Source organism: Nonomuraea sp. KM88 (assembly GCF_052245635.1).
In the GTDB taxonomy this organism is placed as follows: domain Bacteria; phylum Actinomycetota; class Actinomycetes; order Streptosporangiales; family Streptosporangiaceae; genus Nonomuraea.
The window spans coordinates 279,644-337,314 of the sequence record NZ_JBQQCC010000010.1 but is presented as its reverse complement, the minus strand read 5'-3'; the positions used below and the strand labels follow the sequence as shown (position 1 = coordinate 337,314).

Below are 57,671 nucleotides of genomic sequence, written 5' to 3'. Positions count from 1 at the left end.
CGCGCCGAACACGGCGCCCCTGTTGATCGGGCCACCGTTGACGGCGTCGTAGTGCGAGCCGCCGACGACGGCCATCCCGGACCGCAGGGCCAGCGTGCGGACCCGGTCGAGGTAGCCGGCGCGGGGCAGGCTCGACCCGGCCAGCTCGGGCAGCAGCATCACGTCACCGGCGTGGGAGGCGACGAGCTCCTCGATCGCGTCGAAGTTGGCGTGGCCGTCGGGGGACCAGTGGGGAGGTTGAACCAGGAGGATCTTCACATTCCTACTGTGGCTCAGGCGAGGTTGCCCGGGATTGCGGCGAGCAACTCGCGGGTGTAGTCGTCCGACGGATGGTCGAAGATCTCCTCGGCGGTGCCGCTCTCCACGATCCGCCCCTCGCGCATGACGTGCACGGCGTGCGAGATCATCCGTACCACGGCCAGGTCGTGGCTGATGAACAGGTAGCTCAGCCCCAGCTCCCGCTGCAGATCGGCGAGCAGCTCCAGGATCTGCGCCTGCACCAGCACGTCGAGCGCCGAGACCGCCTCGTCGAGCACGACCAGCTCCGGCGAGAGGGCGAGGGCCCTGGCGATGGCCACCCGCTGGCGCTGGCCCCCGGACAGCTCGTGGGGCAGCCGCTCGGCCGTCGACGCCGGCAGCGACACCTTCTCCAGCAGCTCGGCCGCCGCCCTTCTGCGGTCGGCCGCCGTACCGACGCGGTGCACGCGCAGCGGCTCGGCGATCGACTTGCCGACCGTGTAGCGGGGGTCGAGCGAGGCGTACGGGTTCTGGAAGACCGGCTGGACCCGCCTGCGGAACGCGAACAGGTCACGCCGGCCCAGCGCCGTCATGTCCGTGCCGTCGAAGCGGATGCGTCCCGAGGTGAGGTCTTCGAGGCCGAGCAGCAGGTTGGCGGTGGTCGACTTGCCCGAGCCCGACTCGCCCACGATGGAGACGGTGCTGCCGCGCGGAATGGTGAAGGAGACCGCGTCCACCGCGGTGATCTCCTCACCGGTGCCCCTGAGCGGGTAGACCTTCCGCAGGTCCTCGACGACGGCCAGGTCGCCGGCCGGGTCGCCGGCCGGGTCGCCGGCCGGGCGCGGCGGTTCGAGCAGGCGCACCGACGACAGGCTCGGCACGGCCTTCAGCAGCCGCCTGGTGTACTCGTGCCCGGGCTCGGCCAGGATGGCGGCGGCAGGCCCCGTCTCGACGATCTCGCCCTGGTACATGACGGCCACCACGTCGGCCCGCTCGGCGGCCAGCGCCAGGTCGTGCGTGATGAGGAAGACCGCCGTGCCCATCTCGGCGGTCAGCTGCCCGAGCTGGTCGAGGATGCGCCGCTGCACGGTGACGTCGAGCGCGGAGGTCGGCTCGTCGGCGATGAGCAGCCTGGGCCTGCAGGCCAGCCCCATGGCGATCAGGGCCCGCTGCCGCATGCCGCCGGAGAACTCGTGCGGGTACTGCCCGATCCGCCGCTCGGGGTCGGGGATGCCCGCCATGTCCAGCAGCTCGACCACGCGGCCGCGGGCGGCCTTTCCCGCGGCGACGCCGTGCACCTCCAGGGCCTCGGCGATCTGGTCGCCGATGCGCATGAGCGGGTTGAGGTTCGACATCGGGTCCTGCGGCACCAGGCCGATGCCCGCCCCGCGGATCGCCGTCATCTCGCGCTGGCTCGCCGTGGCCAGGTCGCGGCCGTCGAAGAGCACCTGGCCGCCGGTGATGCGGCCGTTGCCGGGCAGCAACCGGTTGACCGCGGCCGCCGTGGTGGACTTGCCCGACCCCGACTCGCCGACGACCGCCACGGTCTGGCCGGGCAGGATCTCCATCGAGACGTTCCTGACGACGGTGACGTCCTGCCGCCGGGTGCGGAAGGCGACCGAGAGGTCGCGGATCTCCAGGAGCGGGCTCATACGGTCCTCGATCGTTCGGTGGTGGCCTGCAGCAGGTCGGCCCAGAGCTCCTCGGTCGGCACCGGGACGCCCTCGACGAGCAGGCGGTTGCTCGCGAGCACGAGGGCGATGTCGCGGCCGGGCACGAAGCCGACGGCGCAGCCCACGTAGCCGGGGTGGCCGAGCACGGTGACCGTCTCGCCGGCGAGCGCCAGGTCGTACCTGCGGAAGCCGAGCGCCTGCGCGGGATCGGGGCCGGGGGCGAAGAACTCCCGTGCCACCTCGGGCCGCCACAGCCGGTCGTGCTCCTCGTAGCGGGACATCGCGGTGCAGTACTTGAGGAGGTCGGGCACGGTCGAGAAGAGCCCCGCGTGCCCGGAGACCCCGCCGAAGGCGTGGTGGGCGTTGCCGTCGGCGACCTGCCCGAGCACGGGCGCGCGGCGCCAGCCGGCGAAGTCGCCGCTGCGGTAGGGCACGGGGTACGGCTCCCCCGTGTCCAGCATGCGCATCTCGACCCGGTCGTCCAGGGCGCTCATGGCCACCTCGGAGCCGGCCGGGCGGGCGTAGGTGGTCGAGGTGAGCCCGAGCGGCCGGGTGACCAGCTCGGCCACGGCCCGCTCAAGGCGCATCCCGGTGACGGCCGAGACGATCCGGCCCAGCAGGACGAAGCCGAGGTCGGAGTAGTGCCGTGCGCGGCCGGGACGGTAGCGCGGCGGCGGCAGCCGCGGCTGGATGTAGAGCGGCCACCACTCCCACAGGCCGCCCCGGTGCAGCAGCAGGTCCCGCACGGTGATCGCCTCGTACGACCGCGGCAGGTACGCGCTGAGCGGCGCGTCGAGGTCCACGAGACGGTCGGACACCAGGCGGATGAGCGCCGTCGTGGTGGCCAGGATCTTGGTGACCGAGGCGAGGTCGTGGTGGGTGCCGAGGGTCATCGCGGCGACGCCCTCGCGCTCGCCGTCGACCCAGCGCACGGTGCGGTGGCCGGTGCACTCGGTGAGGTCGAACCAGGGCGTGCGCGCGGCCATGACGACGCCGGGTGGCGCCTTCACCGCGCCAGCACCAGGGCGCGGGGCGAGCCGGCGAGCGGCGCGGGCAGCACGAGCGGGCCCGCGCCCGGGGTCAGGGTGCCGAGCACGCGGGCGGCCCGCGCGCCCGTACCGCCGGGCACGGTGCCCGGCAGGCCGTGCGCGCTCAGCCAGCCGATGAGGGCGAACGCGATGGCCTCCTTGTCGTCGGCGGGGGCGCCCAGGTCGTCGGACGGCCGCACGTTCACGGCGGGCAGCGCCGAGCGCAGTCCGTCCATGATCACCGGGTTGCGGCAGCCGCCGCCGGAGACGACCAGCGTGCTCACCTCCGCGGCCCGCACGTCGTGGGCGACCGTGCGCACGGTCAGTTCCGTGAGCGTGGCCACCAGGTCGGCGTCGCCCACCTCGCCGCCCGCCGCACCTCCCGACCGGGCCAGCGCCTCCTCGACGTAGCCGGGGTGGAACAGCTCCTTGCCGGTGCTCTTGGGCGGGGCCAGCCGGTAGTAGGGCTCGTCGAGCAGCGCCTCCAGCAGCCGCGGCCGCACCTGCCCCGACGCCGCGATCCGACCGTCCTCGTCGAAGCCGCGGCCGTTCAGCCCTCTGCCCGTCACCACGGCGTCGATGAGCGCGTTGGCCGGGCCGATGTCGTAGGCGTACAGCTCGGCGCCGCGCACCACGGTCATGTTGGCGATGCCGCCCAGGTTGAGCGCGCCCGCGCCGCCGTCGTACGCGCCGAGCAGCAGCCCGTCCAGCACCGACACCAGCGGGGCGCCGTGCCCGCCCGCCGTGATGTCCCTGATGCGCACGTCGGACAGCACGGGCGTTCCCGTGCGCTCGGCGATCCAGGCCGGCTGGCCGATCTGCAGGGTGCCGCGCGCGTGCGCCCCCTCGACCCAGTGGAAGACGGTCTGCCCGTGGGAGACGATCAGGTCGACGGGGTCGTCCTCGGCGATCGCCGCGGCGGCGGCCTCGGCGAAGCACTGCCCGATGAGCGTGTCGAGCACGCACACCTCGGCCAGCGTCGCGGGGGCGGGCGGCAGCGCCGCGATCAGCCGGGCGCGCAGGTCCTCCGGGTACGGTGTGCTCGCCGTGTGGCCGACCCGCCCGTGGAGCACGCCGCCCGTCAGCTCGAAGTCCACCACCGCCACGTCGATCCCGTCGTGCGACGTGCCGGAGATCATCCCGAGAACCCTCATGCCCACTCCTCCAGTGCAGCGCGCAGCCTGCCGCCGACCGCGGCCAGCCGCGCCGCCGCGTCCCGCGGGGCCAGGCCGAAGCGGGCGGCGACGACCGCCTGTCTCACGTTGAAACCGTTGGCGTCCAGCACGGCCAGCGCCTCCTCGCGCCCCGCGCCCGTGATCGTGCGCACGATGCGCACGGCCCGCTCGCGCAACTTGCCGTTGGTCGCCTTCACGTCGACCATCAGGTTCCCGTACGTCTTGCCGAGCTGCACCATGACGATCGTCGAGAACATGTTGAGCACGAGCTTCTGCGCTGTGCCCGCCTTGAGCCTGGTCGAGCCGCTGACCACCTCGGGCCCGACGAGCACCTCGACGGCGTGCGCGGCGGCCGCGCTCAGCGGCGTGCCCGCGTTGCAGGACAGCCCCACGGTCAGCGCGCCCAGCTCCCCGGCCCGCCGCACCGCGGCCACCACGTACGGGGTGCGCCCGCTGGACGCGATGCCCACGACGGTGTCGAGCGGTCCCACACCGGCCGCGTCGACGGCCGCCGCCCCGGCCTCCTCGTCGTCCTCGGCGCCTTCGCAGGGCGACACGATCGCGCTCTCACCGCCGGCGATGATGGCGAAGACCTGCTCGGGCGGCGTGCCGAACGTGGGCGGGCATTCGGAGGCGTCCAGCACGCCGAGCCGGCCGGGGGTGCCAGCGCCGACGTAGACGAGCCGGCCGCCGGCCCGCACGCGTTCGGCGGTGGCCTCGATCGCCTCGGTGATCCGCGGCAGCGCCTGGGCGACCGCGGCGGGGACTGTGGCGTCGGCCGCGTTCATGGTCGCGGCCAGCTCGCCCACGCTCATCGTGTCGATCCCGGCGAACCGGGGGTCGGCCGTTTCCGTCGTCAGGTGTGAGAGGTTCACCGCTTGCCTCGGTTTCGCGGGTCGAGAGTGTCACGCAGGCCGTCACCGAGCAGGTTCAGGCCCACCACGAGCAGGACGACGACGGCGCCAGGCGCGATCAGCGTCCAGGGGGCGACGAAGACCAGGCTGCGCGCCTCGAAGATCATCGATCCGAGCGAGGGCGCCGGCGGCGGCGTGCCCAGGCCGAGGAAGCTCAGCGACGCCTCGGTGAGCACCGCCCACGACAGCGAGAGCGCGACCTGGACGACGATGATCGAGGTGATGTTGGGCAGCACGTGGCGCAGCATGATCTGCCAGCGGCTCAGGCCGGTCGAGACGGCCGCCTTGACGTACTCGATCTCCCTGAGCGACAGCACGGGCCCGCGGGTGACGCGGATGAAGATGGGCACGTACACGATCGCGATGGCCACGGCGATGGTGAACCGGTTGCGGTCCAGCACCGAGGCCAGCGACAGCGCCAGCAGCAGCGGCGGGAACGCGAACAACACGTTCGTGACGCCGCCGATCGCGCCGTCGGCGACGCCGCGGTAGAAGCCGGACACGAGCCCGCCCAGCGTGCCCACCACGGTCGCGAACGCCACCGCCACGACCGCGACGAACGCGGAGTTGCCCACGCCGGCCGCCACGCGGGAGAACACGTCCCTGCCGAACTGGTCGGTGCCGAACAGGTGCTCGCCCGACGGCGCGCGGAACCGCGACGGCGGATGCTGGGCGATCGGGTCGTACGGCAGCAGCCCCGCGTACGACAGCGCCGCCACGGCGGCCAGCAGCACGAGGATGACGACGCCCGCGACCCCGGCGGGGCTGCGCCGCAGTAGCGCGGTCACGACGCCCTCACCCGCGGGTCGATGATCCGGTAGAGCGCGTCGGTCAGGAGGTTGACGACGACGAACGCCAGCGCGATCACCAGCACGGTGCTCTGCACGACCGCGTACTCCTTCTGCTGGATGCCCAGCAGCACCTGCCGGCCGATGCCCGGCACGGAGAAGATCTGCTCGACCACCACCGCGCCGCCGAGCAGGTAGCCGAACTGCAGGCCCGTCATGGTGACGATGGGCACGAGCGCGTTGCCGAGCACGTGCCTGACCTGCAGCCGCCGCTCCGGAACGCCCTTGGCCCGGGCGGTGCGCACGAAGTCGTGCGAGCGCACCTCGAGCACCGCCGTGCGGGTGGTGCGCAGGATCGGCGCCGCGATGCCGAAGCCGAGGACGAGCGCGGGCAGGAACATCTGCTGCAGGTTGAGCAGCGGGTCCTCGATGAGCGTGGCGAAGCCCTGCCCGTTGGGGTTGAACCCGAACGAGGCCGCGAAGATCGACAGCAGCGTGGTGGCCAGCAGGAAGGCCGGGATCGACAGCCCGGCCAGGCTCACGACCTGGCCGAAGGCGTCCCTGGGTGCGTTGGCCTTCGACGCCGAGAGCATGCCGAGCGGCACCCCGATCAGCAGGGCCAGCACGATGGAGAAGACCGCCAGCTCGAACGTCACCGGCAGCGCGTGCAGGGTCAGGTCGAGCACGCTCTGCTGGGAGCGCGCCGAGTAGCCGAAGTTCCCGGTGAACATGTTGCCGAGCCAGGCGAAGAACTGCGTGACCAGCGGCTGGTCGAGGCCGTAGTACTGCTCGAGCGCCTGCTTCTGCGCCGGGGTGAGCGCCGCGGCCTCGGTGCCGAGCCCTGCCGTGATCTGGTTGCCGGGGATCGCCCGGAGCATGACGAACACGAACACGGCCACCCCGAACAGGGTGCCCACCGTGCTCGCCACGCGCCGTACGGCGCGGTTGCCTGCGATCCGGCGCATCAGCTGACGGACGTGGTGCGCAGGTACTGCAGCGAGCCGCTGGCCATGGGGACGAAGCCCTGCACGTTCGAGGTGGTCGCGGTGTAGGTGTAGCCGGCGAACAACCAGATCCAGGCGGCGTTGTCCTCCAGGTGGGCGGCGACCTGGTCGTAGATCGACTTGCGGGCGGCCTGGTCGGTGGTCGCCTTGCCCTCGGCGAACAGCTTGTCCAGTTCGGGCGAGCTGTAGCCGGCGACCTTGTTGAGGTTGCCGTCGCTGGTGAAGTAGCGGCCGTAGGAGCCGTCGGGGTCGGGCCGGCCGCCGTTGAGCGCGACGGCGGCGTCGAAGTCGGCCGCCACCCAGCGGTCCACGAACGCGCCCGACTCCAGCACCTCCAGCTCCAGGTTGATCTTGGCCTCGGCGAGCTGCGCCTTGAGGTTCTGGGCCTCGTTGACGGAGGTGGCGTACTCGCCCTGCGAGACGATGGTCTTGACGGTCACCCCGCCGGACTTGCCGGCCTTGGCGAGATAGCCGGCCGCCTTGGACAGGTCGCGGGTGGGGCAGGGGCGCTTGGCCGGGTCCGACTTGTAGGCCGGGGCGGTGATCGGGCCGGTCACCTCGCCCTCGCCGAGCGCGGCCGTGTCGAGCACCTGCTTGCGGTCGATGGCGCACTGGATCGCCAGCCGCACGTTGACGTCCTTGAGGTCGCCGTGGCTCGCGTTGAGCTGGAGGACGTGGTAGCTGAGCTGCGGCGTCTTGGCGACGGTGATGGTGCCGCCGCCCTCGGCGGTCTGGGCGACGAGCGGGTCGTCGAAGACCGCGAGCTGCACGTTGCCCGACTGCATCGCCGACACGATGGACGACTCGTCGGGGATCACCCGGAACTCGACCGTCGGGACCTTCGGCTTCTCGGGGCCCCAGTACTTGTCGTTCCTGGCCAGCGTGATCGACTGGCTGGCCACGCGCTTGCTCAGCGTGAACGGCCCCGTGCCGTTGGGGGTGGTGGCGAGCTCCTGCTCGGTGTCGTCGGAGGAGAGGATGGCCATGTTGACGGTGGCGAGGTTGGCGGGCAGCGCCGCGTCGGGGCCGGTCAGCTCCAGCACCACCGTGCTCGCGTCGGGCGCCTCGACGGACTTCACCGACGACAGCGACGCCCTGGCCACCGCCGCCGTCTTCTCGTCCATGATCTTCTCGAGGGACGCCTTGACGTCCTCGGAGTCGAGCGCGCTGCCGTCGGCGAAGGTCACGCCCTGGCGGAGCTTGAGGGTGAGCTTCTCGCCGTCCTTCGAGGTCTCCCACGACTCGGCCAGCCCCGGCACCACGTTGAGGTCCTTGTCGAACTCCGTGAGCGTGCCGTAGAGGTTCTGCAGCACGTTGACGGCCTGGAACTGGGTGGCCTTCCAGGGGAACAGCGTGTCGGGGTCGGAGGTCACGCCGACCACCAGGCCCTTGGCGGGGGTGTCGCCGCCGGCTGCGGGGCCGGAGGACGACGAGCAGCTGGTGAGGGCGATGGACAGCGCCGCGGCGATGCCGACCGCGGAGAGCGCGCCACGGGGCATGTGGTCTCCTCGGAGGAGTAGGTCATAAAATTACGCAGACCCTACCATCAAGGTACTTATTTTCCTTCTGCGGGGGATGACGATGGGCGAGGAAGCCGAGACGGTACTGATCCGCATCCGTGCGGCCATGCCCGCGCTGCGGCCGTCGGAGCGGCGCATCGCGGAGGAGTTCACCGGCGACCCGGCCGCCACCGCCAACCTGTCCATCGCCGAGCTGGCCGCCCGCTGCGAGACCTCCACGACCTCGGTGGTGCGCTTCTACCAGCGCATGGGGTACGCGCACTACAAGGACTTCAGGATCGACCTGACCAGGGCGGTGGCCAGGGAGGAGCTGGCCACCTCGAGCCTGCCGGAGGTGTCCGGCGACATCGACCGCCACGACAGCCTGGAGGGCATCGTCTCCAAGGTGGCGATGAACGAGACGCTGTCCATCGCCGACACGGCCCGCGCGCTGGACATGGAGGCGCTCGGCGAGGCGGTGGCGCTGCTGCTGGGGGCCCGCAGGATCGACACGTTCGGCGTCGGCGCGAGCGCCCTGGTGGGGCTCGACCTGCAGACGAAGTTGTCGCGCATCGGCCGTACCGCGATCAACTGGCACGACGCCCACTCGGCCTGGACCTCGGCGGCCACGCTCGACGGCGCCTGCGTGGCGGTGGCCGTCTCACACACCGGCGCCACCACCGACACGGTCGAGTTCCTCGCGATCGCCCGCGCGTCGGGCGCCTCGACGGTGGCCATCACGAACTTCCGCGAGTCGCCGCTGGCCCGCGCGGCCGACGTGACGCTCACGACGGCCGCGCGGGAGACCAGGTTCCGCTCGGGGGCGCTGGGCAGCCGCATCGCCCAGCTCATGGTCGTCGACTGCCTGTTCACCGGCGTCGCCCAGGCCTCCTACGACGCGTCGATGGAGGCGCTGCGCAACACGTACGCGGTGGTGCACGACCGAGCCGCGCACAAACGCGGCTAGGTCACGTACGGCTCGAAGAAGCGGGTCAGCAGGCCGGTCAGGCGGTCGAGATACTCCTCGCCCGCCCGTGCGGTCGCCGGCCGGGGGTCGCCCAGCACGCCGATCTCCGACAGCGCCCTGGTGCCGTGCTCGAACAACCTGCGCGCGGTCGGCTCGTCGAACCGGCCGCCGAAGCCGGCCTCGGCCCGGTCCATGTCGACCAGGTCGGGCCGGAGCGCGAGCGCGATCGACGTCTCGGCCTCCCCCGCGTGCGAGCCGCTGACCTCGGGCGGGAACCCGCGCTCCCGCCCGGCCTCCGCCAGCGCCCCCACGAACTCCTGCAGGTCGGTGTACGGGACGAGCCGGGCGCCGCCCACCCGGCCTTCCGTCTCCGCGAACAGCTCGGCCAAGGGGGCGAAGTTGCCGCCGTGGCTCGGCAGCACCAGCACGGTCTCGAACCCGTGGGCGGCCAGGCTCTCGCAGCAGCGCAGGATCACCGCCTTGAACGTCGCCTCGTCGAGGGTGACGGTGCCGGGGAAGGCCATGTGGTGGGTGGAGACCCCGAACGGGACGGTGGGGGCGAGGAGGACGCCGGGCAACCGTGCGGCCACCCTGTCCGCGAGGGCGTCCCCGAGCATGGTGTCGGTGACCAGCGGCAGGTGGGGGCCGTGCTGCTCGGTGGAGCCCGCCGCGAACAGGACGGTCCGCGCGCCCGCGGCCATCCGCTCCTCGACCTGCGGCCAGCACATCTCGGCCAGGCGCGGGGCCGGTGTGAGGCTCATCGGGTGCTCCTCAGGTGGTCGACGAGCAGCCGCGCGACCGCTCCGACAGCGGCGTCGGCCCGGCCGTCGCGCAGGTCGAAGTCGTGCTGGCGCAGGAAGATCGCGACCGCGTACTCCTCGCCGTCGCCGAAGTCCACGACGCCCACCTCGTTCCTGACGCCACCGTAGAAGGTACCGGTCTTGCCGGCGATCGCCGGGCCGTCGCGGTAGGCGGTGGAGAGCCGGTGCGGGGCGTACTGCTGGAGCATGACGCGCCGCACCTCCTCGCAGGCCGCCGGCGGCCCGGCCTCGTCGCGCCAGACGAGGCTCAGCAGGGTGGTCATGTCGCGCGCGGTGGTGGTGTTGCCGGTGGTCCCGGCCAGGGCGGGGCTGGCGGCGACCGCGGCCCTGAGCGCGTCGCGGTCCTCGTTTAACGGATCGCCGTCGAGATCGTCGAAGATCTCCGCGATCAGCCCGGCGCAGTCGAGGCGCACGGTGGTGTCGCGGATGCCGAGGGCGTCGAGCCGGGCGGCGATGCGGGCGGTGCCGACGATCCTCTGCAGCACGTCGGTCGCGGTGTTGTCGCTGACCTGCATCATCAGCAGGGCCAGGTCACGGACCGACAGCTCGACCTCGTCGAGCATCGAGGAGATGCCGCTCGGGCCAGGGCTGCGGACGTCGCCGGGCACCCGGATCCGCCGGGTGAGCGGCAGCTCGCCGGCCGCGGCCTGGCAGGCGACCTCCAGCAGGACCGCGACCTTGTACGTGGACGCGGCGACCTGGACCGCGTCGGCGTCGAGGGCGAGCTCGGCGCCGCCGCCGACGTGGCGGGCGTGGAAGGCTCCGGTCGTGCCCGCCGCGGCCAGGGTCTCGCGCGCTCGCTCGATGGTGGCCGGCGCGCCGGCGGTGACGGTCATGTCGTGCTCCCTGTCTCGTGCCATACCCGGTCGAAGACGCGCAGCCAGTTGCCGCCGAGCACGGCACGGGTCTCGTCCTCGGTGTAGCCGCGCTCGAGCAGCCGCTGGGTCAGGTTGGGCAGGCCCGACGCGTCGTCGAGGCCGGCCGGGAAGTGCCACGGCGGTGGCGGGTAGGTGGCCGCCGACCAGATGCCGTCGCGTACGTACTGCTCGTATAGCTCCATCGGCGGGTTGCGGATCGTGTAGTCGATCCCGATGCCGACGTGCTCGACTCCGACGAGGTCGGCGACGTAGGTGATGGCGTCGACGAAGCGGTCGAGCGTCGGCGGCGACTGCCCGGACAGGAACCCGGGAAAGCCGTTGATCCCGACCAGCCCGCCGGTCGCGGCCAGGTCCCTGATCAGGGCGTCGGAGATGTTGCGGGAGCTGGGATGCAGCCCGGCGGGGTTGGAGTGGGAGGCGACGACCGGCGCGGTGGACAGGGCGATCGCCTCGTGGCTGGTGCGCGCGCCGGTGTGCGAGACGTCGATGACGATGCCCAGCCGGTTGAGCTCGGCGACGACCGTGCGGCCGAGCGAGCTGAGGCCGGCGTCGGACGCCTCCTCGCAACCGTCGCCGACGGGGCTGCGCTGGTTGTAGGCGAGCTGCACGACCCGCACGCCGAGCCGCCAGAACAGCTCGACGAGGTCGGCTTCGTACTCGAGCGCGTGGGTGCCCTGGAAGTGCAGGACCACGGCCAGCTTCCCGTCGGCCTTCGCCCGGCGGATCTGCTCGGCCGAGGTCGCAAGCACCAGCTGGTCCGGCCGTTCGCGCAGGTAGCGGAAGGCCTCGGCGAGCAGGGAGACCGCCCGGCGGCAGTCCTCGAACGCCACGAAGCTGACCACGCAGCAGGTGGCGCCGCCGTCGATCCAGGTCTGCAGCCGTTCCCTCCAGTGGAAGCCCGGACAGGTGCCGTCCACGACGATCGCCGCGTCGTGGAGGGCGCGCGCGGACCGGGTGACGGGCGTGGTCGTCGACACGGAGATCTCCCCTTACCTGACGTCGGGCGCGACCGGCCCGTCGTCCTCTGGCCGCCCCGCCCACAGGCCGCGGGCGTGGTTGACGTGCGTGGTCATCAGTGCCTCGGCGCCCGGCCTGTCGCCCGCGGCGAGGAGATCGAGCAGGCGTACGTGCTCACGTGCGGACTCCACGAGCGGCGCGGCTCCGCGCAGCTTCGGCAGCGCCGACAGCCGGGTCTGGTAACGCAGCACCCGGACGAGCTCGACGTAGCGCGGGTTGCCGAGGAGCGCGGTCAGCGACAGGTGGAACTCGCTGTCCAGCACGACGAACGCCACCATGTCGCCGTTGGCGGCGTGCTCGACGAGCTCTTCGGCCATCGGGCGCAGCTTCTCCAGCTCGGGCTCCGGCCTCAGGTCCGCCAGCCTGCCCATCGCGGGCACCTCGAGGGTCAGCCGGATCTCGACGATGTCGTCGAGATCCTTGCCGGTCGCCACGCGTACGCGGAAGCCGCGGTTCTGCACCATCTCGACGAGCTCTTCCTTGGCCAGTTCGAGCACGGCCTCGCGGACGGGCGTCGCGGAGACGCCCAGCTGCGCCGCGATGGCGGACATCGAGTAGATCACGCCGGGGGTGAGGGATCCAGCGATGATCTGGCCCCGCAGCTGCGCCGCGGCCTCGTCGCGCAGGTTGCGGCGGGGCAGCGACTCGAACAGGGGCTCTGACCTCGTCATGTGGCGCTCCTTGTGCATCCAGCCCATTGACATGTCGTATGTAAGGTATTACCCATTAAGCCTTACAGGCAACGGGGGTTTAAGGAGAACTCAAATAGTCGACCAAGCATCCCCGGCACCCGTACACCGAGGCCCTGGCCTCGGCGGTCCCCGCCGTCTCGCCGTCGGACCGGCCGCGGCGCATCGTCCTGGACGGGGAGCCACCGCGGCCCGAGCAGCCTCCGCGGGGCTGCGCCTTCCACACCCGCTGCCATCGCAGGATCGGCCCGATCTGCGACGAGAGCGCGCCGCGGCCCGTGCCCACCGCCACCGGCGTCACCCGCTGCCACCTGGAGGCCTCACTCCGCGCCGTGCTCCCCGGTACCGGTTCACAGGCCTGATTCACCTGGGGTTCACTGCGCCGGCCTAGCTTGTAGCCCCATGAGCTGGAGGTACCGTGCCAACGCCACACTCGAAGGACTGACGGGATACACGTTGACGCGCCGCCTGCGCAGGGAGGCGCCGAGACCGGCCGCCAAGCCGCCGCCTGAGCTGCGGCGGCTGCCGGGCGACGCGGTACGGCCGCCCGTCGACGGCGCGCACGACCGGTTGTTGCGCGAACCGGTGTTCCTGCTGTCGTCCGTGCGGTCGGGCTCGACGCTGCTGCGCGTCATGCTCGACAGCCACTCGCGGATCCACTCGCCGATCGAGACGCACTTCCGCCGGGTGACCGTCGGCCTCGGCACCGATCCCGTACGGCAGGCCATGGACCTGCTCGGCCACACCCACAGCGACATCGAGCACATCGTCTGGGACCGGCTGCTGCACCGGGAGCTGAGCCGCAGCGGCAAGCCAATCCTGGCGGAGAAGACGCCGAGCAACGTGTTCGCCTGGCGGCGGATCTCGACCTGCTGGCCGGACGCGCGTTTCGTGTTCCTGCTGCGCCACCCCATGTCGATCGTGCAGTCCTGGCACGAGGCCGACCCGCCCAAGCGGCCCATGGAGGAGGCCGTGCCGCGCACGCTGAGTTACATGACCTACCTCCAGGAGGCCCGCACGCACCTGGAGGGCCTGACGCTGCGCTACGAGGACCTGGTCGCCGACCCCGAGGCGGAGCTGCGCCGGCTCTGCGCGTACCTGGATCTCGCGTACGAGCCCGCCATGCTCGCCTACGGCGACCAGGACCACGGCGCCTTCGTCAAGGGCATCGGCGACTGGCGTGACAAGATCCGCGCCGGCACCGTCGTCGCGGCCCGCCCGCTGCCCGCGGCCGGGGAGATCCCGGAGGCGCTCCACCAGATCTGCCGCCAGTGGGGCTATCTCCGGTGAGTGACTTTTCTCACCGCCGTGGATGCCATGCTGTGACAGAGTTCGCCGGTGATTTGCCCGCTGTTCCCCGCAACCTCCGATATGTTGCCCTTCGTGATCAACGGGCTCTCCCGCCGCACCTTGTTCGCCGGAACTCTCGCCGGCCTCGCGGCGCCCTCAGCGGCCTCCCTGGCCCCCTCGGCGGCAGACGCGGCAGCCGTCCGCGGCCGCCTTCCCTCACGGCCGAACATCCTGCTCGTCCTGGCCGACGACCTCGGATGGGGTGAGATCGGCAGCCAGGGGCAGCGCAAGATCCACACGCCCAACCTGGACCGGATGGCCGCCGAGGGCGTGCGGTTCGCGACGGCGTACTCGGGGGCGCCGCTGTGCGCGCCGGCACGCTGCGCGTTGCTCACCGGGCTGCACGCCGGCCACGGCACCGTGCGTGACAACCCCGAAGGCGGGCCGCAACGCTCGTTGACCGACGCCGACCTCACCTTCGCCGAGCTGCTGCGGCTGTCCGGCTATCGGACGGCCTGCATCGGCAAGTGGGGCTTCGGCCCCGAGCAGCCGCACCAGGCCTCCCACCCGAACGTGCGCGGCTTCGACGAGTTCTTCGGCTACATCACCCACCGGCACGCCCACCACTACTTCCCGTCGTACCTGTGGCACAACGACAAGAGGGTGTCCGTCCCCGGCCGGTCGTACGCGCCGCACCTGTTCCGCGAGAAGGCGGCCGAGTTCATCGCCAAGGGCGACGACGACCCGTTCCTGCTCTACTACGCCAGCAACCTGCCGCACGCGCCCAGCGCCATCCCCGGCGACGCGGGCGTCTACGAGAAGGAGCCGTGGAGCGAGGCGAACCGCCGCCACGCCGCACAGGTGACACGGCTCGACACCGACGTCGCCGCCCTGCTGCGGGCGCTGCGGGACGCCCGCGTCGCCGAGCGCACGCTCGTGCTGTTCACCAGCGACAACGGCCCCCACCGTGAGAAGGGCGTGACGCCCCGGCTGTTCAACTCCAACGGCCCGTACCGCGCCGACAAGCGCGACGTGTACGAAGGCGGCATCCGCGTGCCGCTGATCGCCTGGTCGCCAGGGTTACGCCATCGCGTCGAGCGGCAGCCGGTCGCGTTCTGGGACGTGCTGCCGACGCTGGCGGACCTGGCGGAGGTGCCGGTGCCCGCCCACCTCGACGGGCGGTCGTTCCGCGGCCTGCTCACCGGCGGGAACGCGCCCAGGCACGATCACCTGGTGTGGAACCGGCCGCGCAAGGCCCAGGCCATCCGGCGCGGCCGGTGGAAGGTCGTCCGGTTCTCCCCGAACATCGCCGGCGCCGGGCCCGAGGGCCGGGTCGAGCTCTACGACCTGTCCGCCGACCCCGGCGAGAAGCTCGACCTGGCGGCGGACCGCCCCGAGCTGACCGCCGAACTGCTGGCCACCCTCGACGCGTCCATCGGGTCCGATCCGCGCCTCCCGTACGGGCTGCGCACGAGGCTCACGGACGACCAGGTCATCGTGACCCTGCACAACGGGTCGTCCCGTCCGTGGCGCGGGGTCGAGCTGGGACTCGACGGGCCGCGCAAGCGGCGGGCGCACCGGGTGGCGCGGCTGGAGCCGGGCACGGCGGTCACGGTCGGCTTCCCGCTCCCCGCCAAGCGCCGCGGGCGCATCGTCGCGCGCGCCGCCTTCACCGCGGGCGGCCGGAGGCAGGTCTTCCGCGCACGGCACATCAAGCGCACGGACGCGCCGCCCACGCTCCAGCCCGTCACATGAGCGCGTCGCCGGCCGCCCGGCGAACGGGCCCCGGGCGGCAGGCGACGTGAGCCCCGGCGACGCGTGAGGGGGGAGGGCCGAGCACGGCCCTCCCCCCTCATTCCGGCGCGCGAGCACCCTCGCGCGGGCGCTCAGCGCGTGGCGTAGGCGCGGATCACCTCCTGCGCCAGGGTGTTGCCGTTGACGTCGGAGGCGTTGAGCCGCAGCGAGACGAACCCGGACGGCGACCGGCCGATGGTCGTCTCGTACCTACGGTCGCCCTTGTCCCGCAGGCGGACCGGCTTCCACGTGGCGCCGTCGTCGTACGACACCTCCAGCGCGACGTCCCTGATCGCGCTCTGCTCCGCGCCCTCCTGGTGGTAGAGGGACAGGCCCAGCTTCCGCGACCTGGCCCGGTTCTTCAGGTCGACCGGCGCGTCGAACGTGGCCAGCAGCAGCGGGATCACCGCCGTTTCCGCGGCGCGCTCGGAGGCGAAGGTCCACACCCCCTTGGTACGCGTGGACAACTTCGCCCAATCGGCCTCGTTGGCCAGGTCGTACTCGATCCGGTAGTCCGCCTTCTCCGGGGAGAGCGTGCCCGACCCCGACGGCAGGTAGTTCGTCTGCCACAGGAGCGTGTCGCCCTGGTAGAGCCGGAAGTCGGTCTTCATGCCGTGCTCGAACTTGCTGGTGTAGGTGTCGCCGTAGTTGCGGGCGGCGTCCACGAAGCCCTGCATGGACACGCGCAGCTTGTCGCCCTCCCTGCGCATGGGGTTGCGCGGGTTGATGCCCGGCAGCAGCGGCTGCTTGAACACCGAGCGCCCGACCCGCTCGCCCGCCTCGTACGGGCGGAAGTCCGGCGAGGACAGCGCGATGCGCGGCGTGTCCGGGTGCGGCCACATGGTGTTGTAGTGCCGCTCGGGAACGCCGGCCGACGTGGCCCAGCGCAGGTCGGACCCGGGGGTGACGTAATCGGTCCGGGTGCGCGGCGCCTTGGCCATCGGATGGTTCGTGGAGACCGACGTGGTGTCCCAGGGCTGGAAGACGAACCTGGCCTCGTTCACCGTCACGTCGCCGGCGAGCTGGGTGTGGAAGTCCGTCTCGATCCTCGCCAGCGACCTCGACCTGACCACGTAGCGCGGCCTGTCGCGCACCTGGCCCTTCTCCTGGAGGAACAGGTCGTAGACGTACGGGCTGGCGACGACGCCCTTGGCCACGATCGGCACCGGCAGCCGGCGCAGCCGCTCGACGAGCTTCAGCCCTTCCTCATGCGTCAGCCGCACGGTCGGGACGGCGAGCTTGACACCGTTGCCGCCGGTGGTGACGTCGTGGCCCGGCTGGTCGCTGTAGACGGCAACCATCCTCGCCCCGGCCGCCGCGGCCGCGTTGGACTGCGTGGAGACCGGAACTCCGGGCGTGCGGCGGATGACGGCGAGCTTGCCGCGCAGGTCGCGCGCCTTGATCTCGCCGGGGCTGCCTCGTCCCGCATCGGCCGCCATGAGCAGCCGGGTGCCGTCCAGGCGCGGGTACTCGGTGGCGAAGTCGCTGAACTGGACCGGGTCCACGTACTGGGGTTCCAGTTCGAGCCCGGGGGTGGTGAGGGTGATCTCGGGGGCCGTCAGCCGCCACCGGGTGGAGACGGCGAACGTGCCCTTGGTGACCTTCTCGGTGGGCTGGACGAACAGCCGCTCCTCCACCTGGCCGCCGGGCGCGATGTGGGTGCCGCCGCGCAGCGCGGCGCCCTGCTCCCCCGCCCGGTACCACCGCAGCGCGGCGGCCGAGCCGGTGTTCCGCTTGGTCCTGTGGTCGGGCGTCTCGACCTCGACCTCGACGGCCTTGCGGGCGTCCAGCACCACCTCGGTGTCCTCGGTGATCGTCATCTCGGGGTCGCCGAGCAGGCTCTCGTTGAGCGGCTTGCCCTTCGCGGTGCTGTCCTGGGTGGCCGGCATGGTGAAGATGTGGCCGAGCACCGAGTACGTGCCGGGCTTGACGAGCAGGCACGTGCCCTTGCCGTACTTCTGCTCGGTGCACGGCTGCGCGGGCTCGCCGGGAAGCACGCGGCCGACCAGGGTGCCCTCGTCCAGGTCGAGCACGGTGAAGCCGCCGCGGCCCGGTCGGCCGTCCCTGGCGATGCCGCGGACGCGCAGCTCGACGCGCTTCTCCTCGACGTCGGCGGTCAGCAGCGTGCGCACGGGCGCGCCGCCCGCGACGGCGGCCGTCAACTCCTGGCGCACGAGGCCGGTCTTGTCCGCCTTGAGCGTGACCGTGGCCTCGGCCGTCCCCGACGCGGGCACGGTGAGCCCGGCCGGCTCGACGGCGAACGCGCCGCCGCTCGACAGGTCCAGGTCCGCGGGCTGCTGCCCCAGGTTGTGGTAGGTGACGGTGAGGCTCTTCTCCTCGCCGGGGGCGAGCCTGCCGAAGTTGACCGAGCCCGCCGAGGCCGCGACCGGGTTCTTCAGCGCGGCGGCCACGTCGATCCTGCCCGCGCCCTGCGCGTCGACGGGGATGTCCTTGCCGGGCCTGGCGGTGGCCATGAGCAGCGACTTCAGCTCGCCGCCCGTGACGCCGGGGCGGGCCTGGCGCAGCAGGGCCGCCGCGCCCGCGACGTGCGGGGTGGCCATGGAGGTGCCGGACATCGCGGCGTGGCCGCCGCCGGGCTTTGCGGCGGAGATGTCCACGCCCGGCGCGGTCACGTCGGGCTTGACGGCCTGGTCGGCGACGATCGGGCCCTTGCTGGAGAAGTCGGCCAGCCGGTCCTCGCGGTCGACCGCCCCGACGGTCAGCGCCTCGGGGGCGTCGCCGGGGGTGCCCACGCACGAGTCGCAGCCGTCGTTGCCCGCAGCCACCACGAACAGCGTCCCGTACTGCTCGCTCAGCCGGGAGACCGCGGCGGTCAGCGGGCCGCCCGGCTCCTGGCTGCCCAGGCTCATGTTGACGATCTCGGCACGCTGCTCGCCGGCCGCCCACTCCATGCCGTCGATGATCCACGACAGCTGGCCGAAGCCGTCGCCGGCGAGGACCCGGCCGTTGAGCAGCCTGGCGCCGGGCGCCACGCCCTTGCCGCCGCCGTCCGGGCCGGCTCCCGCGATCGTACTCGCGACGTGGGTGCCGTGGCCGTGCGGGTCGCCCGTGACGTTCTCCCCGGTGAAGTCGCGCTGACCGGCGACCTTGCCCGCGACGTCCGGGTGCGCGGCGTCCACGCCGGTGTCGAGCACGGCGACGGTGGTGCCGGCGCCGTCGTACCCGGCGGCCCAGGCCTCGGGCGCGCCGATCTGCGGCACGCTGTGCTCCAGGACCGGCTTCACCTTGCGGTCGAGCCAGATCTTCGACACGCCCGCCAACGGCCCGGCGGCGCGGGCGTCCGGGCCGTCCAGCTTGGCCAGCTCCGCCCCGAACGCAGCCGCGTCCCGCTCGGCCACCGACACGCCCGTCCCGCCGATGCTCTCCAGCGTGCGGACCTGCTTCACGGACGGCGGCGCGGCCTTGGGGGCGTTCCCCTCGTGGGTGAAGATCAGCGGGATGGCGTCGTCGTACCCCTGCTCGGCCAGCGCCGTCACGTTGAACAGCGCGCTGTCGAGCCGCTCGGGCACCAGGGCGGCGACGTCGTCGGGGATGACGCTCAGCTCCCCGCCCGACTCCAGCACCTGGAACGTCGGCACGGAGCCGTCCGCCCTGGGCGCGGGGGTGACGGCCACGGTACTGTGCTCACCGTCCACGGCGCGCACGCGTACGCGATCACCGGTGACCAGCGTGATCTCGTCGCCCGCCGCGTCGCTCGTGAACTCCACGGGCGGCGCGGCGAGCGCGTGCGCGCCAGGAGCAGGCAGCAGCGCGGCGGTCATGACGGCCGTGACGGCCATGACCGTTCCGCGCCGCCACCCCTGCCGCCACCCCCGCCGCCGTTGTCTCGCGCGCCCTAACCCATGCAGCATGAACGACCTCCAGAAATCGGTAAGCACGAATACCCGACTTCCTAGCGGCCCTGAGCTGGCGCTGTCTATGAAGTTGGCGTGGCCAGATCCCGACTTGTCGTGGATCCGCCACCCCCGGGCCGCATCCTCACGCTGTCCGCGGATGCGACCCGGGGGTCAGGTGACCCAAGCTTCGAACTCATGGACGCGGGCGGAGGGTCGGAACGCCCGCTACGTGTGGAACCTGGCCGTCGAACAGAACGCCCACTGGCGGCAGGGCCGTAGGCCCGCGCCCGGCTTCGCCGAACAGTGTCGTCAGCTCACCGAGGCCCGGCGCGAGAACGCATGGCTCGCGTCCGGGAACGCCGACGTCCAGCAGCAGGCGCTGAAGGACTTCGCCAAGTCCAGGAACGCCGCATTCACCAGCGGGTTCGGAATACCGACCTGGCGCAAGAAGCACACGCACGAGGGCTTTCGCGTCATCGGCACCGACCGCGTGCCCGAGTTCAACGACGACGGCACAGCGAAGCTCAACCCGAGATCCGGCAAGCAGATCATGGGCCGCTCGGTCGTGGTGCGCAAGCTCAACCGCAGGTGGGCGCAGGTCAAGGTGCCCGGCTGCGGCTGGGTCCGGTTTCGGTCAACCCGGGCCGCTCTGCCGGAGGCGAAGACGTACCGGGTCACCTTCCGCAACAACCAATGGCACATCGCTTTCGCGGTGATGCCCGATCCCGTCGAGGCGCCGGGCACGGGCGAAACGATCGGTATCGACCGGGGCGTGAAGGTCACCGCAGCGCTGTCGGACGGCCGGAAGCTGACCTGCCCGCAGCTCACGACCAAGGAGCGGGCACGGATCCGCAAGCATCAGCGGCGCGCCTCCCGCGCCCTCAAGGACAGCGCTCGAAAGGCGGCCGAGTATGCCAAGGTGGCCAAGCTCAGAGCCCGCGAATCCAACCGGCGTAAGGACTGGTGTGAGAAGACCTCAACGATGCTCGCGCGGTCCTACGATGTGATCCGGTTTGAGAAGCTGAAGATCACCAACATGACGGCGTCGGCCAAGGGGACGGTCGAGCAGCCCGGCCAACGGGTCAAGCAGAAGTCCGGGCTGAACCGGGCGATCCTTGCCCAGGGCTGGGGCGTGCTCCGGCGGCGAACAGAGGATAAGGCGCCCGGCCGGGTCGAGGATGTGCCTGCCCCGTACACGTCGGCGCGGTGCAGCGCCTGCGGATGGATCGAGAAGAACTCGCGCAAGAGCCAAGCCGAGTTCGTCTGCGTGTCCTGCGGGTTCGCCTGCAACGCCGATGAGAACGCAGCAATCAACGTCGCGGCAGGACAGGTCGAAAGACCCGTACCCGAACGGGTGCGTGCCGGAGGGACCCCATCGCGCAAGCGGTCGAGTGTCCGTGAACCTCAACCCGAACGGGTTGGAATCCCCCTCTTTCGATTTCAAGAGGGAGAGGATGTCAAATGAACTCGACCGGGCCCCTGGCGCGGGCGTACGTGATGAGCGAGCGCAGCTCGGTGGCCAGCGCGGCGTCCCCGCCCTCCGTCTCCTGGTTGATGAACCAGCCGTCGAACCCGTAGTGCCGGGCCACCTGGACCAGCTTGTCGGCGACGGGATAGGAGGAGCCGCGCTTCTGGACGAAGTCGCGCACCCACTGGAGTCGCCCGCCGAAGACCTCGGGCGGGAAGAAGACGGTGCCGTACACCTTCACGCCGTTGCGGTGGGCCGCGTCGACGACGGTGGGGTTCGGCGCCAGGATCAGCCCTTCGGCGGCCGAGCCGCCCCAGAAGACGAGCCTGTCGACGTACTGCCAGTGGCCGAAGGCGTAGTAGCTCTCGTCCAGCGAGCCCTGCGACGGGTTGTCCGAGGTGGGGGCGAACGACACGAGCGAGACGACGCGGCCCTCGCCCGCGCGGGCGTTCGGGTTGGCTTTCAGCGCCGGGTCCTGGGCACGTGGCCGCAGCGGCACGCGGGAGCGGTTGAACCGGGCGTCGGGGTCGGTGGCGGGATCCCAGTCGAGGATCGTGCCGGGGTACCAGTAGGAGACGTAGGGCTGGTCGCCCGTCGCGGCCAGGGCCGGCCTGGCGGGCGCGGTGAGCAGGGCCGCCACGACCGTGGCCGCGCAGAGCGTGGGTAACAGCCTGCGTCGCATCTGATCTCCTCTCATTGCCGGTCGAGCACGGTGTCGATCCCCCTGGCCGCGAGGTGCGCGGCGTCGCCGGCGCGGGCGGCGGTGACGATGGCCAGCGGCCCGTCCTGGCGCAGCCGCACCCACGCGGCGTGGAAGGCGCTGCCCGGCGCGATCTCCGCGCGGCGCTCGGGCTCGGCTCTGAGGTCCACGTCGCAGGCGAGCGCCCGGCGGCGGCCGGCCCTGTCGCGCCGTTCCTTGACGGCGGCGGCCAGCTCCCTGGCCGCCGGCTTCGGCTGGTGGTCCACGGTGAACAGGCCGAGGTCGTACTCGCGCTCGGGGAAGTCGGCGAGCGAGCGGTCGAGGTCGTGGGAGCACCACCAGGTGACACCCCACAGGGCGGGGTTGGGGGTGACGGCATCCAGCAGCCCGCGCACGAACGCGGGCGCGTCGGGCTCGGGCACGTCGGGCGCGGGCGCGCCGACCTCCTGGAGCCAGACCGGCCTGGCCGGGTCGGGAGAGGTGGCCGCGGCCAGCTCCACCAGGTAGTCGGCGTGGGTGACGGTGGCGGGACCGAGCGGGCCGTCGACGGCGGACACGCCGTTGAACACCCACGAGTGCACGGTCGTCAGGTCGCCGAGGTCGACGTTGTCGGCCGGGTGGAAGGGGTGTTCCGGGTCGTACCAGGTGGCGTCGTACAGGGAGTGCAGGTGGAGCAGGCGGGGGGCGGCGGCGCGGGCCACGCCGAGCAGCTCGGCGGCCCAGCTTCTGGAGTCGCCGAACGTGGTCGGGTTGGCCGGGTAGAGGTTGTTGACCTCGTTGCCGAGGGTCACCGCGAAGACGTTGTCGCGGGTGGCGACCTCCCGGGTGAGCGTGTCCACGTACGACACCAGCCCCGCGCGTACGTCGGGGTCGGTGAACAGGCCGCGCCGGTGCCAGGTGAGCACCCACGACGGCAGGAAGTCGAAGCTGGACAGGTGGCCCTGCAGCAGGTCCACCGCCACGGACAGCCCGAACTCGGCGGCGGCGTCGATGACGGCGAGCAGGTCGTCGAGCCCGCGCCGCCTGATGAGCGCGCGGTTGGGCTGGATCCACGGCCAGATCGGGAACACCCGGACGTGGTCGAGCCCGATCCCCGCGAGGTCCTCGAAGTCACGGCGGGCGGCGTCGGCGGGCTGGTCGAGCCAGCCGTAGAACCAGCCGGACGAGGGCACGTAGTTCGCGCCGAAGCGGAGCGGGCCGGGGCTGTGGTGCGGCTGGGGCACGCGGGTCCTCCATGGGGTGAACCGTCCCCGCGAGGGTGCTCCCCCGGCGGAGGGGCGTCCCCTGCGGGGGTTGAGCCGATCACCGAGACCCTAAACCGCTTTAGTCCGCTTGCCAAGAGCGGGCGGCGCGGTGCTCTGCCGGACGACCAGCCGCGGCGTGCCGGTCTTGAGGTCGCGCCTGGCCCCCGGGTCGGCGATGACCTCGAGCAGCACCTCGGCCACCTGGCCGCCGAGCGCGAAGGTGTCGCGCGACAGCGAGGTGATGCTCGGGTGGGTGACCCGGGTCAGCACCGAGTCGTCGAAGGCGACGATCGACAGCTCGGCCGGCACGGCCACGCCCATCTCCCCCGCCACGCCCAGCCCGGCCAGCGCCATCACGTCGCTGTCGTAGACGATCGCGGTCGGGCGGGAGGCGCGCGACAGCAGCGTCCTGGTCGCCGCCGCCCCTTCGGCGTCGCTGAAGTCGGTCGGCAGGGAGACCGCGTCCACCAGGCCGAGCCGCTTGACCGAGTCGCGCAGCGCGCGCATGCGGCGCTGGGTGTGGCGGAGGCCGGGCAGCCCCGCGACGTGGGCGACGCGGCGGTGCCCGAGCGCCGCCAGATAGTCGACGACCGACACCATCGCCTCGCGGTCGTCGGCCCACACGCTGGCCAGCGCCCCGTGCCTGCCGGGCCCGCCGAGCACGACGGCGGGCACGCCCAGCTCCTCCAGCGCGGCGAAACGGGGATCGCGGACCTTGGGGTCGACGAGGATGAACCCGTCCACGCGGTGCGCGGAGGTCCACTCCCTGTAGACCTCGATCTCGGCCTCGGAGTCCTCCACCACCAGCAGGTGCATCGCCACCTGCTGGCGCGACAACCTCGCCTGCAGGCCGGACAGGAGCTGGGCGAAGAACGGCTCGACGCCCAGCGTGCTCGCGGGCCTCGCGATCACCAGGCCCACCGCCTCGGCCCTGGCGCCGCCGAGGGCCCTGGCGGCGCTGTGCGGCCGCCAGTTCATCTCCCTGGCCACCTCGATGATGCGGGCCCTGGTCGCCTCGCTGACGCCGGGACGCCCGTTCAGCGCGAACGACACCGCGCCCTTGGACACCCCGACCCGCTGCGCGATGTCGGCGATCGTCGGTCGGCCCACGCGGCCGCTCCTTTCCTCACAGTCCGGCCACACCCTATTGACAGCGGAGTCTAGCCCGGTGGATAGTCCCGCAACTAGAGCGGTTTAGTACCCGCCGGCCACGAAGGAGAGCGCCATGCGAAGGTACTGGGCAGGACTGGCCGTGCTGGCCGTCACGATCGCGGGATGCGGGCTGGGTGGCGCCGAACCGGACCAGGCCGCGCCGGTCACGGGCGCCACCGGCGAGGTGAAGGGCAAGGTCAGCCTGCAGACCTGGGCGCTCAAGCCGAAGTTCACCGACTACGTGCAGGGCGTCATCGACGGCTTCGAGAAGGAGTACCCGGGCACCGAGGTCGAGTGGCTGGACCAGCCCGCCGAAGGTTACTCGGAGAAGGTGCTCACCCAGGCGGCCGGCGGCTCGCTGCCCGACGTCGTCAACCTGCCGCCCGACTTCGCCTTTCCGCTGGTCAAGCAGGGCGTGCTGCTGGACGTCGGCCCAGCCGATCAGCAGGCCGACCAGCAGGCCGACCAGAAGCTGGCCGACGTCTACGTCCCCGGTGGCCTGGAGGCCTACCGCTACCCCGGCGTCCAGGGCACGTACGGCTTCCCGTGGTACCTCAACACCGACGTCAACTACTGGAACGCGGAGCTGCTCACCGAGAACGGCCTGGACCCGGAGAAGCCGCCGGCGAGCCTCGACGAGCTCATCGCCCAGGCCAGGACGGTGAAGGAGAAGTCGGGCGGCAAGGTCTATCTGATGAGCCGCAAGCCGGAGCTGGGCGACCTGGCCAACGCGGGCGTCCCCATGATGACGCCCGACGGGACCCGCTTCGCCTTCAACACCCCGCAGGCGGTCGCGCTGCTGGACCGGTATCGCGAGGCGTACAAGGAAGGGCTGCTGCCGCGCGACGTGCTCACCGACACCTACGCCGGCAACGCCAAGCTGTTCACCGAGGGCACGGTCGCCTGGACGACCGCCGGCGGCAACTTCATCACGAGCCTGGCCACCGACAATCCGACGCTCGCGCCCAAGGTGGTGCCGTCGCCCGCGATCGGCACTCCGCCGCTCTACGTGCAGGGCCTTTCGATCTCCAAGCGTACGGGGAACGCCCCGGCCGCGCTCGCCCTGGCCCGCTGGGTGACCAACGCCGAGAACCAGGCCGCCTTCGCCCATCTGGTCAACATCTTCCCCAGCACCAAGGCCTCGGCGGACGACCCGTTCTTCAGCAAGAGCGACGGCACCCGCTCGGGCGACGCCAAGGTGATCGCGTTCACCTCGCTCGCCAAGGCCAAGGTGCTCGAGCCGGTCCAGGTCACCGAGGCGATGAAGAAGTTCGTCCGGCAGCAGTTCGCGCTTGCGATCAGCGGTGAGGCCACCTCCGAGGAGGCGCTGGACGCCGCCGTGGCCAAGTGCGACGAGCTGCTCAAGAGCTGATGACCCACCACCGCTGGTTCACGCCGTGGCTGCTGGTGGCGCCCGCCGCGGTCTGGTTGTGCGTCTTCTCCGTCTTCCCGTCGATCAACACGCTGGTCCTGGCGTTCACCGACGCCAAGCCGCTCGGCGGCGGCCACTTCACCGGCCTGGCCAACTTCGGCCGCGCCCTGGACGACGACCAACTCGCCGACGCGCTGGTCAACAGCATCGTCTACATGCTGGTGTGCCTGCCGCTGCTCACGCTGCTGCCGCTGCTGATCGCGATCCTGGTGGAGAAGAAGCTGCCCGGCATCATGTTCTTCCGCACCGCCTTCTACACCCCGGTGGTCGCCTCGGCCGTGGTGGTCGCGCTGATCTGGGGCTGGTTGCTCGACGACCGCGGGCTGGTGAACGGCTTCGCGCAGTGGCTGGGCGTGATCGCCGCGCCGGTGCCGTTCCTGACCGACCGGTGGCTGCTGCTGTTCAGCGCGATCAGCCTGACCGTCTGGAAGGGGCTGGGCTACTACATGATCATCTACCTGTCGGCGCTCGGCAACGTCCGGCGCGAGCTGCACGAGGCCGCTGCCGTGGACGGCGCGGGCCCGGTGCGGCGCTTCTGGAGCGTCACGGTGCCCGGCGTGCGCAACACGATGTTGCTGATCTCCGTGCTGGTGTCGGTCTCGGCGCTGCGCGTGTTCTCCGAGCTGTACGTGCTGTCGAACGGCACCGGCGGCCCCGGCGGCAGGGACATGTCGCTCGTGATGCTCATCCAGCTCTACAGCCGCGGCTTCACCGGCCACCTCGGCTACGCCTCCGCGCTCAGCCTGGTGCTGCTCGTCATCACCATCGGGCCGATGCTCCTGCTGCTGCGGCTCAACAGGAAGGCGGCCTGACATCAACACCGTCTCCGCCCGCGAGAAGGCGCTGCGTTACGTCCTGCTCCTGCTCGTGCTCGCCCTGACCGTCTCGCCGTTCCTGTGGCAGCTGTCCACCTCGCTCAAGAGCGTCCAGGAGGACATCTACACCCGGACGCCGAGCTTCCTGCCCCAGCAGCCGACGCTCGCCAACTACGCCGAGGTGGCCGAGACCGTCCCCGTGTGGTCGTACGCGGCCAACTCACTGGTCGTGGCCGCCATCGTGGTCGCGGGCAACGCCGTGGGCGCCACGATCGCCGGGTTCGCCCTGGCCAAGCTCCGCTTCAGGGGCGCGAAGCTGCTGCTCGGGCTGTTCCTGGCGACGCTCGTGCTGCCCGGCGAGGTGACGATCGTCTCGCAGTACGTCACCGTCCGCTCGCTCGGTCTGGCCGACACCCTGCTCGGGGTGGCGTTGCCGGGCGCGATCGGGATGCTTAACGTGCTGTTGATGCGTACAGCGTTTCAGGCGATCCCCCGGGAGATGGACGAAGCCGCGATCATCGACGGGGCGACGGCGTGGCAGCGGCTGCGCCACATCGGGCTGCCGAACGTGCGCGGCATGCTCAGCGTGGTCACGATCTTCGCGTTCATCGGGGCCTGGGACGACTTCCTGTGGCCGCTCATCGTCCTGACCGACCCCGCCAACTACACTCTCACGGTCGGCCTGCAGTATTTGAACGGCACGTTCAGCGCCAACCCGCGGTTGATCGCGGCAGGCACGATGATCTCCTTCCTGCCGATCGTGATCGTCTTCGCGACACTCCAGCGCTTCTTCTTCAGGGGCGTGGAGGAAGGCGCCATCAAAGGCTGACATTCCCCCTTTTTGTGTAAGGAGTCCCTGATGCACGACGACCGCGACCTGGTCGAAGCCCGCCTGAAGCGTGTGCTCAACGAGCGGATCCGCCCCGCCCTTTACCCCGATTCGGTGCCGCTGGAGGTGGCCGTCTGGCATGCGCCGGACGAGCCCGTACCGGTCGCCGAAGGGCTGGCCGCGACGCCTGAGCCGATCGCAGTGGGCGACGCGTGGGGCGCGCCGTGGGGCACCAGCTGGTTCACCGTCACCGGCACGGTGCCGGAGCGGTGGGCGGGCCGGACCGTCGAAGCCCTGCTCGACCTGGGCTTCGACGAGGACATGCCCGGTTTCCAGTGCGAGGGCCTGGTCTACCTCCCCGACGGCACCCCGGTGAAGGGGCTCAACCCGCGCAACCAGTGGGTCCGCGTCGGCGCCCCCGTCAAGGGCGGCGAGCGGGTGCGCCTGCACGTCGAGGCCGCCTCCAACCCCGTCATCCTCGGCCGCCACCCGTTCCAGCCGACCCGGCTCGGCGACAAGGAGACGGCCGGGAACGACCCCCTCTACCGGCTGACCCGCATGGACCTGGCCGTCTTCGACGAGACCGTGTGGCAGCTCGTGATGGACCTGGAGGTGCTCGGCGAGCTGATGCACGAGCTGCCCGTCGACGGCGCCCGCCGCTACGAGGTGCTGCGGGCCGTCAACCGGGCGCTGGACGCCGTGGAACTCCAGGACGTCAACGGCACGGCCGCCGCCGCCAGGGCCGAGCTGACCGGCGTGCTGTCGGCCCCCGCCGTGCCGTCGGCGCACCGCGTCAGCGCCGTCGGCCACGCCCACATCGACTCGGCCTGGTTGTGGCCGCTGCGCGAGACCGTGCGCAAGGTGGCCCGCACCGCGTCCAACATGACGGCGCTCCTGGAGGACGAGCCGGACTTCGTGTTCGCCATGTCGCAGGCGCAGCAGTGGGCATGGATCAAGGAGCACCGGCCCGAGGTCTGGGCGAAGGTGACCAAGGCGGTGGCCTCCGGCCGGTTCGTCCCGGCGGGCGGCATGTGGGTGGAGTCCGACACGAACATGCCCGGCTCGGAGGCGATGGCCCGGCAGTTCGTGCACGGCAAACGTTTCTTCATCGACGAGTTCGGCGTCGACAACGAGGAGGTGTGGCTGCCCGACACGTTCGGCTTCGCGGCCGGGCTGCCGCAGATCATCAAGGCGGCCGGGTCGAAGCGGCTGCTCACGCAGAAGATCTCGTGGAGCCAGACGAACACGTTCCCGCACCACACGTTCCTGTGGGAGGGCCTCGACGGCACCCGGATCTTCACGCACTTCCCGCCCGTCGACACCTACAACTGCTCGATGACGGGCGGCGAGCTGGCCCACGCGGCCCGCAACTTCAAGGACAAGGGCGTCGCCCGGCACTCGCTCGCGCCGACCGGCTGGGGCGACGGAGGCGGCGGCACGACGCGCGAGATGGTCGCCAAGGCCGCCCGGGTACGCGACCTGGAGGGTTCGCCCGCCGTCACGTGGGAGACGCCGGCCGCCTTCTTCGCCAAGGCGGAGGCGGAATATCCCCACCCGCCGGTCTGGGCCGGCGAGCTCTACCTGGAGCTGCACCGGGCGACCCTGACCAGCCAGGCCAAGACGAAGCAGGGCAACCGCCGCAGCGAGCACCTGCTGCGGGAGGCCGAGCTCTGGGCGGCGACCGCGGCCGTGCGCGCCGGTGCGCCCTACCCGTACGCGCAGCTCGACCGAATCTGGAAGACGGTGCTGCTGCACCAGTTCCACGACATCCTGCCCGGCTCGTCGATCGCGTGGGTGCACCGGGAGGCGCGCAGGACGTACGAACTGGTCGCGGAGGAGCTGAACGCCGTCATCGACACCGCGCAGCGCGCGCTGGCCGGCGACGCCTCCGGCGGCACGCTCGTCTTCAACGGCGCCCCGCACGCCCGCCGCGGCGTCCCCGCGGGCGGCGCGGCACGGCCGGAGGCCGGCGTGCGGACCTCCGCGGGCGAGCGCGACGGCGGCGGTTACGTGCTGGACAACGGCCTGCTGAGGGTGGAGGTCGACGCCCGCGGCCTGATCGTGTCGGTCCACGACGTGGCCGCCGACCGGGAGACGGTCGCCCCGGGCCAGGTGGCCGGGCTGCTGCAACTGCACCCCGACTTCCCCAACAAGTGGGACGCCTGGGACGTCGACGAGTTCTACCGCAACACGGGCACCGACCTGACCGAGGCCGACGAGGTGAGCTTGGCGGACGGCTCGGTCCGTGTCCGCCGCTCCTTCGGCTCGTCGAGCGTGACGCAGGTCTTCACGCTGTCCGGCCGGCGGCTCGACATCGACACCGAGGTCGACTGGCACGAGACGGAGAAGTTCCTGAAGCTGGCCTTCCCGCTGGACGTGCACGCCGACCGGTACGCCTCCGAGAGCCAGTACGGCCACGTCTTCCGCGCCACGCACACCAACACGAGCTGGGAGGCGGCCAAGTTCGAGGCCTGCAACCACCGCTTCGTGCACGTGGAGGAGCCGGGCTGGGGCGTCGCGCTCGTCAACGACTCGACCTACGGCCACGACGTCACCCGCACCGCCGGTGACGCGGGCACGACGACGACCGTACGCGTCTCGCTGCTGCGCGCCCCCCGCTTCCCCGACCCGGAGACCGACCAGGGGGTGCACCGCTTCCGCCACGCGCTGGTGCCGGGCGCCACGATCGGCGACGCGGTCCGCGAGGGCTATGTCGTCAACCTGCCCGAGCGCCGCGTGCCCGGCGACGCCGAGGTGGCACCGCTGGTGACGGTGGACGACGACGCGGTGGTGGTGACCGCCGTCAAGCTGGCCGACGACGAGAGCGGCGACGTGATCGTGCGCTTCCACGAGTCGAGGGGCGGCCGGGCGCGGGCCACGCTGACGCCGGGCTTCCCTGTGGCGCAGGTGGTCGAGACGGACCTGCTGGAGCGTCCCACGGCCGAGCCGCGGCGCCACGACGGCCCGGTGCCGCTGACGCTGCGCCCGTTCGAGCTGGTGACCTTGCGACTCAAGCGCGCGTGATCAGGCCGAGTGATCAGGTCAGGGCCGCCCGGCGAGGGCCGGGCGGCCCGCTCAGCCGCTGAGCAGCGCCCCCAGGCGGGGCGCGTAGGTGGCGTGGAAGACCAGCGAGGCCGCGCCGATCGCGGCGGCGTCCGCCGCGATCGGCGAGGTCTCCACCTGGACCGCGTGCAGCCGCCTGGCCAGCGACCTGCTCGACACGGCCGCCGCGACCACCTCGCGGTAGATCCCGCCCACCTCCCTGAGCGCGGGCCCGCCGAGCACGAGCAGGTCGATGTCGAGCATGTTCACGACGCTCACGGCGGCGTCGGCCAGCCGCCCGGCCACGCGTTCGATCACGGCGCGGGCCTCGGGCTCGCCGCGCGCGGCCGCCGCGCAGATGGCGGCGTGGTCGGACCCGTTGCCCAGCGCCGCCTCGATGGCGCTCGGGCAGCAGACGGCCTCGACGCATCCCCGGTTGCCGCAGTAGCACTCGGGGCCGTCCGGTTCGACCGTCATATGGCCGAACTCGGCGGCGTTGAGCGACCGCCCGCGATAGACCTGGTTGTCGAGGAAGATCCCGCCCCCGATGCCCGTTCCCAGGTAGAGGTAGGCGAAGCTGGGCGTGGACCGCGCCGTTCCGGCCCACCGCTCCCCGATCGCCGCGGCGGTCGCGTCGTTGTCGACGGTGACGGGAAAGCGGGTGTGCTCCTCCAGCAGGCTCTTGATCGGCACCTGGTCCCAGCCGGGCAGCCGCGGCGGCGACATCATCACGCCGTCGCCGTCCAGCGGCCCGGGGCAGGCCAGGCCCACCCCCAGCACCTTGCCGTCGGCGACCCCCGCCTCCCTGAGGATGCGCCGCGCGGCCCTGGCCATCTGCCGCACCACGGCGTCCGGCCGGCGTCCCGGCCGCACCGGCTGGCGCAACCGCGCGACCGGCCGCCCGGCCAGGTCGGCGAGCACGCAGGAGATCTCCCCGGGGTCGAAGTGCACGCCGATGGCGTAGCCGGCGCCCGGGTCGACCCGCAGGATCGTGCGCGGCTTGCCCCCGTTGGACGGTGTGGAGCCGTCCTCGATGACCAGCCCCTCCTCCAGCAACCGGCGGACGATCACCGACACGGTCTGCGCCGTCAACCTGGTGCGGGCCGCGATCTGGACGCGGCTGATCCCGTCGGAGGCCTGGATCGCCTCCAGCACCACGGCGCGGTTGTAGCTCCCCACCTTGGGCAGGTTCGTGCCCAGCTGCATGTCGCCAATATCACACAAACTGTTGACTTTGTAAATCAAATAGATTTAGCTTCTCGGCAACCCCAAGGAAACTTCCCTGGCAACCCAAGAACCACCGGGAGCCCGTGATGAGACGTATGCTGGCCGGTTCCCTCCTGCTGCTGACAGCCGTGGCCGCCTGTGGCGCCGACACCGAGCAGAACGCCTCCGGCAGCAAGGAACTCGAGGTCCTCTACAAGGTCGAGCCGACGTGGCCGCATCTGGAGAAGATGCTCACGGACGCCAAGAAGCAGTACGAAGCCGCTCACGCCGGCGTCACCATCAAACTCACGCCCGTCCAGGGCAACAACGAGGCCTACTACACCAAGCTGGCCCTGCTCAACCGGTCTCCTGACTCGGCTCCCGACGTCTACCTGCACGACACGTTCCAGGTGAACGCCGACGTCGCGGCGGGCAAGCTGGCGTCCCTGGACGACTACCTGGCCAAGTGGCCCGACTGGAGCGAGCAGTTCCCCGACTCGGTCAAGCAGGCCGCCAAGGGTGGCGACGGCAAGATCTACGGCGTCCCGATCAGCACCGACACGCGCGGCCTCTGGTACCACAAGGACGTCTTCGCCAAGGCCGGCCTGCCCGTCCCGTGGGAGCCGAAGACCTGGAACGACGTCCTGACGGCCGCCCGCACGATCAAGCAGAAGCTGCCCGGCGTCCTGCCCTTCACCATGTACTCGACGAAGATCCACGGTGAGGCGTCGACCATGCAGGGCTTCGAGATGCTCCTGTACGGCACGCCCGGCGGCACCCTCTACGACGAGGCGCAGAAGAAGTGGGTGGCCGGCGGCAAGCAGTTCACCGACGCGCTGACGTTCGTCAACACCATCTACCGCGAGGAGCTCGGGCCCAAGCAGGCCGACGCGCACAACGCCAAGCTGGCCGACAAGGTGAACTACGAGTGGTTCCCCAACGCCAAGCTGGGCATCGCGCTCGACGGCGCGTGGACCGCCTCGGCGTGGAAGCCGACCAGCACCAAGCCGTGGGCGGAGTGGAAGGACAAGATGGGCTGGACGGCCATGCCGACGCAGAACGGCGAGGAGCCGAGCGCGGTCAGCATGTCGGGCGGCTGGGTGATGGCGATGAGCTCCTACGCCAAGAACAAGCAGGAGGCGTGGGACTTCATCGCGGTGGCCACCAACAAGGAGAACTCGCTGACGTACGCGCTGGGCTCGGGTGACCTGGCCCCCCGCAAGGACGTCGCGGCCGACCCGAAGTACACGGGCGACAACCCGAGCGTGAAGTTCTTCACCGAGCTGGCCTCGGTGACCCACTACCGGCCGGCGTTCGAGGAGTACCCGAAGGTGTCGGCGCAGATCCAGGAGGCCCTGGAGTCCGTGACCACGGGCGCGCGGACTCCTGAGGAGGCCACCGCCGCCTACGCGAAGGCGCTGCCCACCGCCGTGGGCGGCCCCGACAAGGTGCTGGCCAAATGACGGTCGCCACGGCGCCGGCCCCGCCCGTGACGAGCACGCCCCCCGGCGGCTCGTCGCGGCGCGGGGTGCTGCGCTGGCTGCTCCCCCTGGGGCCGGCCATCGTCCTGCTGGCGCTCTTCCTCGCCGGCCCCATCCTGTGGAGCGTCTACGTCGCCTTCACCAACGAGACGCTCACCGGCTCGGCCTCGGTCAACTCCGAGTTCGTCGGCGTGGCCAACTTCACCAGGCTCTTCAACGACCCGAACTTCATCAACTCGTTCGTCCTCACGTTCGTCTTCGTGATCGGGTCGGCCGTCATCGGCCAGAACACCCTGGGGCTGATCATCGCCCTGCTCCAGCGCGGGCGCGGCCGGGTGACGCGCAGCGCCGTCAACGGCGTCGTCATCGCCGCCTGGGTGGTGCCCGAGGTGGTGGCGGCGGCCTGCTGGTTCTCGTTCCTGGCCGAGGAGGGCACGCTCAACTCGGTGCTCGGCATCTCCCAGGAGTGGCTCTACACGGCCCCGATGCTGGCGGTAATCCTGGCCAACGTCTGGCGCGGCACCGCGTTCTCCATGCTGGTGTACTCGGCTGCCCTCTCCGAGGTGCCGAAGGACCTGGTGGAGGCCGCCGCCGTGGACGGAGCGGGCCCGGGCCGCCGCCTGCTGCACATCACCCTGCCCTTGATCCGCAGATCCATCATGGCCAACCTCATGCTGATCACCCTGCAGACCCTGGCGAGCTTCGGTCTCATCTACGCCCTCACCGGAGGCGGGCCGGGCACGGCCAGCCAGACCACGCCGCTCTACATGTACGAGCAGGCGTTCCGCTACTTCGAGATCGGCTACGGCTCCGCGATCGCCCTCGTCATGCTGGTGATCGGCGCCCTGTTCTCGCTGATCTACCTGCGCCTGATCAAAGTGGAGGACGCGTGACCAGGCTCGCGGCCCGCGGAGCGGCGGGGTTGTCGCTCCTCATCATCTGCCTGGCCTTCCTCGGCCCGTTCCTGTGGGTGGTGATCTCGTCGGTCCAGCCGGAGGCGACCCTCGCCGCTCAGCCGACCCTGAACTTCTCGCTGGACAACTTCACGGCGGTGCTGACGTGGGAGACGCTGATCCTCCCGTTGATCAACTCCATCGTGATCTCGGGGTCCACGGCGATCCTGACCGTGCTCGTCGCCGGCCTGGCCGCCTACCCGCTCTCCCGCTACCAGCTCCGCTACCGCCGGCACTTCATGCTGACGCTGCTGTTCACCACCGGCCTGCCGATGACGGCGGTCCTGGTGCCGGTCTACGCGATGTTCTTCCGCTTCAACCTGTACGGCTCCGTGCCGGCGATGGTGCTGTTCCTGACGGCCAGCTCGCTGCCGTTCTCGATCTGGATGATGAAGAACTTCATGGACGGGGTGCCGGTGAGCCTGGAGGAGGCGGCATGGGTGGACGGCGCCGGCTGGATGCGGTCGCTGACGACCGTGGTGGGCCCGCTCATGGCGCCGGGCATCGCGGTGGTGGCGATCTTCGTGTTCGTCGGGCAGTGGGGCAACTTCTTCGCCCCGTTCGTGCTGATGGACACGCCGGAGAAGCAGCCGGCCGCGGTGACCATCTACACCTTCTTCTCCCAGTACGGGCAGGTCGCCTACGGCCAGCTGGCCGCGTTCTCCATCCTCTACACGGCCCCGGCGGTGATCCTCTACGTGGCGGTGAACAAGTATCTGGCCGGCTCGTTCAGCTTCGCCGGCTCGGTGAAGGGCTGAGGTCCGCCGGGCGTACGATCCGGCCTGCGGGGGGCCTGACCTCTTGCCGAAAGTCTGACTGAACGTTAGACATAAATGTCACCATTCGGCTGAGAACGGAGCTTTCATGCCCTCGCAGGCCAGTTCGCGTCCGAACCCCCGCCTCCCGCGAGCCCTCGGGGTCACGGCGGCCACGGCGGCCGGGATGCTCGCCCTCGCCGCGACGTTCTCTCCCGCGGCCGCGCTGGCCGCGCCGCCCTCCCCCTCGTCGGTGCTGGTCTGCCTGCCGGACACGCCCGTCTGCCAGGAGGTTCGCGGGGCGCCCGGCGACTTCCGCCTCTGGTTCAAGATCAACAACGCGACGGCTCCCGTGGGCCTGTCCTTCACCGTCAACGGCTCCCCCGCCTCCGGCTCCGTCTCCACGCAGGACCTCGGCGAGGCGATCGAAGGAGAGTTCCGGCCCGTGACGCCGCTCGTCAGCGGCGACGAGGCGTGCCTCAGCTACGCCGGCGGCAGCGGCGAACACTGCGCCACCGCCCCGTGACGAGCGCCACCGAAAGGATATTCTGGCCCAACAGGGATGGTTGAAAGGCGTACGGTTGTCGCATGGCTGCGACCCCCGCAACGGTGCACTGGCGCGGCGTGCACCACCTCGCCCTGGTGACCGCGGACATGGACGCCACCGTGCGCTTCTGGCACGGCGTGCTCGATGCCCGGCTGGTCGCCACCCTCGCCGTCCCCGCGTTCAGGCACTACTTCTTCGAGGTGGGGCCGGGCAACACCGTCGCCTTCTTCGAATACACCGACCAGCCCATCGACAGCTTCGCCAAACCCGCCGGCGTGCCGTACGCCAGGGCGGCGCAGTTCGACCACCTGTCCCTGCACCTGCCGGACGAGGACGCGCTCAACCGGATGCGCGACCGGCTCAAGGCGCACGGCTGCGAGGTCACCGACGTCATCGACCACGGCTTCCTGCGCTCGATCTACTTCAGCGACCCCAACGGCATCGCTCTCGAGGCCTCCTGGTGGACGCTCGACCCGACCGGCCGCCCCGCGGATCACGCCGACGAGCGGCTGTTCGCCGACCCCGACCCCGTACCCGCCGTCCGCGAGCTGCGCGACGGCGGCCGCCTCCACCACACGGCCGCGACGAAGCTCGTCGACGGCATCATCGAGGACCTCCGGCGCGAAGGCGTCACCCTGGAACCCTGACCGCCCCGGCTCCGGCACGGCGGCGGCACGGCGGCGGCGATCCCCCGGGGGCCTCCCCGGGGGATCGCCGTGGCCGTCAGGCGCAGGTGTAGCCGGACGGCGTCTGCGTGTTCCCGTTCGGACGGGTGACCTGGAAGCCGAAGCTGGTGCTGGCGTTCGGCGCCAGGGTGCCGTTGTAGCCGGCGTTCCTGGCGGTGACGGTCTGCCCGCTGACGGTCACGGCGGCGTTCCACGAGCCGGCCAGCGTGTGCCCGGACGGCAGGGTGAAGGTGACGGTCCAGCCGGAGATGCCCGACGTGCCGGTGTTGGTGACGGTCACCGGCTGCACGACGTACCCGTTGCCCCACTGGGTCTGCACGGTGCCGGCGGCGGTGCAGCCGCCCCCTCCGCTGCCGCCCTCGGCCGTGGTGAACGTGGTCGTGGACGAGTTGCCGGACAGGTTGCCGGCGCCGTCGCGCGCCCGCACGTACACCACGTACTCGGTCTCGGGGCTCAGCCCGGTCAGGGTGATGGAGTTGGTGGTGGTCGTGCCGAGTTGCGTGTCGCTGGCTCCCTGCTCGCGGTAGACGTTGTAGCCGGCCAGCCCGCTGCCCCCGCTGTCGGTCGAGGCGGTCCACGTCAGCCTGGCGGAGTTGGCGGTGACGTTGCTCGACGACGGCGTGCCGGGCGTGCTCGGGGCCGTGGTGTCGTCGTTGCTCGAGCCGTCGTCGAGCGCGTCGTGCACGGCGTCGTAGGCGGGCTTCTTCTGGTAGTTCTCGTCGTAGATGAGCGCCGCGCCCTCCCCCTGGAACGTGTCCGGCACCCACGAGTGCTTGTCGGTGAAGCCCCAGATCGTCACGCCCGCGCAGGCGCTGACGGCCAGGCAGGCGTTGACGGCGTTGCGGTAGTAGGTCGCCTGGGTGGCGTCCTTGGAGGAGTTTCTGGGCATCTGCATGCGGATGTCCAGCTCGGTGATGCGCACCTGGACGCCGAGGGCGGCGAAGCGCTCCATGTTCTGCTGCAGGTCGTTCGGGAAGCCGTACTGGATGGCGAGGTGGCCCTGGAAGCCGACGCAGTCGACGGGCACGCCCTGCTGGCGCAGCGACCGGACGAGGTTGTACATCGCGGTGCTCTTGGCGTTGATGCCCTCGACGTTGTAGTCGTTGATGCACAGCCGGGCGTCGGGGTCGGCCTCGCGCGCGGCCCTGAAGGCGTCGGCGACGAAGCTCTCGCCGAGCCTGTTGTACCAGAACGACGAGCGCCAGCTGCCGTTGTCCTCGAAGATCTCGTTCACCACGTCCCACGAGACCACCGCGGGGTTGTCGGCGTAGCGCCCGACGACCTGGGCGATGTGGTTCTCCATCGCGTCACGCATGGCGCCGGCGCCGAGGCCCTGCACCCATCCGGGCGTCTGGTTGTGCCAGACGAGCGTGTGGCCGTGGACCTGCTGGTTGTTCTGCGTGGCGAAGTTGACGATGGCGTCGGCGCCGGAGAAGTTGAACTGGCCCTGGTTGGGCTCGGTGGTGTCCCACTTCATCACGTTCTCAGCGGTGATCTGGTTGAACTCGGTGGCCGCGATGGTGCGGTACGCGGTCTCGTTGGACAGCGGGCTGGTGGCGAGCGCCGCACCGATGAACTTGCCCCGGCTCTGCGCGTGCGTCCGCAGGGGGGCGGACGCTTCGGCCGAGGTGACGGGGAGGAGGAAGGTCAGAAGCATCCCCAGCAGGGTGAGGGCTCTGATGAGCGAGGACGAACGCACGGACATCTACCTCCGGAGGCAGGCACTCGGTCCCGAAAGTTTTCGACCCGGACAGGATCGCACCGGAGACGGTATGGAGATGCACCCACGCGGTCAACGCCGAGCCCGAGCCCGACGTATAAGGGCAGCTGGGAGCCAGAAACTATCGGCTTGAATGTGAAACTTTCATCATCCGGAGGCGCCGCACTCCCATGCCCGGCCACCACGGCATCAGGCAGCCTTCCCCGATCGGGCCGCCGCGGAAACCCCCGATCTGCCTATTTTTCCTGGTCTAGCGTGACGTACCTACCGGTCGGTACTGTGTTTTCCGGAATAATCGTCCACTGCGGGAGTTCTGCGCATGTCTCTTTCGCACGCCCAGGCCCAGGACCAGCTCACCGGCCCCGGCCAGCTGTTCGAGATCGAGGAGATCGGCGACACCGGGATCCGCACCTGGAAACACGCTCCAGGCCACTTCCGCGCACTCCTGCGGACGAGCAGGCTCCACGGCGAGAAGGACTTCCTCGTCTACGAGGACGAGCACATGACGTTCGAGGAGCACTTCCGCCGCGCCGCCACCCTCGCCCACCGCCTCGTCGACGATTACGGCGTGCGCAAGGGCGACCGGGTGGCGGTGGCCATGCGCAACTACCCGGAGTGGGTGGTCTCGTTCTCCGCGGCGCTGGCGGCCGGAGCCGTCGCCGTACCGCTGAACGCCTGGTGGACGGAGGCCGAGCTGGCCTACGGCGTACGCGACTCCGGCGCCAAGGTGCTGATCGCGGACGGCGAGCGCGCCGCCAGGCTGGCCTCGACCGGCGTGCCGATGATCGTCACCAGGGGCGAGGCGCCGGAAGGGGCACGCGCGTTCGCGGAGGTGCTCGGCGAGGTCGCCGCCGGCGTCGAGCTGCCCGACGTCGAGCTGTCCCCCGAGGACCCGGCCACGATCTTCTACACCTCCGGCACCACGGGCAGCCCCAAGGGCGCCCTGGGCAGCCACCGCAACCTGGGCCAGTCCCCCATGACGGTCGGGTACGGGCACATGCGCGCGCTCGCCATGGCCGGCAAGGACCCCGCCGCCTCGGCGGGCGTCCGCCGGGTCACCCTGCTGACGGTTCCGCTCTTCCACGTCACCGGCTCCTTCTCGGCCCTGACCACCTCCATGTTCAGCGGCGGCGGCCTCGTGCTCATGTACAAGTGGGACCCCGGCAAGGCCCTGGCCCTGATCGAGCGGGAGAAGATCACCGGGATGATCGGGGTGCCGACGAACGCCTGGCAGCTGATGTCCCACCCCGACTTCGGCGCGTACGACCTGTCGTCCCTGACCAGCCTCGGCTACGGCGGCGCCCCCGCACCGCCCAGGCTGCTGGAGCGCATCGGCGAGAACCTGCCCGACCGCGCGCCCTCCAACGGCTACGGCATGACCGAGACGAGCGCCCTGGCCATCGGCAACGGCGGCGCCGACTACCAGGCCAGGCCCGACAGCATCGGCCGGCCGCTGCCCGTCGTCGACGTGCGGGTGGTCGACCCCGCGGGCGGCGAGCTGCCGCCCGGCGAGGTGGGCGAGCTCTGCGTCCGCGGTCCCAACGTCATCCTGGGCTACTGGAACAAGCCGGAGGCGACGGCGCAGACGTTCATCGACGGCTGGCTGCACACCGGCGACCTGGCCAGGATCGACGAGGAGGGTTTCGTCTACATCGTCGACCGGGCCAAGGACATGGTGATCAGGGGCGGCGAGAACGTCTACTGCGCCGAGGTGGAGGCGGCCATGTTCGAACATCCGGCGGTGGACGACGTGGCCGTGATCGGCGTGCCGCACGACGAGCTGGGCGAGGAGGTCGGCGCGGTCGTCCGCCTGGCGCCGGGCGCCTCGGCCACGGCGGAGGAGCTGCGGGCGTTCCTGACCGGCCGGATCGCCACGTTCAAAATCCCGGTGCACGTGTGGTTCCGCGACGGCGAGCTGCCCCGCAACCCCGGCGGCAAGATCCTCAAGACCCGCCTGCGCAGGGAGATCCTGGGAACCTGACCGGCCCGCCCGGCCGCCCTCCTCCGGGGGCGTCCGGGCGCTTTCCGATCACGTCCGGCGCCGACGTGACGGTCCTCACAGAGACGGAGTCTCCGCAGGTCGTACCGCCTCCACGGAGCCCGCTCGCGTGCCCGCTTACCTCGCGCGTAATCGCGGCCCCTATCCCGTGGCTGACATCGTTCAGGTGTCGCACCGACCCACTGGAGGAGCTGAGATGACCGCTCTGACCGTCACCACCGACCGGACGAGGTTCCTGCGTCTCGTCCTGGCCGCCGACGCCGTCGTCACCGGCGGCAACGGGCTGGTCTACCTGGCCGCCGCCGAACCCGCAGGCGCTCTGCTCGGCCCTGACGCGGCCCTGCTGCGCGGTGTCGGCGCCTTCCTCCTCGTGTACGGCGCCGCGGTCGGCCTGCTGGCCGGCCGAGCGCCGCGCCGCACGATCAGCCCGGCCGCCACCAGGGCGGTCATCGCCCTGAACATCGGCTGGACCCTCGCCGGCATCGCCGTCGTCGTCACCGGCGCGCTGGACCTCACCACCGCCGGCGCCGTCTGGGTCATCGCCCAGGCGCTGCTCGTGGCCGTGTTCGCCGAGCTCCAGATCGTCGGCCTGCGCAAGACCCGCACCACCTGACCAAGGAGAAGACATGACCCTCGTGGAACGCTACATCGCCGCCTGGAACGAGACCGACCCGCAGGCCCGCGCCGAGGCCGTGGCCGAGCTGTGGACCGAGGACGCCACGTACACCGACCCGCTCGCCGACGTGGCGGGGCACGCCGGGATCGCCGCCGTGATCGAAGGCGCGCAGGGCATGTTCCCCGGCATGGTGTTCACACCCGGCGAGCTGTACGACGCGCACCGCCACCTCGCCAGGTTCACCTGGCACCTGGGCCCGGCGGACGGCGAGCCGGTGGCGGTCGGCTACGACGTGGTGGAACTGGCGGAGGACGGCCGGATCCGCAAGGTGCTCGGCTTCCTCGACCAGGCACCCGCCGCCTGACCCGGCGCCTCCGAGGCCCTCGGCTCCGCCGAGGGCCTCCCGCCGTGCCCCGGAGAACGTGCACCCCGGCCGCGTGCGTGCCGCGGAAAACGGTTTGCCCGGCCAGGACGTTCGCCCGGACAATTCACTCTCGTGCTCGCCGCAGTGAAACGCCTTCTTCGCCACCTCACCCTCGACGTGAGTCCGCTGCGCGACTCCCGCGACTACCGCCTGCTCTTCGTCTCCGGCGTCATCACGATGTTCGGGACGTTCATCACCATGGTGGCGATCCCGTTTCAGATGAAGGAACTGACCGGCTCCTACCTCGCCGTCGGGCTGGTGAGCCTGGCGGAGTTCGTGCCGATGGTGGTGTGCGGCCTGTGGGGCGGGGCGATGGCCGACGCGCACGACCGCCGCACGATCATCCTGTGGAGCGAAGTCGGCCTGCTGGTCACCTCCGCCGCGCTCATGGCCAACGCGCTGCTGCCCACGCCCCAGGTGTGGGTCCTGTACGTGGTCGGCGCCGTCTCCACCGGCCTCGCCTGCCTGCAACGGCCCAGCATGGAAGCCGTGTTCCAGCAGGTGGTCAGGCACGAGCAGCAGGGCGCGGCCGCGGTGCTGACCAGCCTGCGCTGGAACTTCGGCGCCATCGCCGCCCCGGCGCTCGGCGGCCTGCTCGTGACCACCTACGGCTCGGCGGTCGCGTACGGGCTCGACACGCTGACCTTCGTGCTGTCGCTGCCGCTGCTGTGGCGGATCCGGTCGTTGCCGCCGGCCGAGGACGCCGCGCCCGCGTCGCTGACGTCGCTGGTCGACGGGTTGCGCTACGCGGTGGGGCGCAGCGACCTGATGGGCACGTACCTGGTGGACATCGCCGCGATGGTGTTCGCGATGGCGACGGCGCTGTTCCCGTTCCTCGCCGACGAGCTGGGCGCGCCCCAGGCGCTGGGGCTGCTCTACTCCGCGGGCGCGGTGGGCGCGCTGATCGCCTCGCTCACCGGCGGGTGGGCGGCCAACGTGCGACGCCACGGCCTCGGCGTGATCATCGCCGCCGCGCTGTGGGGCGCCGCGGTGGCCCTGGCCGGCCTGGCCACGAACGTCTGGCTCATCGTCGTCTGCATCGCCCTGGCGGGCGCCGCCGACATGATCAGCGGCATCTTCCGGATGACCATGTGGAACCAGACCATCCCGCGCGAACTGCGCGGCCGCCTCGCGGGCATCGAGCTGCTCTCCTACGCCAGCGGCCCGATGCTGGGCAACGCCAGGGCCGGCCTGATGGCCAACCTCGGCGGCACCCGCTTCTCGCTCGGGGCCGGCGGCGTGTTGTGCGTCGCCGCCGTCCTGGGACTCGCCGCCGCCCTGCCGAAGTTCCGCGGGTACGACGCCCGTACGGACGAGCACGCCCTGGCGGAGAAGGCCCGCAGGGAGGCGGCCACCCCGGAACCTACCCCCTGACCAGCCGCTCCCCCACCCGCGCAGCGAGCCGGACCTCACCACCGACCGGCTGCCCATCCGTCGGATGGGCAGCCGCACGCGGTGTGTGCGCCCATTCACCTGGCGTGAGCACATTAGATTGGTAGCGTTAAGCCATGACTGCCGAAGCGGTGATCGAGATGACGTCGTCCTCGCTGCCCGACTGGGTTTTCCCCCCTCCTGAGGGGTTCACCGCAGAAGACCTTGATCACATTCCGGATTTGCCTGCGCACACAGAGTTGATTGACGGAAGCTTGGTCTTCGTGAGCCCTCAAGCCTCCTTCCACATGCGTGTCACCTCGCTTCTCGAAAGCGAAGTGCGCCGCGCGACACCGGCAGATCTCAGGGTGCGCCGGGAGATGAGCGTCATCCTCGACAGGGACCAGCGCCCCGAGCCGGACCTCTGTGTCATCTCCGCCGGCGCCGAGGAGCACGCCGAACAGACCTTCTATCACGCGCGGGATGTCCTGCTGGTGGCGGAAGTGGTCTCACCGGAGTCCAGAACGCGCGACCGCCAGCGCAAACCGCAACTCTATGCAGGTGCCGGCATCCCCAACTTCTGGCGTATAGAGAACCATTCAGGCAAGGCGGTCGTCTACGTGTACGAGCTCGACCCCGCCACCCAGTCCTACGCCCTCACCGGGATCCACCACGACAGGCTCAAGCTCACGATCCCCTTCGACCTCGACATCGACCTCGACGACATCGACCGCATCTGAGCCTCAACCCGCCTCCCGCCACCCCTCATACCGCGCGACCAGCTCATCCACCCTGGCCAGCGAGCGGTCGTCCATGCCTTCGACGACGACCAGCCACTGGGCGTCCTCGGCGTCGTCCTCCCCGGCCAGCGTCTCCCGCACCACCCGCGGCACCCCCGACGAGGGAAACCACTCCCCCAGCGTCTCGGCGACCTCTTCGGCGTCATCCCGCTCGCCGAACACCAGAAGCACACTCATAGCCTGATGATCGCATCCCGCACTCTGCGCGCAGGCGGGGATCCCCCACTCGACCTCACCACGCTGGACGTGAGCGGAACCGGACAGAGGGCCGGCACGGCGCCCCGCCGCACCGGCCCTCTGCCAACGATCACCCGCGGAGCTGGGCACCCACGCGGTCGGCCGCCATCGCCACCGCCGCGTCCCGCGCCGCCGTGGTCTCCTCGACCGTCAGGGTCCGGTCGGCCGCACGGAACCGCATCGAGTAGGCGAGCGACTTGTTGCCCTCGCCCACCTGCGCGCCTTCGTAGACGTCGAACAGCCGGATCGACTCCAGCAGCTCACCGGCGCCGTCGCGCAGGGCCGCCTCGACGTCGGCCACCGGCGTGAAGTCGGGAACGATCAGCGCGACGTCCTGGGTGGCCACCGGATAGGCGGAGACGGGAGGCGTCTCGACGGGGCCCGGCATGGCCGCCTCCAGCCGCGACAGCTCCAGCTCCATCGCCGACGTGCGGGCCGGCAGGCCGTAGGCCTCGATGACCCGCGGGTGCAGCTCGCCCGCGTGGCCCACCAGCGTGTCGCCGAGATAGAGCGCCGCGCACCTGCCGGGGTGCCACGGCTCGTGCTGGTCGGCGCTGATGGACAGCTCCGCCCGCGCCTCGGCCGCCACCAGCCGGGCGGCCTGCACCGCGTCGGCCCAGGTGGCCGGCCGGCCGGCGCCCCACCAGCCGGACCGCTCGAACTCGCCGGTCAGCACGACCGCGACGCGCAAGGGCTGGTCGGGCAGCGCCGCCTCGATCGAGGCGAGCTCCTCGGCCGTCGGGCGGCGCTCCACCCCGAGCGCCGGCGCCGCCTCGGGAGCTCCCTCGCGCGGCCGGTAGACCGGCCCGCTCTCGAACAGAGCCACGTCGGCGAACCCGCGCCCGACGTTGCGCACCAGGGTCTTGAGCAGCCCCGGCAGCAGCGTCGTGCGCATCAGCGGCTCGTCCTCCGACAGCGGGTTGGCCAGCCGCATGGCGTTGCGGCGCGCGTCGTCGGCGAGCAGCTGCAGGTGGTCGAAGTCAGCGGCGCTGACGAACGGGTAGCTGAGCACCTCGACGTAGCCGCCCTCGGCCAGTGCCCTGCCCACCCGGCGGCGCAGCCGCTGACCCTCGGTGAGCCCGGCGCCGGCCGGGGCGGCGGGCAGCACCGAGGGCAGGCTCTCGTAGCCCTCCAGCCGGATGACCTCTTCGGCCAGGTCGTTGGGGTCGGTGAGGTCGGGCCGCCACGACGGCGGCGTCACCGTGATCATGTCGTCGCCCGTCATGGCCAGCTTGGCCGCCAGCTCGCCGCCGGTCACGACCCCGGTCGGGTCGACACCGCCCTGGCGCACGGCTGCGTCGTCACCGTCGACGACGACGCAGCCGACCTGCTGCAGCCTCGCGACCACGGTCTCCTTGGAGTAGGTGGTGCCGGCCACGGCCCCGGGGTGACCCGCCGGGATCGCGATGCGCGCCGGCGACACCTCGACCTCGGCGTGCGTGACGCCGGGCTGCACGGTGGCGCCGCCCAGCTCGGCCAGCAACTGCACGGCCCGCCACGAGGCGACGAGCGGCAGCTCCCGGTCGACGCCGCGCTCGAACCGCTTGGACGCCTCCGACACGAGCCCGTGCCTGCGGGACTCGCGGGAGATGCCGGTCGCGGAGAAGTGAGCGGCCTCGATGACGATGTCGGTCGAGCCGTCGGAGATCTCGGTCTCCAGGCCGCCCATCGTGCCCGCCATCGAGATCGGCCCCGACTGGTCGGTGATCAGGATGTCGTCGGGGTCGAGCTCGCGCACCACGTGGTCGAGCGTCTCCAGCCGCTCACCGGGCCGGGCCCGGCGTACCACGATCTCACCGCTCAGCCTGCCCCGGTCGAACGCGTGCAGCGGCTGGCCGAGCTCCAGCATCAGGTAGTTGGTGATGTCGACGGCCAGCGACACGGGACGCATGCCGGCACGTGCCAGGCGTACCCGCATCGGGAGCGGGGTCTGCGCGGCCGGGTCGAAGCCGCGCACCTCGCGCAGCACGAACCGGTCGCACGCCGTCGGGTCGGCGATGGAGGCCGGCCACGACGGCCCCGTCGCGGCGGGCGGCTCGACGTCCGCGGGGTCGCGGAAGGCCACGCCGAACGCGGTCGCCACCTCGCGCGCCACACCCCTGATCGACAGCGCGTAGCCGATGTCGGGGGTGATCTCCAGCTCGATCACCTCGTCGCGCAGGCCGAGCAGCTCGACCACGTCGCCGCCGATCGGGGTGCCGGCCGGCAGCACCATGATGCCGTTGTGGTCGTCACCGAGCCCGAGCTCGCGCTCGGAGCAGATCATGCCCTCGGACATGCGCCCGTAGGTCTTACGCGCCCCGACCTCGAACCCGCCCGGCAGCACCCCTCCGGGCAGCACGACGGGCACCCGGTCACCGGCGGCGAAGTTGGTGGCGCCGCAGACGATCTCGCGCGGCGTCGCCTCGCCCGTCTCGACCTTGCAGTGCCTGATCGGCTTCTTGAAACCGGTCAGCTCCTCGATGGCGAGCACCTCGCCGACCACGACGTTCTTGACGTCGTGGCCGTGCGAGGTGATCGACTCGAGCTTCAGACCGGCGGCCGTGAGCTTGTCGGCCACCTCGTGGGCGGTGACCGCCGGGAGATCGACATACTCCCGCAGCCAGGAAAGCGGGACCTTCATCAGATCTCCATTCCGAACGGGAGCGTGAAGCGCACGTCTCCCTCGACCATGTCACGCATGTCCTCGGCGTTGTGGCGGAACATCAGCGTGCGCTCGATGCCCATGCCGAACGCGAACCCGGAGTATCGCGACGGATCGACCCCGCACGCGATGAGCACGCGCGGGTTGACCATGCCGCAGCCGCCCCACTCGATCCAGCCCTCCGACTTGCAGGTGCGGCAGGGCGGGTTGCCCGGGATCGCCGAGGCGCCGCGGCAGACGAAGCACTTGAGGTCCATCTCGGCGGACGGCTCGGTGAACGGGAAGTAGTTGGGGCGGAACCGGGTCGAGATGCCCTTGCCGAACATCACCTCCGCGAACCGGTCGAGCGTGCCCTTGAGGTGGGCCATCGTCAGGCCCTCGTCGACGGCCAGCCCTTCCGTCTGGTGGAAGACGGGGGTGTGGGTGGCGTCGAGCTCGTCGGTGCGGAACGTCTTGCCCGGTGAGATCACGTAGACCGGCAGCTCGCGCTGCAGCAGCGCGCGGATCTGCACCGGCGAGGTCTGCGTGCGCAGCACCATGCCGGACTCCGTTGAGCCCACGAAGAACGTGTCGTGGTCGGAGCGCGCCGGATGGTCCTTGGCGATGTTGAGGGCGTCGAAGTTGAACCACTCGCCTTCGAGCTCGGGCCCTTCGGCCACTTCGTAGCCCATGGCGACGAACGCGTCGGCGATGCGCTCCTGCAGCGTGGTGAGCGGGTGGCGGGCGCCGCGTGGCCGGCGGTCCCACGGCAGGGTGACGTCGACGCTCTCCTCGACGAGCACGCGCGCGTCGCGCTCGGCCTCGAGCTCGGCCTGGCGTGCGGCCAGCGCCTCGTTGATCGCCTTTCGGGCGGCGCCGACGCGTTTGCCGGCCTCCGCGCGCGCGGCCGGCGGCAGGGCGCCGATCTCCCGGTTGGCCAGGGCGATGGGCGAGCGGTCACCCGCGTGCGCCAGCCTGGCCTGCTTGAGTGCGTCGAGGTCGTCGGCCGCCTTGATCGCCGCGACGGCGTCGGCCTCCATGCGGGACACCTCGTCGGCATGCAACGGTGTCACCTCGACGGGGTCGTAGTCAGACAAGAGTGAGCTCCGTATCCAGGGCTTGAGCGAAAATGAGTCTAGTGGGACCCGCCCACCGGGCCCGAATCGCTCGCTACGGGGTCGCGAAGTCAGGCGTGCCGGTGGGCACGGTAAATCGGAACTCCGCCCCGCCCTCGGGGGCCCGCTGCACGGCGATCGTGCCGCCGTGCGCTTCGACCAGGCCTTTCACGATGAACAGGCCGAGCCCGGTGCCGCCGCGCCTGCGGCTGTTTCCGCCGCGCCAGAACTGCCTGAAGACGCGCGTAGCCAACTCGGGCTCGATGCCCTCGCCCTCGTCGCGCACCGACACGGCAACTCCCCATCCAACGGACTCGATCTCTATTGTCACAGTGCCGCGCCCATGGCGCAGCGCGTTTTCCACCAGGTTACCCAGGATCTGGTCGATCTTGTCCTGGTCGAGCCACATCTCCGGCAGGTGGTCGCCGGCCACCAGGCGGAACCGGTGTTCGGCCTCGCCGGCCGCCACCCGCCCGGCGATGAGCCTGCGCGCCCTGGCGGGAAGGTCGACGACCTGGCGGCGCACCTCCAGCCGCCCCGACTCGATGCGGGAGACGTCGAGCAGCTCGGTGATGAGCCGTGTGACACGGTCGGCGTCGTTGTTGACGGTCTCGAGCATCACGCGCTTCTGCTCGTCGGTGAAGCGCGTCCACTTGGCCAGCAGGGTCGCGGTGAACCCCTTGACGCTCGTCAGCGGCGAACGCAGCTCGTGGGCCACCGTGGAGACCAGGTCGGCCCGGCTGCGCTCCAGCCGGGCCCGGGCGCCGCCGTCTCTGAGGGTGATCGTGATGCGCTCGACCTCGCCGCCGCGCTCCGGCTCGCGGATGAACCGGGCCGTGACGTAGAGCTCCTGGCCGCCCGGCAGGTGCAGCGGCCGCTCCGGCACCCTGCTCCGCGTACGCAGCCCGCCCTCGAGGTCGAGGGCCTTCCACCAGTCACGCCCGTCATGGTCCCGGAAGGGGAACACGTCGGTCATGTGCCGGCCGACCGCGCGCTCCATGGCGATGCCGGTGAGCCGCGCGGCGGCTCGGTTGACGGCGACCACGCAACCATGCCGGTCGGCCACGATGAGGCCGTCGGGGAGATCGTCGATGGCTATCGTGCACGCGGCGGCCACAACGCGCCCGTCGGTGTCTGCGCCGTGCACGACCTCGCCTCCTCCGCCTACATCGCCGACAATAGCGGGTTTCCCGCCGCCTAGGACACTCGCTGAGCCCTGGCGGAAGAGTAAAGGCACACCGCCGCCGCGGTGGCCAGGTTGAGACTTTCAGCCTGTCCGTAGATGGGCACCCTGACCACGTCGTCCGCCTCGGCGAGGATCTGCTCCGGCAGACCCCAGGCCTCGTTTCCGAAGATCCACGCGGTGGGGCCGGACAGATCGACGTCGTCGAGCGTGCGCTTGCCCGTGCCGTCGGCCGCCAGCACGCGCAGCCCCCGCTCCTTGAGGTGACGCACGGCGGCGCCCACCGGAGCACCGATGACGACGGGAAGATGGAAAAGACTGCCCGCGCTGGCGCGTACGCACTTGCCGTTGTACGGGTCGACGGAGGCGTCAGTGAAGATCACCGTGTCGGCCCCGGCGGCGTCGGCGGCGCGCATGACGGTGCCGGCGTTACCCGGATCGCGCACATGCGCGAGCATCGCCACCAGGCGCGGCGTGCCCTCCAGGGCCCGCTCCAGGGGGACGTGCACGAGCCCGCAGACCGCCACCAGCCCCTGCGGGGTCACGGTCTGGGAGAGCTCGGACATGACCTCGCCGCTGGCCCGGTGCACGGGGACGCCCTTGAGAGTGGCCTCGGTGATCAGCTCGGGGTGGCGCAGCTCGGCCTCGGCCGTGCTGAACAGCTCGAGGACCACGCCGTCGAGCTTGAGCGCCTCGCGCACCGCCTGCGGCCCTTCGGCCAGGAATCTACGGTCCTGCTCCCTGAAGGCCCGCTTGGTGAGCCGCCGGGCCGCCTTGACCCTCGGCGACCGCACGTTGGTCAGCTCGGACCCCGCCATGCTCTCCCCCACGCCCTTGCCCGCGTCCTTGCCCGCGCCCGGCGGGCCACGTCCCGCGGCCCGCGCGCTGGACGCGCTTCATGTGCGTCCACAGCAAAGGGCCCACCGTCATCGGTGGGCCCTCGTTCAAAGCAACTGCCTCAGCCCGCGGCCGGAGCGTTCACGTCGGCCGGGAGCGCCTTCTTGGCGGCCTCCACGAGCGTGGCGAAGGTCTGGCTGTCGTTGACCGCGAGGTCGGCGAGGATCTTGCGGTCGACCTCGATGTTGGCCAGGCGCAGACCCTGGATGAGGCGGTTGTAGGTCATGCCGTTCTGGCGGGCGGCGGCATTGATCCGCTGGATCCACAGACGGCGGAACGCACCCTTACGGTCCTTGCGGTCCCGGTAGGCGTACGTCATCGAGTGGAGCATCTGCTCCTTGGCCTTGCGGTAGAGACGCGACCGCTGGCCACGGTAACCGCTCGCCCTCTCGAGGACGACCTTGCGCTTCTTCTTGGCGTTGAGCGCCCGCTTCACGCGTGCCATGATTCTTCTCCCCGGGGGTTCGCGCTACTTGGCGAGCAGCTTCTTGATCTTCTTGTGGTCGGCGTCGGAAAGGACGACCTCGTTCTTGAGACGGCGCGTCAACGTGGACGACTTCCACTCGTTGTAGTGCGCGCGATTGGCACGGCGACGCTTGATCTTGCCGGTGCCGGTGAGCCGGAACCGCTTCTTCGCACCGCTGTGCGTCTTCATCTTCGGCATGTCGCCGTCTCTCCTCGTTTCGGTCGTGCCACTGGCCGGGCCGGTGCTGGCCGACCCGGTAGCGGCGTCTTCGTCTGCCGGTGGCTTGGCTGGGGCCGCGCTTGTAAGGCTAACCCCAACTGCGGGTCACGCTTCCTGTGTGGAAGGCTCCTCGCCGCCACGCTGCGCCTTGGCTGCGGCCTTTTCGGCCTTGGCCTCGGCTTTCTTCTTGTGCGGACCGATCACCATGATCATGTTACGGCCGTCCTGCTTGGCGTGGGACTCCACGAAGCCGAGCTCCTGGACGTCGTCCGCCAGCCGCTGCAGCAGCCGGAAGCCGAGCTCCGGCCGGGACTGCTCGCGACCACGGAACATGATCGTGACTTTGACCTTGTCTCCCGCCTTGAGGAACCGCACCACGTGACCCTTCTTGGTCTCGTAGTCGTGCGGGTCGATCTTCGGCCGGAGCTTGATCTCCTTGATGATCGTGTGCGCCTGATTCTTGCGCGCCTCGCGCGCCTTCATCGCGGACTCGTACTTGAACTTGCCGTAGTCCATGAGCTTGCACACGGGCGGTCGAGCCGTTGCCGCGACCTCGACGAGGTCGAGGTCGGCTTCCTGGGCGAGCTTGAGCGCGTCGTGAATGGAGACGATGCCTACCTGCTCGCCGTTCGGGCCCACGAGGCGAACCTCGGGAACTCGGATACGCTCGTTGATGCGGGGCTCAGTGCTGATGGGGCCTCCTAGGTTTGCGATCCCTACGTGCTCGTCGTGCCGAGAGCCCCTCGCGCTGCGAACGCGAAAAGCCCCGCACGTCGCGCATGCGGGGCCACTGAGCTCTGTGGCTTCGTGGCCTCGAGCTCCCCGGAGTAGTCCGGCGTGATCCTGGACCCGGCCGCCTTTCGGCGACTCAGGTGGGAGGGAGACCTCCGCTTGCGCGTCCAGCAAGGCATGCCGGACCGATCAGAGAGCTACATTACCACAACCACGACGCCTCCCCGAATCATCCCGGCCGGCCATCGCCTGCCGGTAAACATCTACCCAGAAATGGCCACACGGCCACGGCTGCCGCCGGCGTGAACCGGGCGCCCCACCGGTGCGGGCCGTTTCCGTGCCCCGATTCCCGGACAGCGCCGCGTCTCTTCGTCAACCGGTGCCGGTGTTGGCTACGATCGCCGCAGGAGTTCGGCTTCCCCGGCCGCGCGCATCGCCTCCACCGGCACATCCGTCCGGCCGGTCATCAACTCCACCTGCCGCACCGCCTGGTGCAGCAGCATCGCGAACCCGCCGACCACGGTGCCACCCGCCTCCTTGACGGCGGTCGCGGCCCGGGTCGGCCAGGGCGAATACACCACGTCGAACAGCGCGGGCACCCGCGCCAGCCGATCGGCGAAGGCGTCGGCGGCACCGCCGGGCAGCGTGGACACCACCAGGTCCACCCGCGTCGCCACCTCGAGCTTGTCGAACGTCTCCACCGCCAAGGACACGCCCAGCCGTTCGGCGACCTGCGCCGTCTCCCCCGCCCGCGCGGGGTCGCGCACCAGCAGCGTCGCCTGGAAAAGCCCGAGATCGCGCAGCGCCGCCAGCGCGGAGGCCGCCGTGGCTCCTCCGCCGAGCACGGTCGCCGAGCCCGGCGCGGCCACCCCGGCCTCGGCCAGCGCCTGCTTGATGCCATGGACGTCGGTGTTGTCGCCGTGCCGGAGACCGTCACGGAACACCACGGTGTTGGCGCCGGCGACCTCGACGGCCACCTCGGACACCGTGTCGAGCAGCGGCAGCACGGCACGCTTGAGCGGCATGGTCAGCGACAACCCCGCCCAGGCGTCATCGCCGCCGCGCTCCCGGCCCCGCACCGGCACCAACCCGGCCAGCAGCCCGGGCAACCGCGCCTCGTCGCACTCGAACGCCTCATAACTCCACCCGTCGAGCCCCATCGCCTGGTAGGCGGCCCGGTGCAGGTAGGGCGAGAGCGAATGACCGATGGGAGACCCCAGCACCGCAGCCCGCATCCACACTCCTTCACCCACGAACACGACGACCCTATCGCCCTCGCGTGGCGGCACCGTACGGCACGGGCCAGAGCCGAAGCTCCCGTCGACGAACCTTGCCCTACGGCCGTCCGCCCCGGCTCAGGGCCCGGGCTTCGTACGGCCGTCCGCCCTCGGCGCGGTGCGGGCGGACGGCGCCGAACCCAGGTGCCGAACCCAGGTGCAGCCGCAGAGGTCAGCCGCAGAGGTCAGCCGCCGCAGCCGCCGTTGCTGCGGCACTCCGCGAGCAGCGCCTGACGCTCGGCCTCCGTGGTGGCGAACTTGGTCACGTTGCTCTTGAGGTCGGTGGCCACGAAGAACAGCCATGGCCCCTTGGCCGGATTGAGTGCGGCCTCGATGGCGTGGTCACCCGGGTTGGAGATCGGGCCCGGCGGCAGCCCGTCGTACTTGTAGGTGTTGTAGCGGGACTTGGTCTGCAGCTCGGCGTGGGTGGCGTAGGTACGGTACTTGCCGAGGGCGTACATCACCGTGCTGTCCATCCCCAGCTTCATCGGTGGCTTGCGATCCAGCCGGTTGTAGATGACGCGAGCGATCTTCGGCATGTCCTCGGCGCGCCCGGCCTCGGCCTGGATGATGCTGGCGATGGTGATGATCTCGTGCGGCGTGTGCCCGAGGTCCTTGGCCCCGCTCTCGAGGTCGACCGACTTGGCCGTCTTCTTGTAGCGGTCGACCATGGCCGCGAGAATCTGCTGGGGCGTGGTCTTCGGCTGCACCTCGAACGTGGCGGGGAAGGCGTAACCCTCCAGCCTGCCCTTGGCGTAGGACGGCAGGTCCAGGGCGTCGACGTCCTTGGCCGCGGCCTTGAACTCCTTGAGCGGCAGCCCGGTCTCCTTGGCGAGCGTGGCCAGGGTGTCGGACAGTCTCAGTCCTTCCTTGACCGTCACCTTGTCGCGCAGACGGTTGTTCGGGTCGAGCAGCGCCACGGCGTTCTCGGCCGACATGCCCTTGCGCAGTTTGTACGAACCCGGTTGCAACGAGGCGCTCGCACCGGCGTTGGCGATCGCGTTGGTGAACGCCCTGACGCTGGCCACGACGCCCTTGCGCTCCAGTTGTACCGCCACGTCGGAGGCGCTCTGACCGCTCTGGATCTCGATGACGACCTCGCCGGTGCCCTGACCGGTGTAGTCGTCGGGCACGAGCGCGTCGTTGAGCCACATGTAACCGTAGTAGCCGCCACCGCCGATGATGCCGGCCAGCACCACGAAGGCGAGCAGTGGTGCGATGAACCGGCCGCGGTTACGGCGCCTGCGCCGCCTGCGGCTGTTGCCGCGCCTGCCGCCACGGCTGCGGCGCCGCGCGGGACCTTCGTCGTCCTCGGCGCCGAGCAAGGAGTTGAGATCGAGATCGCTCATGGGTTCGCTGGCCAATCTCCCGGCACGCCCGGCCAGGCGTCAAGCGGAACTGCCCAACCGGCTGGGGTCACCGAGCGGAACTGGGGGGTCCGCCGGACGTGCTGCCACGGCCAGCGGAGATCACACTGGGTAGCCATGCTAAAGGACGGGAAGAGGACGCATGCCCCGTTTTGGGGCTTTTGCGCGGTGATAGCGGGGGGTCCACCGAACATCAGCTCGTCCCGAGGTTCTTGTTCAACTCTTCCCGGTATCTCACGAACTCGCTCTCTTTGTTGGTGAATTTGGTGATTCTATGGGCTGGATCAGTGGTGACAAACCAGTGCCAATCACCCTCCGCCGGGTGCAGCGCCGCCATCAGCGCCTTCTCTCCGGGGTTGGCGATGGGGCCGGGCGGCAACCCTTTGTGGCGATAGGTGTTGTAGGGCGAATCGACCTTGGTGTCGCTCTCCGTGATCCTCAGCGTCCGGCGTTTCTGGGCGTACAGAACGGTGCTGTCGATCTCTAGCGGCGTGTCCTTCGCGAGGCGGTTGTAGATCACTCTGGCGATCTTGGGGTAGTCGGCGTCGGTGCCGCCCTCGGCCTGGATCAGGCTCGCCACCGTGACGGCCTCCAGCGGTGTCAGATGCACTTTCGCGGCCTCGGCCGCCAGACCCACCTGCCGGGCGGCGGCGCGGAACCGCTCCACCATCGCCGCCAGCACGTCGACCGCCGTGTCGCCCGGCTCCACCTCGTACGTCGCGGGGAACAGGAAACCCTCGATCCCCGGCGCGTAGTCGGGCAGCCCGACCAGCGCGCTGTCGACGCCCCGCAACTCCTCGAGCCGCAGCCCGGTCTGCTGGGCCACCCGGGCCAGCACCTCGGCCGCGCGCAGGCCCTCGGGCACGGTGACCCGCTTCACGATCCTGGACGAGGGCGCGAGCAGCAGGTCGAGGGCCGCCCCGGCCGCCATGCCCTTGCGCATGCGGTAGTGGCCGGGACGCAGCCGCCCGGTCACCGCACGGTCCTCCGACACCTTCACGAACGACCGCGCGCTGGCCACCACCCCGGCGTCGGCCAGCGTCGAGCCGATGGACTCCGCGCTCGACCCGGGCGCGATGCGCACGGTCACCGAACCGCTGCCCGGCCCTTCGAAGTCGTCAGGACTGATGTACGGCTTGAGCACCGCGATCGCTCCGGCGCCCACGGCGACCAGCGAGACGAGCAGCCCGGTCGAGAGCAGCCCTGCCCGGCGCAGAGCGCGGCGCCGCTGGGACGTCGACCCGGCCCCCACCCCGGTACCCGACCGGGAGCCCATTACGGAACCCGGCTCTGAGCCCGGCCCAGAACCTGACCCAGAACCCGGCCCGGCATCCGGTCCGGAGCCCGTCTGGGAGCCAGGCGCGGAAGCCGCTTCTGAGCCCGGCCCGGACTTCGCCGCGGAAGCCGCCTCTGAGCCCGGCCGGTCTGCCGTGGAAGCCGGGTCAGGGTCCGGCCCGAACGCCTCCTCGGGCCTCGCTCCGCAAGCCGCTCGCGTCCCCGGTTCCGGAGCCTGGTGCGGCCGGGCGTCACTCCCCCCGCCGATCACCGGGTCAGCGTCGTCGTCCGCGTCGCGGAACGGGATCACGTCGTCGTCCTCGGGCGTACCGTTCACGAGGCCACCTCGCCATGCGCGCCCGTGACGGGAGCACACCTTCGCTCCGCCGCAGCAGACCCCGCGCACGGGGCGGCCACGCATGCGCGCCGGTCACGGCAGGGGCCCGTCGATCGGCCGCTCATGAGGCAGGTCCGCCGGCCGCCGGTGGCGGTTCGGCGGGCCTGCCTGGTGGTCTTTCCGTGGCGCGTTCGGAGTCGAGGGCATCCTGGAGCAGCACGACCGCAGCCGCCTGGTCGACGACGCCGCGCTGCTTCTTCGCCCGCACGCCGCTGGCTCTGAGCCCTTGCTGGGCGGTCACCGTGGTCAGCCGCTCGTCGAACAGCCGCACCGGTGTCGGCGCCACCCGGGCAGCCAGGGCGGAGGCGAACTCGCGTGCCAGCGCGGCCGCCTGCCCCTCACGCCCCGACAACGAGGTGGGCAGCCCGACCACGACCTCGATCGCCTCATGCTCGGCGACGATCGCGGCGATGCGGTCGAGGGTGCCCTTGCCTCGTCTGACGGTCTCGACCGGCGTGGCCAGCATGCCCGAGGGGTCGCTGCGGGCCACGCCCACGCGTACGGAGCCGACGTCCACGCCGATCCGCGCACCGAATCTCATGCCGGCCGGGCTATCGGCTGACCTGGTCAGCAACGGCCTGCTCGACCAGGCGCAGCGCGTCGCCGATCGCCTCCGGTCGCGTGCCGCCGCCTTGCGCGACATCGTCCTTGCCGCCACCGCCACCCCCAAGAGCCTTGGCGGCGACGCCGACCAGTTGCCCGGCCTTGAGCCCTCGCTCGCGCCCCGCCTCGTTGACCGCGGCAACCACCACGGGCCTGTCGGTGGGGGCGCCGGCGATCACGATGACCGCCGGTCTGTCGGCCGGGAACCTGCCACGCACATCAAGCGCGAGCTTACGCAGATCATCCGCGCCGGTGCCATCAGGCGCGCGGTGTGTCACCACGGAGACTCCGTGCAGGTCACGAGCCTGAGCGGCCAGGTCGCCCGCCACCTGGAGCACCTGGGCGGAGCGGAGCTTGTCGAGCTCCTTCTCGGCCGTGCGCAACCGGGTGACGATGCCGTCGATGCGCTCGGGGAGCTCTTCGCGGCGCGCCTTGAGCTGCTCGGTGAGCTGCGCGACCAGCACGCTCTCGCGCGCCAGGAAGCGGAAGGCGTCGATGCCGACGAGGGCCTCGACGCGGCGCACCCCAGCGCCGACCGACTGCTCGCCCAGCACCTTGACCAGGCCGAGCTGTCCGGAGCTGTGCACGTGGGTGCCACCGCACAGCTCTCGGGAGTAGTCGCCGATCTCGACCACGCGGACCTCGTCGCCGTACTTCTCGCCGAACATCGCCAGCGCGCCCATCGCCCTGGCCTCCGCCTGGGAGGTGTAGAAGGCGTTGACCTGGAGGTCGTTGACGAGCACGGCGTTGACTTCGTCCTCGACGTCGCGCAGCACGCTCTGCGGCACGGCGCCCGAGGCGGTGAAGTCGAAGCGGAAGCGGCCGGGCGAGTTCTCCGAGCCGGCCTGCGCCGCCGTCTCGCCGAGCGCGTTCTTGAAGCCGCGGTGGACGAGGTGGGTGGCGCTGTGGCTGCGCGAGATCGCGCGGCGGCGCTCGACGTCGATCTCCGCCTGCGCCTCGTCGCCGACCCTGATCTCGCCCTTGCGGACCTTGCCCCGGTGCACGACGAGCCCCGTGAGCGGCGTCTGCACGTCGACGACCTCGACTTCCGCGCCGCTGGTGCGGATCACGCCCTGGTCGGCGAGCTGGCCACCGCCCTCGGCGTAGAACGGGGTGCGCGCGAGCACGATCTCGACGCTCGAACCCGCGCCCGCCGCCGGCACGGACACCCCGTCGGCGAGGATGCCGACCACGCTGGTGTCGGCCTCGGTCTGGTCGTAGCCGAGGAAGTCGACCTTGCCCGACGCCTCGAGCAACTGCCCGAAGACGGAGATGTCGGCGTTGCCGGTCTTCTTCGCCGCCGCGTCGGCCTTGGCCGCCTGCCGCTGCTCCTTCATGAGGCGGCGGAAGCCCTCCTCGTCGACCTTGAGCCCGTGCTCGGCCGCCATCTCCAGCGTCAGGTCGATGGGGAAGCCGTAGGTGTCGTGGAGCTTGAACGCCTGCTCGCCGGGGAGCGTGGTGGCCGACCTGCGCTTGGTCTCCTCGACCGCCACGTCGAAGATGGCCGTGCCGGTGCGCAGCGTGCCGAGGAAGGACGCCTCCTCGGCGTCGATGATGCCGTGGATCTGCGGCGCGTCCGCCTTCAGCTCGGGGTATTGCTCGCCCATGACGTTGATCGCGACGTCGGTCAGCTCGTGCATGTAGCGGTCGTCGCCGGAGCCGAGCAGGCGCAGGTTGCGCACCGTGCGGCGCAGGATGCGGCGCAGGACGTAGCCGCGGCCCTCGTTGCCGGGCAGGACGCCGTCGGCGACCAGCATGGTGCCGGTGCGCACGTGGTCGGCGATCACCCGCAGGCTGACGTCGGAACGGTGGTCGCGCCCGTAGCGGGTCTTGGTGAGCTCGGCCGCGCGGTCGAGGATCTTGTAGGTGGTGTCGATCTCGTAGAGGTTGTCGACGCCCTGCAGGATCGTCGCCATGCGCTCGAGGCCCATGCCGGTGTCGATGTTCTTCGAGGGCAGCTCGCCGGCCACGTCGAAGTCGACCTTGGAACGGACCTGGCTGAGCTGGTACTGCATGAACACGAGGTTCCACACCTCGAGGTAGCGGTCCTCGTCGGCGACGGGACCGCCCTCCTTGCCGTATTCGGGGCCGCGGTCGTAGTAGATCTCCGAGCACGGGCCGCCGGGCCCGGCCACGCCCATGTGCCAGTAGTTGTCCTCCAGGCCGCGGCGCTGGATGCGCTCCTCGGGCAGGCCGACGCTGTTGCGCCAGATGTCGTACGCCTCGTCGTCGTCGAGGTAGACGGTCGCCCAGAGCCGGTCTTCGGGGAAGCCGAAACCGCCCTCGGACTCGGACCTGGTGAGCAGCTCCCACGCGAACGGGATCACTTCGGCCTTGAAGTAGTCGCCGAAGGAGAAGTTGCCCAGCATCTGGAAGAAGGTGGCGTGCCGCGTGGTCTTGCCGACCTCT

Annotated in this window: 49 protein-coding genes and 1 pseudogene (2 of these 50 running past the window's edge); 19 read left to right on the top strand and 31 right to left on the bottom strand. The window is 71.0% G+C overall.

The window, feature by feature from the left end; genetic code table 11:
* The 8 genes in view from ACTWPV_RS28835 to ACTWPV_RS28800 are tightly spaced (at most 14 nt apart) and all read right to left on the bottom strand, a layout consistent with a single transcriptional unit that may run on beyond the window.
* On the bottom strand, positions 1-258 hold the start of the coding sequence (locus ACTWPV_RS28835; protein ID WP_443154186.1) for a carbon-nitrogen hydrolase family protein. Its footprint begins 486 nt before the window's first position; only the first 258 of its 744 coding nucleotides appear in the window; its start codon is at positions 256-258; the stop codon falls past the left edge of the window.
* A 14-nt stretch (positions 259-272) separates the two neighbouring features.
* Positions 273-1,889, bottom strand: coding sequence for an ABC transporter ATP-binding protein (locus ACTWPV_RS28830; RefSeq protein WP_443154185.1), 1,617 nt, complete (start codon positions 1,887-1,889; stop codon positions 273-275).
* Positions 1,886-2,920, bottom strand: a complete 1,035-nt coding sequence (locus tag ACTWPV_RS28825) for a serine hydrolase domain-containing protein (RefSeq protein ID WP_347648859.1) — start codon at positions 2,918-2,920, stop codon at positions 1,886-1,888. The genes ACTWPV_RS28830 and ACTWPV_RS28825 overlap by 4 nt, the downstream gene beginning before the upstream one ends.
* Complete coding sequence (locus ACTWPV_RS28820; protein ID WP_443154184.1) at positions 2,917-4,092, bottom strand: anhydro-N-acetylmuramic acid kinase; 1,176 nt, start codon at positions 4,090-4,092, stop codon at positions 2,917-2,919. The genes ACTWPV_RS28825 and ACTWPV_RS28820 overlap by 4 nt, the downstream gene beginning before the upstream one ends.
* A complete protein-coding gene (gene murQ, locus ACTWPV_RS28815) occupies positions 4,089-4,988 on the bottom strand; it encodes an N-acetylmuramic acid 6-phosphate etherase (protein WP_443154183.1) in 900 nt (299 codons plus the stop codon). Before murQ ends, ACTWPV_RS28820 begins: the two co-directional genes overlap by 4 nt.
* Positions 4,985-5,815: an ABC transporter permease gene (locus tag ACTWPV_RS28810; protein WP_443154182.1), complete on the bottom strand. Its 831-nt coding sequence runs from the start codon at positions 5,813-5,815 to the stop codon at positions 4,985-4,987. Before ACTWPV_RS28810 ends, murQ begins: the two co-directional genes overlap by 4 nt.
* Positions 5,812-6,780: an ABC transporter permease gene (locus tag ACTWPV_RS28805; protein WP_347648863.1), complete on the bottom strand. Its 969-nt coding sequence runs from the start codon at positions 6,778-6,780 to the stop codon at positions 5,812-5,814. Before ACTWPV_RS28805 ends, ACTWPV_RS28810 begins: the two co-directional genes overlap by 4 nt.
* Positions 6,780-8,318: an ABC transporter substrate-binding protein gene (locus tag ACTWPV_RS28800; protein ID WP_443154181.1), complete on the bottom strand. Its 1,539-nt coding sequence runs from the start codon at positions 8,316-8,318 to the stop codon at positions 6,780-6,782. The genes ACTWPV_RS28805 and ACTWPV_RS28800 overlap by 1 nt, the downstream gene beginning before the upstream one ends.
* Before the next feature lie 82 nt (positions 8,319-8,400).
* Between ACTWPV_RS28800 and ACTWPV_RS28795 the strand changes: the two genes are divergently transcribed.
* Positions 8,401-9,285: a MurR/RpiR family transcriptional regulator gene (locus ACTWPV_RS28795; protein ID WP_347648865.1), complete on the top strand. Its 885-nt coding sequence runs from the start codon at positions 8,401-8,403 to the stop codon at positions 9,283-9,285.
* Here the strand turns inward: ACTWPV_RS28795 and ACTWPV_RS28790 are convergent.
* From ACTWPV_RS28790 to ACTWPV_RS28775, 4 genes are read right to left on the bottom strand one after another with little or no spacing between them, the layout of a single operon-like run.
* The gene (locus ACTWPV_RS28790) at positions 9,282-10,046 is read right to left on the bottom strand and encodes a creatininase family protein (protein ID WP_443154180.1); all 765 of its coding nucleotides are present in this window, start codon (positions 10,044-10,046) and stop codon (positions 9,282-9,284) included. The genes ACTWPV_RS28795 and ACTWPV_RS28790 overlap by 4 nt on opposite strands.
* A complete protein-coding gene (locus tag ACTWPV_RS28785) occupies positions 10,043-10,942 on the bottom strand; it encodes a serine hydrolase (protein ID WP_443154179.1) in 900 nt (299 codons plus the stop codon). The genes ACTWPV_RS28790 and ACTWPV_RS28785 overlap by 4 nt, the downstream gene beginning before the upstream one ends.
* Complete coding sequence (locus ACTWPV_RS28780) at positions 10,939-11,961, bottom strand: dipeptidase (protein ID WP_347648868.1); 1,023 nt, start codon at positions 11,959-11,961, stop codon at positions 10,939-10,941. The genes ACTWPV_RS28785 and ACTWPV_RS28780 overlap by 4 nt, the downstream gene beginning before the upstream one ends.
* 12 nt (positions 11,962-11,973) lie before the next feature.
* A complete protein-coding gene (locus tag ACTWPV_RS28775; RefSeq protein ID WP_443154178.1) occupies positions 11,974-12,672 on the bottom strand; it encodes a GntR family transcriptional regulator in 699 nt (232 codons plus the stop codon).
* 116 nt (positions 12,673-12,788) lie between these two features.
* Between ACTWPV_RS28775 and ACTWPV_RS28770 the strand changes: the two are divergent.
* The 3 genes and pseudogenes from ACTWPV_RS28770 to ACTWPV_RS28760 form a co-directional block, all read left to right on the top strand.
* Positions 12,789-13,052, top strand: a pseudogene (locus tag ACTWPV_RS28770) (oligopeptide/dipeptide ABC transporter ATP-binding protein); the annotation flags it as partial.
* A gap of 40 nt (positions 13,053-13,092) precedes the next feature.
* Entirely contained in the window at positions 13,093-13,980 is an 888-nt protein-coding gene (locus ACTWPV_RS28765; protein WP_443154177.1) for a sulfotransferase family protein, read from the top strand.
* Positions 13,981-14,073: 93 nt separating this feature from the next.
* Positions 14,074-15,735, top strand: coding sequence for an arylsulfatase (locus tag ACTWPV_RS28760; RefSeq protein ID WP_443154176.1), 1,662 nt, complete (start codon positions 14,074-14,076; stop codon positions 15,733-15,735).
* A gap of 131 nt (positions 15,736-15,866) precedes the next feature.
* On the opposite strand, the gene ACTWPV_RS28755 is transcribed toward ACTWPV_RS28760, so the two are convergent.
* Complete coding sequence (locus tag ACTWPV_RS28755; protein WP_443154175.1) at positions 15,867-19,574, bottom strand: S8 family peptidase; 3,708 nt, start codon at positions 19,572-19,574, stop codon at positions 15,867-15,869.
* A gap of 286 nt (positions 19,575-19,860) precedes the next feature.
* On the opposite strand from ACTWPV_RS28755, the gene ACTWPV_RS28750 reads away from it, so the two are divergent.
* Positions 19,861-21,096 (top strand): RNA-guided endonuclease InsQ/TnpB family protein, encoded by a 1,236-nt coding sequence (locus ACTWPV_RS28750; protein ID WP_443154174.1) that lies wholly within the window; start codon positions 19,861-19,863, stop codon positions 21,094-21,096.
* Here the strand turns inward: ACTWPV_RS28750 and ACTWPV_RS28745 are convergent.
* The 3 genes from ACTWPV_RS28745 to ACTWPV_RS28735 form a co-directional block, all read right to left on the bottom strand.
* Complete coding sequence (locus ACTWPV_RS28745) at positions 21,089-21,781, bottom strand: endo-beta-N-acetylglucosaminidase (protein ID WP_443154173.1); 693 nt, start codon at positions 21,779-21,781, stop codon at positions 21,089-21,091. The two genes, ACTWPV_RS28750 and ACTWPV_RS28745, sit on opposite strands and share 8 nt — an antisense overlap.
* An 11-nt stretch (positions 21,782-21,792) precedes the next feature.
* A complete protein-coding gene (locus ACTWPV_RS28740) occupies positions 21,793-23,022 on the bottom strand; it encodes a glycoside hydrolase 5 family protein (RefSeq protein WP_443154172.1) in 1,230 nt (409 codons plus the stop codon).
* A gap of 90 nt (positions 23,023-23,112) precedes the next feature.
* Entirely contained in the window at positions 23,113-24,153 is a 1,041-nt protein-coding gene (locus ACTWPV_RS28735; protein WP_443154171.1) for a LacI family DNA-binding transcriptional regulator, read from the bottom strand.
* Positions 24,154-24,268: 115 nt separating this feature from the next.
* On the opposite strand from ACTWPV_RS28735, the gene ACTWPV_RS28730 reads away from it, so the two are divergent.
* From ACTWPV_RS28730 to ACTWPV_RS28715, 4 genes are read left to right on the top strand one after another with little or no spacing between them, the layout of a single operon-like run.
* Complete coding sequence (locus ACTWPV_RS28730; protein ID WP_443154170.1) at positions 24,269-25,567, top strand: ABC transporter substrate-binding protein; 1,299 nt, start codon at positions 24,269-24,271, stop codon at positions 25,565-25,567.
* Positions 25,567-26,439, top strand: a complete 873-nt coding sequence (locus tag ACTWPV_RS28725) for a carbohydrate ABC transporter permease (protein ID WP_347648882.1) — start codon at positions 25,567-25,569, stop codon at positions 26,437-26,439. Before ACTWPV_RS28730 ends, ACTWPV_RS28725 begins: the two co-directional genes overlap by 1 nt.
* A 55-nt stretch (positions 26,440-26,494) precedes the next feature.
* Positions 26,495-27,271, top strand: coding sequence for a carbohydrate ABC transporter permease (locus ACTWPV_RS28720; protein WP_443154169.1), 777 nt, complete (start codon positions 26,495-26,497; stop codon positions 27,269-27,271).
* A 30-nt stretch (positions 27,272-27,301) separates the two neighbouring features.
* Positions 27,302-30,295, top strand: coding sequence for an alpha-mannosidase (locus ACTWPV_RS28715; RefSeq protein ID WP_443154168.1), 2,994 nt, complete (start codon positions 27,302-27,304; stop codon positions 30,293-30,295).
* 51 nt (positions 30,296-30,346) lie between these two features.
* On the opposite strand, the gene ACTWPV_RS28710 is transcribed toward ACTWPV_RS28715, so the two are convergent.
* Positions 30,347-31,519, bottom strand: coding sequence for an ROK family transcriptional regulator (locus ACTWPV_RS28710; protein WP_347648885.1), 1,173 nt, complete (start codon positions 31,517-31,519; stop codon positions 30,347-30,349).
* A 107-nt stretch (positions 31,520-31,626) separates the two neighbouring features.
* Here ACTWPV_RS28710 and ACTWPV_RS28705 point away from each other — a divergent pair, with 107 nt between their 5' ends.
* From ACTWPV_RS28705 to ACTWPV_RS28685, 5 genes are all read left to right on the top strand, one after another.
* Positions 31,627-32,982 carry an extracellular solute-binding protein gene (locus tag ACTWPV_RS28705; RefSeq protein WP_443154167.1) on the top strand — a complete coding sequence of 452 codons (1,356 nt, stop codon included), beginning with the start codon at positions 31,627-31,629 and terminating at the stop codon, positions 32,980-32,982.
* Positions 32,979-33,893 (top strand): carbohydrate ABC transporter permease, encoded by a 915-nt coding sequence (locus ACTWPV_RS28700; protein ID WP_347648887.1) that lies wholly within the window; start codon positions 32,979-32,981, stop codon positions 33,891-33,893. Before ACTWPV_RS28705 ends, ACTWPV_RS28700 begins: the two co-directional genes overlap by 4 nt.
* The gene (locus ACTWPV_RS28695; protein ID WP_347648888.1) at positions 33,890-34,711 is read left to right on the top strand and encodes a carbohydrate ABC transporter permease; all 822 of its coding nucleotides are present in this window, start codon (positions 33,890-33,892) and stop codon (positions 34,709-34,711) included. The genes ACTWPV_RS28700 and ACTWPV_RS28695 overlap by 4 nt, the downstream gene beginning before the upstream one ends.
* A gap of 106 nt (positions 34,712-34,817) precedes the next feature.
* A complete protein-coding gene (locus ACTWPV_RS28690; protein ID WP_347648889.1) occupies positions 34,818-35,234 on the top strand; it encodes a hypothetical protein in 417 nt (138 codons plus the stop codon).
* Between the two features lie 62 nt (positions 35,235-35,296).
* On the top strand, positions 35,297-35,902 hold the full coding sequence (locus tag ACTWPV_RS28685) for a VOC family protein (protein WP_347648890.1): 606 nt from the start codon (positions 35,297-35,299) through the stop codon (positions 35,900-35,902).
* A 76-nt stretch (positions 35,903-35,978) separates the two neighbouring features.
* Here ACTWPV_RS28685 and ACTWPV_RS28680 read toward each other — a convergent pair whose 3' ends face one another.
* Positions 35,979-37,646 (bottom strand): endo-1,4-beta-xylanase, encoded by a 1,668-nt coding sequence (locus ACTWPV_RS28680; RefSeq protein WP_443154166.1) that lies wholly within the window; start codon positions 37,644-37,646, stop codon positions 35,979-35,981.
* 334 nt (positions 37,647-37,980) lie between these two features.
* On the opposite strand from ACTWPV_RS28680, the gene ACTWPV_RS28675 reads away from it, so the two are divergent.
* From ACTWPV_RS28675 to ACTWPV_RS28655, 5 genes are all read left to right on the top strand, one after another.
* Positions 37,981-39,642, top strand: coding sequence for a class I adenylate-forming enzyme family protein (locus ACTWPV_RS28675; protein WP_443154165.1), 1,662 nt, complete (start codon positions 37,981-37,983; stop codon positions 39,640-39,642).
* Between the two features lie 214 nt (positions 39,643-39,856).
* Complete coding sequence (locus ACTWPV_RS28670; RefSeq protein WP_347648893.1) at positions 39,857-40,273, top strand: hypothetical protein; 417 nt, start codon at positions 39,857-39,859, stop codon at positions 40,271-40,273.
* Positions 40,274-40,286: 13 nt separating this feature from the next.
* The gene (locus ACTWPV_RS28665; protein WP_347648894.1) at positions 40,287-40,640 is read left to right on the top strand and encodes a nuclear transport factor 2 family protein; all 354 of its coding nucleotides are present in this window, start codon (positions 40,287-40,289) and stop codon (positions 40,638-40,640) included.
* A 144-nt stretch (positions 40,641-40,784) separates the two neighbouring features.
* On the top strand, positions 40,785-42,074 hold the full coding sequence (locus tag ACTWPV_RS28660) for an MFS transporter (RefSeq protein ID WP_443154164.1): 1,290 nt from the start codon (positions 40,785-40,787) through the stop codon (positions 42,072-42,074).
* Between the two features lie 134 nt (positions 42,075-42,208).
* Complete coding sequence (locus ACTWPV_RS28655) at positions 42,209-42,811, top strand: Uma2 family endonuclease (protein WP_347648896.1); 603 nt, start codon at positions 42,209-42,211, stop codon at positions 42,809-42,811.
* Positions 42,812-42,814: 3 nt separating this feature from the next.
* Here the strand turns inward: ACTWPV_RS28655 and ACTWPV_RS28650 are convergent, their stop codons facing one another.
* The 13 genes from ACTWPV_RS28650 to alaS form a co-directional block, all read right to left on the bottom strand.
* On the bottom strand, positions 42,815-43,048 hold the full coding sequence (locus ACTWPV_RS28650) for a hypothetical protein (RefSeq protein ID WP_347648897.1): 234 nt from the start codon (positions 43,046-43,048) through the stop codon (positions 42,815-42,817).
* Positions 43,049-43,178: 130 nt separating this feature from the next.
* Positions 43,179-45,731, bottom strand: a complete 2,553-nt coding sequence (locus ACTWPV_RS28645; protein WP_443154163.1) for a phenylalanine--tRNA ligase subunit beta — start codon at positions 45,729-45,731, stop codon at positions 43,179-43,181.
* Positions 45,731-46,771, bottom strand: a complete 1,041-nt coding sequence (gene pheS, locus ACTWPV_RS28640; RefSeq protein ID WP_443154214.1) for a phenylalanine--tRNA ligase subunit alpha — start codon at positions 46,769-46,771, stop codon at positions 45,731-45,733. The genes ACTWPV_RS28645 and pheS overlap by 1 nt, the downstream gene beginning before the upstream one ends.
* Before the next feature lie 130 nt (positions 46,772-46,901).
* Positions 46,902-47,993 carry an ATP-binding protein gene (locus tag ACTWPV_RS28635; RefSeq protein ID WP_443154162.1) on the bottom strand — a complete coding sequence of 364 codons (1,092 nt, stop codon included), beginning with the start codon at positions 47,991-47,993 and terminating at the stop codon, positions 46,902-46,904.
* 50 nt (positions 47,994-48,043) lie between these two features.
* On the bottom strand, positions 48,044-48,847 hold the full coding sequence (locus ACTWPV_RS28630; RefSeq protein ID WP_443154161.1) for a TrmH family RNA methyltransferase: 804 nt from the start codon (positions 48,845-48,847) through the stop codon (positions 48,044-48,046).
* A gap of 140 nt (positions 48,848-48,987) precedes the next feature.
* Positions 48,988-49,371, bottom strand: coding sequence for a 50S ribosomal protein L20 (gene rplT, locus ACTWPV_RS28625; protein WP_347648901.1), 384 nt, complete (start codon positions 49,369-49,371; stop codon positions 48,988-48,990).
* A gap of 24 nt (positions 49,372-49,395) precedes the next feature.
* Positions 49,396-49,590: a 50S ribosomal protein L35 gene (gene rpmI, locus ACTWPV_RS28620; protein WP_132503691.1), complete on the bottom strand. Its 195-nt coding sequence runs from the start codon at positions 49,588-49,590 to the stop codon at positions 49,396-49,398.
* 126 nt (positions 49,591-49,716) lie between these two features.
* A complete protein-coding gene (gene infC, locus ACTWPV_RS28615; protein ID WP_281284075.1) occupies positions 49,717-50,286 on the bottom strand; it encodes a translation initiation factor IF-3 in 570 nt (189 codons plus the stop codon).
* A gap of 449 nt (positions 50,287-50,735) precedes the next feature.
* Positions 50,736-51,578, bottom strand: a complete 843-nt coding sequence (locus ACTWPV_RS28610; protein ID WP_443154160.1) for a shikimate dehydrogenase — start codon at positions 51,576-51,578, stop codon at positions 50,736-50,738.
* Between the two features lie 227 nt (positions 51,579-51,805).
* Entirely contained in the window at positions 51,806-52,969 is a 1,164-nt protein-coding gene (gene mltG / locus ACTWPV_RS28605; protein ID WP_443154159.1) for an endolytic transglycosylase MltG, read from the bottom strand.
* Between the two features lie 211 nt (positions 52,970-53,180).
* Positions 53,181-54,239, bottom strand: coding sequence for an endolytic transglycosylase MltG (gene mltG / locus ACTWPV_RS28600; RefSeq protein ID WP_443154158.1), 1,059 nt, complete (start codon positions 54,237-54,239; stop codon positions 53,181-53,183).
* Between the two features lie 481 nt (positions 54,240-54,720).
* Positions 54,721-55,200 (bottom strand): Holliday junction resolvase RuvX, encoded by a 480-nt coding sequence (ruvX, locus tag ACTWPV_RS28595; protein WP_347648905.1) that lies wholly within the window; start codon positions 55,198-55,200, stop codon positions 54,721-54,723.
* 10 nt (positions 55,201-55,210) lie between these two features.
* On the bottom strand, positions 55,211-57,671 hold the 3' portion of the coding sequence (gene alaS, locus ACTWPV_RS28590; protein WP_347648906.1) for an alanine--tRNA ligase. The gene runs 215 nt beyond the window's last position; 2,461 of the gene's 2,676 nt are visible here — the last part of the coding sequence; its start codon lies beyond the right edge, outside the window; it ends in the stop codon at positions 55,211-55,213.

Coding starts and splice junctions, on each gene's coding strand:
- ACTWPV_RS28830 (WP_443154185.1), bottom strand. CDS start 1,889: ATGAGCCCGCTCCTGGAGATCCGCGACCTCTCGGTCGCCTTCCGCACC.
- ACTWPV_RS28820 (WP_443154184.1), bottom strand. CDS start 4,092: ATGAGGGTTCTCGGGATGATCTCCGGCACGTCGCACGACGGGATCGAC.
- ACTWPV_RS28805 (WP_347648863.1), bottom strand. CDS start 6,780: ATGCGCCGGATCGCAGGCAACCGCGCCGTACGGCGCGTGGCGAGCACG.
- ACTWPV_RS28800 (WP_443154181.1), bottom strand. CDS start 8,318: ATGCCCCGTGGCGCGCTCTCCGCGGTCGGCATCGCCGCGGCGCTGTCC.
- ACTWPV_RS28795 (WP_347648865.1), top strand. CDS start 8,401: ATGGGCGAGGAAGCCGAGACGGTACTGATCCGCATCCGTGCGGCCATG.
- ACTWPV_RS28790 (WP_443154180.1), bottom strand. CDS start 10,046: ATGAGCCTCACACCGGCCCCGCGCCTGGCCGAGATGTGCTGGCCGCAG.
- ACTWPV_RS28785 (WP_443154179.1), bottom strand. CDS start 10,942: ATGACCGTCACCGCCGGCGCGCCGGCCACCATCGAGCGAGCGCGCGAG.
- ACTWPV_RS28775 (WP_443154178.1), bottom strand. CDS start 12,672: ATGACGAGGTCAGAGCCCCTGTTCGAGTCGCTGCCCCGCCGCAACCTG.
- ACTWPV_RS28765 (WP_443154177.1), top strand. CDS start 13,093: ATGAGCTGGAGGTACCGTGCCAACGCCACACTCGAAGGACTGACGGGA.
- ACTWPV_RS28755 (WP_443154175.1), bottom strand. CDS start 19,574: ATGGCCGTCACGGCCGTCATGACCGCCGCGCTGCTGCCTGCTCCTGGC.
- ACTWPV_RS28745 (WP_443154173.1), bottom strand. CDS start 21,781: ATGCGACGCAGGCTGTTACCCACGCTCTGCGCGGCCACGGTCGTGGCG.
- ACTWPV_RS28730 (WP_443154170.1), top strand. CDS start 24,269: ATGCGAAGGTACTGGGCAGGACTGGCCGTGCTGGCCGTCACGATCGCG.
- ACTWPV_RS28725 (WP_347648882.1), top strand. CDS start 25,567: ATGACCCACCACCGCTGGTTCACGCCGTGGCTGCTGGTGGCGCCCGCC.
- ACTWPV_RS28715 (WP_443154168.1), top strand. CDS start 27,302: ATGCACGACGACCGCGACCTGGTCGAAGCCCGCCTGAAGCGTGTGCTC.
- ACTWPV_RS28710 (WP_347648885.1), bottom strand. CDS start 31,519: ATGCAGCTGGGCACGAACCTGCCCAAGGTGGGGAGCTACAACCGCGCC.
- ACTWPV_RS28705 (WP_443154167.1), top strand. CDS start 31,627: ATGAGACGTATGCTGGCCGGTTCCCTCCTGCTGCTGACAGCCGTGGCC.
- ACTWPV_RS28700 (WP_347648887.1), top strand. CDS start 32,979: ATGACGGTCGCCACGGCGCCGGCCCCGCCCGTGACGAGCACGCCCCCC.
- ACTWPV_RS28690 (WP_347648889.1), top strand. CDS start 34,818: ATGCCCTCGCAGGCCAGTTCGCGTCCGAACCCCCGCCTCCCGCGAGCC.
- ACTWPV_RS28685 (WP_347648890.1), top strand. CDS start 35,297: ATGGCTGCGACCCCCGCAACGGTGCACTGGCGCGGCGTGCACCACCTC.
- ACTWPV_RS28680 (WP_443154166.1), bottom strand. CDS start 37,646: ATGTCCGTGCGTTCGTCCTCGCTCATCAGAGCCCTCACCCTGCTGGGG.
- ACTWPV_RS28675 (WP_443154165.1), top strand. CDS start 37,981: ATGTCTCTTTCGCACGCCCAGGCCCAGGACCAGCTCACCGGCCCCGGC.
- ACTWPV_RS28670 (WP_347648893.1), top strand. CDS start 39,857: ATGACCGCTCTGACCGTCACCACCGACCGGACGAGGTTCCTGCGTCTC.
- ACTWPV_RS28665 (WP_347648894.1), top strand. CDS start 40,287: ATGACCCTCGTGGAACGCTACATCGCCGCCTGGAACGAGACCGACCCG.
- ACTWPV_RS28655 (WP_347648896.1), top strand. CDS start 42,209: ATGACTGCCGAAGCGGTGATCGAGATGACGTCGTCCTCGCTGCCCGAC.
- ACTWPV_RS28650 (WP_347648897.1), bottom strand. CDS start 43,048: ATGAGTGTGCTTCTGGTGTTCGGCGAGCGGGATGACGCCGAAGAGGTC.
- ACTWPV_RS28645 (WP_443154163.1), bottom strand. CDS start 45,731: ATGAAGGTCCCGCTTTCCTGGCTGCGGGAGTATGTCGATCTCCCGGCG.
- pheS (WP_443154214.1), bottom strand. CDS start 46,771: ATGGAGGCCGACGCCGTCGCGGCGATCAAGGCGGCCGACGACCTCGAC.
- ACTWPV_RS28630 (WP_443154161.1), bottom strand. CDS start 48,847: ATGGCGGGGTCCGAGCTGACCAACGTGCGGTCGCCGAGGGTCAAGGCG.
- rplT (WP_347648901.1), bottom strand. CDS start 49,371: ATGGCACGCGTGAAGCGGGCGCTCAACGCCAAGAAGAAGCGCAAGGTC.
- rpmI (WP_132503691.1), bottom strand. CDS start 49,590: ATGCCGAAGATGAAGACGCACAGCGGTGCGAAGAAGCGGTTCCGGCTC.
- ACTWPV_RS28610 (WP_443154160.1), bottom strand. CDS start 51,578: ATGCGGGCTGCGGTGCTGGGGTCTCCCATCGGTCATTCGCTCTCGCCC.
- mltG (WP_443154159.1), bottom strand. CDS start 52,969: ATGAGCGATCTCGATCTCAACTCCTTGCTCGGCGCCGAGGACGACGAA.
- ruvX (WP_347648905.1), bottom strand. CDS start 55,200: ATGAGATTCGGTGCGCGGATCGGCGTGGACGTCGGCTCCGTACGCGTG.